Here is a 56,379-nt window from a genome sequence, read left to right as displayed (position 1 = left end):
TGCTCATACCGCCCAACCTAGCCGCGTCGGAGGCGTCGCGTCAGGCGTTGCCCGCCCGGTCGCGGGCCATCGAGGACGAGGGCTCCGGCGGGCGGAAATATAGTAGCCATGGATATAGAAGCCATGTACGGTATTCGGCGTGAGTACGACACCCCAAGGCCCCACGCCCGGCTACCTGGTCTGGCGGTTGTCCACGAAGTGGCGCGTCGCGGTCGATCGCGCCGTGGCGCCCCTGGGGCTGACCCACGCGCAGTACGCGCTGGTGGCGTCGCTGCACGGCATGGGACGCTCCGGCGTCCGGCCCAGCCAGCGGCAGCTCGCCGACCACACCGGCCTCGAACCGCTCTACGTGTCGAAGCTCGCCCGGACCCTGGAGTCCGCCGGCCTCGTGACCCGCACGAGGGACCCCAAGGACCCGCGCGCCGTGCAGCTGGCCCTCACCGACGAGGGCCGGGACGTCACCCGCCGGGCGATCAGGGTCGTCCAGGGCCTCCTGGACCAACTGCTCCAGCCGCTCGGCGGTCTCGACGGCCCGCGCACCCGGGACCTCGTCCGCGACCTGACCGTCCTGCTCGACGCGCCCCTCGATCCAGTCCGTCCAGTTCGTCCAGTCCGTCCGCTCCGTCCGCGCAGCGGTGACCACGCATCCACAGGGCACGACCAGACATCGGAGGAGCAGTCATGACCACTCCCGCACGAACCGTCAACGGCCGCGTCATCGGCCTCGCCCACTACGCCGGCCGCGCGGTCCTGGAATCCGTCCTGGCCCGCCACGGCGCCACCTTCCAGCAGCTCATCACCCTCAGGCCGGTCGCCGTCGCCGACGGCCCCGTCGGGCGCGCCGAGCTGGTCGAGGACGTCGTCCACTCCCTGAAGATCTCTCCCGCGGACGTCGAGACCGTCGTCGAGGAGCTGATCGGCAGGGGGCTGCTGACCGCCGAGGGCTCCACCGTCAAGATCACCGGCGCCGGGCGGGAGCTGTACGAGACGACCAGCGGCGAGACCGGCGCGATCTCCGCCCGGATCTACGCGGACATCCCGGCGGACGACCTGGCGGCCGCCGGGCGTGTCCTCGCCCGCGTCACGGAGCGCGCCAACGCGGAACTGGCGGCGCTGTCGGCGTAGCACCCGCCGCGCGTACCAGCCGGTGGTGGAATGTTCGACCGACTCCGTCGGTTGTGGTCGCCGAAGGAGGTCGGAAGTGGACACGACGTACTACGGCCACGGAACACCGGCGGAGCGCTGGGAGCGCGCGCTGATGTTCTTCGACGCCAAGGACTACGCCGCCGCGGCACGCGTCCTGGACGGGCTGGTCGAGGAGGTGCCGGAGCAGACCGGACCGCGGCTGCTGCTGGCCCGCTCCTACTACCACTCTGCCCAACTTCGCCGCGCCGAGGCCGAGTTGCGTGTCCTCGTGGAGCGCGACCCGGTGGAGCACTACGCCCGGCTGATGCTCGGCCGGACGCTCCAGCGGCAGGGCCGGCACGAGGAGGCGGAGTCGCACATGCGCATCGCCTCCGCGCTCGCGGGCGACTTCGATCGACTCCAGCGGCCGTAGCGCCTGCGGCGGCCGTCATGGCTGCCAGGACACCCGGCATGCCCAGGTCCGCCCCGCCCCGTGCGGGGCGGCCGGGCGTGACATGCTGACGTTATGGGATCTACGCGTGGGTCTGTACCGCCGGCCGAACAGGTGGAGCAACTCCTCGCCGGGGGCGGCCCGTTGCCGATCGTGGCGGCCGGTGATCCGGTGCTGCGGCGCCGCGCCGAACCGTTCGACGGCCAGCTGGAGCCCGCGCTGCTGGCCCGCTTCGTGGCGGCCCTGCGCGTGACGATGCGCGCGGCACCCGGTGTCGGTCTCGCGGCGCCGCAGGTCGGCGTGGGGCTGCGGATCGCGGTCGTGGAGGACCCGGCGCCGGTGCCGGAGGAGGTGCGGGTGGCGCGCGGACGGGTGCCGCAGCCGTTCCGGGTCCTGGTCAATCCGTCGTACGAGCCCGTCGGCGATTCGCGGGCGGCCTTCTTCGAGGGCTGTCTGAGCGTGCCGGGCTGGCAGGCGGTCGTGGCCCGGCACGCCCGGGTGCGGCTGACCGGGCAGGACGAGCACGGTCGGGCGCTGGACGAGGTGTTCACGGGCTGGCCCGCGCGGATCGTGCAGCACGAGACCGACCACCTCGACGGCGTCCTCTACCTCGACCGAGCCGAACTGCGCTCGCTGTCCTCCGGCACGGCGATGGCGGAGCGCTGGAACCGGCCCACGCCCAAGGACGCGGCGCGGGAACTGGGCTTCACGCTTCCGGACTGACGTCCCGTCAGCTTCCGGCTCTCCGCGTAACCTAGTGCCCTCACACGGGGAGGGACATTGAGCAAGGTCGTCTTCGTACACGGCGTCGGCAAGCAGTTCCTGAGCGAGGACTCCCTGGCCCGGGACGTCGTGCCCGAGCTGCTGGGCGGGGTTCGCCTCGCCGGCGGCCCGGTTCCGGCGCCCGGCGAGGTCGGGGTGGCGTTCTACGGCGACCTGTTCCGCCCGGCCGGCACCCGCTCCGGGTTCGACGTCCCCTACGACGAGGGCGACGTCGAGTCCGACGAGGAGTTCGCCCTCCTGATGCAGTGGTGGGCCGAGGCCGCCCGTACCGACCCGGCGGTCCCGGACCCGGCGCAGTGCGGCACCCGGGGGCCGGTCGGGTGGGGTGCCTCCCGCGCGCTGCGGCTGTCCGCGGTGCGGGCCGCGCTCGACGCCCTGACCGGCGCCCGCTTCCTGCGCGGGGTCCTCGACCGTGCCCTGATCGGCAGCCTGAAGCAGCTGACCGGCTACCTCGGCGACCCGGACGTCCGGCGCGCGGCCCGCGACCGGCTCGCCGCCCGGATCACACCGGGGACGAGGGTCGTCGTGGCCCACTCGCTGGGCTCGGTCGTCGCCTACGAGACGCTGTGCGATCCCGAGCGCAACGGCGACTGGGACGTACGCGTGCTGGTCACGCTCGGCTCGCCCCTGGGCATGCGCGCGCTCGTCCTCGACCGGCTCGATCCCGCTCCCGAGGAGCGCCGGGCCGTGTGGCCGAAGCCCCTGCGGGCCTGGACGAACATCGCCGACGCCACAGACGTCGTCGCCGTCGTACGCGACCTGCGGCCCGCCTTCGGCGACGGGGTGACCGACGTACCGGTGCACAACGGCAGCCACATGCACGACGCCACGCGCTATCTGACGGCGGTGGAGACCGGCCGGGCCGTCGCGGCGGGGCTGCTGCCCGGCCCCGGGGCAGGCTGATGCGCTACTTCGTCGCCGCCGGCACCCGCCACTACCGCGACGCCCCCGAACTCCCCCAGGCGCACGAGGACATGGCGCGGGCCGCCGCGCTGTTCGCGTCGGCCGGGTACGAGCGGATCCTGACGGCCGTGTCGTACGACCCGCACTCGGAGGACTTCGAGAACGCCCTCGCCGACTGGTGCGCGAGCCCTTGCCTCACCGCCGACGACGTCGTCGCCGTGTACTACGCCGGGCACGGCGGCCGCTCGCTCACCGGGCAGTACCGCCTGGCGTGCGCCAACACGGAGACCGGCCGGCCGGGTTCGTGGCTGTCCCTGCCCAATCTGGCCGAGATTCTCGCCGCCTCCCCCGTACGCAACGTGCTGTTCGTGGTGGACGCCTGCCACGCGGCGGCCGCCACGGCAGAGATCGGCGCGGTCACCGACGCGGTGGTGGCGGGCCGGGGCCGCGCCGACGACTTCGGCGCGGGCACCTGGCTGCTCGCCTCCGCCCGCCACCGCGACAGGGCCGTGGACGGTGCCTTCGTCACCGAGTTGGCGAAGGCCTGCGCCGACGGCGACGGGCCCTCGCAGCGCTTCCTGTCCCCCAGCGTGCTCGCCGAACGCGTCAACCGGTCCTTCGTGACGGCCGGCCTGACCCAGCGGGCCGCGTGCTCGTCGGTGGACCAGTCGCACCGGCCGCCGTTCTTCCCGAATCCCCTGTTCGAGCCGGGCGCCGAGGTCACCGGGGACGGCCGCCCGCACGCGGACGCCCAGGACCTCTCGACGCACTTCGAGCCGCGCGGACGCGGTGTGGAGCACGTCCACGACCCCGGCTCCTACTTCACCGGCCGCGAGCACGCCCTGCGCGAGGCGCGTGCCCATCTCGCCGGGCAGGGAGCGGGCCGGCTGCTGGTCGTGACGGCGGACCCGGGTTCCGGCAAGTCGGCCGTGCTGGGACGGCTGGTCCTGGAGGGGCATGCCGACGCCTCCGTCAGCGCCCGCCACCTGACCCTGGAGGCGGTGGTCGGACGGCTCGCGGGCGCCGCGGACGTCCGCGCGGCCACCGCGGTCACCCTGCTGAAGGCGCTGGCCGAGCGGGAGCGGCCGTTCCGCGTCGTCGTGGACTCCCTCGACGAGGCGGGCCCCGGCGACGACCGGGCCGAGGCCCGCCGTATCGCCTGGGAACTGCTGCGCCCCCTCGCCGCGGTCGGCTGCGTCCGTCTGGTGGTGGGCTCGCGGCGGGAGTTGCTCCCCCACCTCGGCGACCGGGTGCCGGTGATCGACCTGGACGACGACGCCTACGCCGGGGACACCGACACCGCCGCGTACGTGCGGAAGATCCTCTGCGACACGGGCGCGCCGTACGAGCACCGTCGGGAGCTCGCCCGTCTCGTCGCGCACGAGATCGCCCGCCGCTCGGGGCGCTGCTTCCTGGTCGCCCGGATGACGGCGAGCGCCCTGCTGCGCGGCCCGGTGGTGGACGCCTCCGTGCCGGGCTGGGCCGAGCAGTTGCCGTCCGACGTCGGCGGCGCCTTCGAGGCCTACCTCCAGCGGCTGTCCTCCGGGCGGCACGCCACGACCACGGCCCTGCTCACCGCCCTGGCGTTCGGCGAGGGGGACGGGCTGCCGCGCAAGGTGTGGGTGCGGGTCGCCGCGCGGCTGTCCGGCACCGCCCTCGCGGAGGCCGACATCGACGTGCTGCTCGAAGAGGACGGCTCGTACCTGGCGCACGCCTGTGTGGACGGCACGCGGTACTTCCGCCCGTACCACCAGGAGCTGACGGACCATCTCAAGGAACGGGTGCTGCGCCGGCGTGACCTCGCCGACGTCCAGGAGTGTTTCGTGGAGACCCTCCTGGATCTGGTCCCGGGGCGTGACTGGTCCCGTGCCCCGTCCTACGTGCGGGCCCATCTGGCGACCCACGCCGCCGGCGCGGGCTGCCTGGACGGCCTCGTGGAGGACGCCTCGTTCGTCGTCGCCGCCGAACCGGCCGCGCTGCTGCCGGCCGTCCGGCACGTGCGGCGGCGCGCGTCGCTGTCGCTCGCGGTCGAGCGGTACACGTATCTGCTGACGGACACGGACCAGGACGCGGGTCCGGACGGGACGGACCGGGCCGGGCTGCTGGCGTTCGTGGCGCGGGCCCACGGGGAGCACGGGCTCGCCGGGCAGGCGGAGTCGCTGTCGCGGTCGGTGCGGCGGGTGTGCGTGGAGCCCCGCGAGATCACCCCGCACCGGGTGGTGGGACGGCACGCCGGGGACGGCTACGCGGTCCGGTTCAGGAACCCGGACTGGACGGTGACGGACGTGGTGCTGCCGGACGGCGAGCGGTGCGTGCTGGCGGCACCGCCCGACGCGTCGCACGTGCACGTCTGGATGCCGGACACCCCGGCCAGGTCGACGGTCCTGCCGCATCCGGCGCGGGTCACCGGCCTGCGTCTGCTGGACGGGCCGGTCCGTCGCGCGGAGGCCGTCACGCTCGACGAGCAGGGCACGCTGCGGTGGTGGGACGTGGCGGACCAGACGCTGTCCCGCGCGGTGCCCGACTCGGAGTGGACGTCCCTTTTCGACGCGGGGCTCCTGGCCGACGGCACGCCCGTCCTGGTGTGCGGGAACGACGAGCGGGTGGCGGCGCTCGCGCTGCCCGCGCTCAAACCCCTGGCCGAGACGGACTGCACGACGCGGCCCGCGACCGAACGGGAGGAGGCCGTCGGGCCGACCGCCTGTCTGGCACGCGATGCGGGCGGGCAGGCGCACCTGCTCGTCTGTGACGGCGTGCGCGGACGGGTGTCCTGGCTCCCCCTGGACGAGGACGGCGCACCCGTCGTCCTGCTGGACGGCCTCACCAAGCCCGTGCTCGCCGATCATGTGGACGGCCCGCGCGGCACCGTCGTCGCGGTCTGCGAGGAGTGGACACGGCTCACCGTGCTCGAACCGGCCACGAAGACGGTCACGAGCGCGCCGTTCAGGGGGGTTGCCGACTGGCACGTGAGCGGCTTCGCCCAGGGCAGTGCGGCCGAGCCGGTCCTGGTCGCCTCGTCCGAGAAACTGCTCACGGCGCGGGTCGGCGAGCCGGTCCGGGCGATCGGGAAGAAGGACCGGGCGGGCGGGCAGCTCACGGCACCGGTACTGCACGACGGCCGGCTGTTCGGCATCGCCATCGGGTTCGGCGGCGGTCTGCGCGTGATCGACTGCGCCACCGGCGACCTCGTCGGCTCACCGCTGTACGGCCACGAGGGCGCCGTGTGCACGGTGCACGCCCTCGCCGCGCCGGGGTCCGCCGGGCCCGACATCCTGGCCGTCGGCAACGACGGCACCGCCCGCCTCTGGCGCTGGGGCTCCCACCAGGCGCCGTCCGCGGCGCTCCCGTCCGCCACCGCCGGTTTCCCGGTCACCGAGGTCGAGGCACTGATCCCGTGGAGCCGCGAACCGGCCTCGGTGATGGCCGTGACCCTTCGCGACCACGTCCGGCGGCTCACCCCGGGCCTCTGCGCCGAGGCAGCGCACGACATCGCGCAGGAACGGACCCGGTTGCCGGCGGTGGGAGAGCCTCCCGCGAGGCAGGACCGCGCCGAGGACCCCGACGGGACGCTCCACCTGGTGACGTGGAAGTACACGGGGCACGAGACGCTCGACCTCGCACCGGACCTGCCGCCCAGTCCGGTCTCGTACCCCCTGTGGCACCGCCTGCGCCCGGACGCCGCGCCCGAGGACACTCCGCTGCGGTGGCTTCACGGGGACAGGTGGGACCGGCTGCGCGTCCGGCTCCTCCCCGCGACCCGGTCGCGTCCCCGTGCGCGCTTCGTCGCGTTCGACGCCGCGCTGTGCCGGGCCCGGCTCCTGAACGACCCCGGGGACACCGGCGACTGGGCCGGCCTGCCGTGGAGGGTCGACCCGGCCCGCGACTTCGTGTGCTCCACGGCGTTCACCACCTCCGAGGGGGACGCCGTGCTGATGGCGGCGGCCCGTCCTGCCGTACGCCGGGAGAGCACCGTCGGCCACCGGCACCTCTGGCACGTGGACCCGGACCGGGAGACCGTGGTGCCCGAGGCCAGGCTCTGGAACCTCTCGCAGGGCACCCGGCACGAACGCGACGGCCTCCCACTCGCCCCGGACGTCCGGGATCTGCTGCCCCACCACGGTCCCGACGGCACCCGGTGGATCATGCAGCGCGGTCGCGACGGCGCCGCCTCGGTGATCGACCTCGACACCGGCCGCCGGCACGACGTCTGCTCCGCCGAGGAGGGGCACGGCACCGACGCCTTCCGCGCCTACGGCGGGCAGTGGACCGCGCTGCCCGACGGCACGCCCGTCCTGCTGTGCCGGGCCCCGGCGCCGCCCGGCCGTCCGATGCCGACGCTCGTCTGGACACCCGGCACGGCGGGCCGCCCGGAACGCCTGCCGCTGCTGCCGGCCGACGTCCACTGGGCCGGGCCCGCCCCCAGCGGGGAGGCCCTGGTGGCCGTGAGCGACGGGCACGGCATCGCGCTGTGTCATCTGCCGAGCCTCGAAACGGTCTGGTACGCCCCGCTGCCCGCCGCCGTGACCGCACTCGCCCCGCTGCCGGGCAGCCGCCACCTCGATCTCGCCGTGGGCACCCAGCAGGGCGTCGTCTTCGTCCGCCCGCGGCTGCCGCGCGGCTGGCGGGACCGTCTCGGGGCCGGCTGACCTGAGCGGGAGGTCTCACGTGTCCCGGTGGGCCTCCAGCAGCCGCAGCCACACCTCGCTGATCGTCGGGTACGGCGGGACCACGTGCCACAGACGGCTCACGGGGACCTGCCCAGCGACCACGACGGTCGCCGAGTGGACGAGTTCGCCGACGCCGGGGCCGACGAACGTGACGCCGCGGACGATCTCGTCCTCCAGGTCGACGACCATGCGGGCGCGGCCCCGGTAGCCGTCGGCGTACAGGCCGGCGCCGGCGACGGAGGAGAGGTCGACGTCGACGGCGCGGACCCGGTGGCCCGCCTGCTCCGCCTCGGCCAGGGACAGGCCGACGGCCGCGGCCTCCGGGTCGGCGAAGACCACCTGCGGCACGGCGGCGTGGTCGGCGGTGGCGGCGTGCGCGCCCCACGGCCCGGAATCCAGCACGGACGTGCCGGAGGCGCGTGCGGCGATGGCGGCGCCCGCGATGCGGGCCTGGTACTTGCCCTGGTGGGTCAGCAGGGCGCGGTGGTTGACGTCCCCGACCGCGTACAGCCAGTCGTGGCCGGTCACCCGGAGGCTGTCGTCGACGTCGAGCCAGGAGCCGGGTTCCAGGCCGACCGTCTCCAGGCCGATGTCGTCGGTGCGCGGGGCGCGGCCCGTGGCGAAGAGGATCTCGTCGGCCTCGACGCGGTCGCCGCCGTCGGTGACGATCACGACGGTGTCGTTCTCGCGGGTCACCGACCGCACCGACGTGCCGGTGCGGATGTCGGCGCCGGCTTCCGTGAGGGCCTCGGCGACCAGTTCGCCGGCGAAGGGCTCCATGCGGGGCAGCAGGCCCTTGCCGCGCACCAGGAGGGTGACCTGCGAGCCGAGGGCCTGCCAGGCGGTGGCCATCTCGGTGGCGACCACGCCGCCGCCGACCACGACGAGCCGGCCGGGCGCGCTCTTGGCGCTGGTGGCCTCCCGGCTGGTCCACGGCCGCACCGTGTCCAGGCCCGGCAGGTCGGGCAGGGCGGCGCGGCTGCCGGTGCAGACGGCGACCGCGTGCCGGGCGGTCAGTACCCGGTCCGTGCCGTCGGGGCCGGTCACGGTGACGGTGCGGGGCCCGGTGAGCCGACCGTGCCCGCGGTACAGGTCGGCGTCGATGCCGTCCAGCCACTGGACCTGGCCGTCGTCCTGCCAGTGGGAGGTGTACTCGTCGCGGTGGGCGAGGACCGCTGCCGCGTCGAGGGGGCCCCGCACCGACTGGCTCAGTCCCGGCACGCGGCGGGCGTCGGCGCGGGCGATGACCGGGCGCAGCAGTGCCTTGCTCGGCATGCACGCCCAGTAGGAGCACTCGCCGCCGACCAGTTCGCTCTCGACGACCGCGGTGGTCAGGCCGGCCGCGCGGGTGCGGTCGGCGACGTTCTCCCCCACGGGTCCGGCCCCGAGCACCACGACGTCGTACGCGATGGTTTCCGTTTCCGTCATGGGGTCAGTCTGGTGGGTGGTGTGCGGCGTGGCCACACGGGTACGTGCGCCGATACGTGCCGGTCCGCGCACGGAATACCAGCCCGTACGGCCGTGTTGTGCCGACGGCTCAGCCCCCGACACCAGGAAGAGGGATCACGCCATGAGCAGCACCGTGGAGCTCACCAAGGAGAACTTCGACCAGATGGTCACGGACAACGATTTCGTCCTGATCGATTTCTGGGCGGACTGGTGCGGACCCTGCAAGCAGTTCGCCCCGGTCTACGAGAAGGCGGCCGAGGACAACCCCGACCTGGTGTTCGGGAAGGTGGACACCGAGGCGCAGCCAGAGCTGGCCGCGGCCTTCGGCATCCAGTCGATTCCCACGCTGATGATCGTCCGTGACCAGGTGGCCGTGTTCGCCCAGCCCGGCGCGCTGCCCGAGGCCGCTTTGACGGATGTCATCGGGCAGGCCCGGAAGCTGGACATGGACGAGGTCCGCAAGGCGGTGGCGGAGCAGCAGGCCCAGGCCGAGCAGAACGGCCAGTAGGGCCCGCGCCCCTGCTGCGGGAGTCCCCCGGGGAGGCCTAGAAGGGGTACGTCGCCACGTCGCCGCGCACCGTGGTCCAGCGCAGTTCGGTGAACGCCTCCAGGTTGGCGTCGCCTCCGAAGCGGGCTCCGGTACCGGAGGCGGCGACCCCTCCGAAGGGGGCGACGGCCTCGTCGTTCACGGTCTGGTCGTTGATGTGGACGATGCCGGTCGGGATGCGTTCGGCCAGGTCCAGGCCGCGGGCGGGGTCGCGGGTGACGATGCCGAGGGACAGGCCGTACGGGCTGCGCGCGGCGAGCGCGGCGGCTTCGTCGGCGGTGTCGAAGGGGCGTACGGGCGCGACGGGCCCGAACACCTCCTCCGTGTAGGCGGGGGTGTCGTCGTCCACGCCGGCGAGGACGGTGGGCCGGTAGAACAGCCGGTCGTGGGTGCCGCCGGCGGCCACCTGGGCACCGCGTCCCGCGCTGGACTCCACCAGGCCGTGCACCTTGCCGAGTTGCTTGTCGTCGATGAGCGGGCCGAGGTGGACCTGTTCGCGGTGCGGGTCGCCGACGGCCATCGCGTCGGCCTTGGCGGCGAGCCGCTCCACGTACTCGCCGTAGAGCGAGCGGTGGACGAGGTGGCGCCCGGTCGTCATGCAGATCTGCCCCTGGTGGAAGAACGAACCCCAGGCGGCCGTGGAGATCACCGCGTCGAGGTCGGCGTCCTCCAGCACGACCAGGGCGGAGTTGCCGCCGAGTTCCAGGTGGGCCCGCTTGAGGTGGCGTCCGGCGGCCTCGCCGACCGCGCGGCCCGCCGCGGTGGACCCGGTGAAGGAGATGACCCGCACTCGCGGGTCGGCGACCAGGGCCTGGCCGACGTCGGGGCCGCCCGGCAGGACGTGCAGCAGTTCTTCGGGCAGGCCCGCCGCCGCGAACACCGCGGCGAGGGACAGGCCGCCGCAGACCGCCGTGCGCGGGTCCGGCTTGAGGACGACCGCGTTGCCGAGGGCGAGGGCCGGGGCGACGGAGCGGATGGACAGGATCAGCGGCGCGTTGAACGGGGCGATCACGCCGACGACCCCGGCCGGGACGCGCCGGGTGTAGGACAGGCGGGGCGCCTCGCTGGGCAGCACCTGGCCGGTGGGGCGGGAGACGAGCGCGGCGGCCTCGTAGCACTCCTGGGCGGCGACGTGCAGTTCGAAGTCGGCCTTGCCGGGGACGGAGCCGGATTCGCGGACCAGCCATTCGCGCAGCTCGCCTGCGTGCTCGGTGAACAGGTCGCCGGCCCGGCGCAGCACTCCGGCGCGGATGAAGTGCGGGGCGCGCGCCCACGCGCGCTGCGCGCGGGCGGCGGCCTCGGTGGCCGTACCGACGTCGGCGGCGGTGGCGAGGGTGACGGCGCCGAGTGTGTCGCCGGTGGCGGGCTCGGTGACGTCGTAGGTGTCTCCCGCGAAGGGGGACCGCCAGGTGTTCGGGTCGAGCAACGGCATCGGGGCGCTCCGTTCGGTCACCGGCGGGCTCACACGGCCAGTGGGAGCCCCGTGTAGTGGGCCGCCAGTTCGGCGGCGGCCTGGTGGGACGCGGTGATCCGGCGCAGGCGTGTGAGCTGCATCCGGCTCTCGAACGCGTCCCCATCTGGTTGAGCGTGCAACATCTTAGTCATCTCGTCGGAGAAACGAGTGGCCTGCCACACGCGTTCCAGACACCGGTCCGAGTATTGCTCCAGCGGCTGTGCGGAACCCGTGCGGTGCAGCGCGGTGAAGGCGCGGGCCAGCACCCGCACGTCGGCCACGGCCAGGTTGAGACCCTTGGCCCCGGTCGGCGGCACGATGTGCGCGGCGTCCCCGGCGAGCAGCAGCCGGCCGTGGCGCATCGGCTCATGGACGCGGGACCGCATCGCGGTGACGGACTTGGCGGTGATGGGCCCCCGGCGCAGGGACCAGTCGCCGTCGACGGCGAAGCGGGCGTCGAGTTCGTCCCAGATCCGGTCGTCGGGCCAGTCGGCGGGGTCGGTGCCGTTGGGCACCTGGAGGTAGAGGCGGGAGACGGTGGGCGACCGCATGCTGTGCAGGGCGAAGCCGCGCTCGCCGCGGGCGTAGACCAGTTCGTCGCAGGACGGCGCCACGTCGGCGAGGACACCGAGCCAGGAGTACGGGTAGGTGCGCTGGTACGTACGGGTGATCGCGGGCGGGAAGGCGTCGCGGGCGATGCCGTGGGAGCCGTCGCAGCCGACCACCCAGTCGCAGGTCAGTGTCCTGTCCCGGCCCTCGTGCCGGAACCGCACGACGGGCGCCTCGCCGTCCGCCCCTTCGACGGCGACCGCCTCGGCCTCGAACAGCAGCGGCGGCCCGTCGGCCAGGTGGAGTGCCACGAGGTCCTTCACGATCTCCGTCTGGGCGTAGATCGTGACGGTGCGGCCTCCGGTGAGGGCGGGGAAGTCGATGCGGTGGCGTGCGCGGCCGAAGCGCAGTTCGATGCCCCGGTGCACGATGCCCTCGGCGTCCAACCGGCCGGCGGCGCCGGCCTCGCGCAGCGCGTCGACCGTGCCCTGCTCCAGCATTCCGGCGCGCTGGCGCCGTTCCACGTGGCCGCGGGTCCTGCTCTCCAGGACGACGCAGTCGACGCCCGCCCGGTGCAGCAGGCGGGCGAGGAGCAGCCCGGCGGGACCGCCGCCGATGATGCCGACCTTGGTGCGCATGGCCCGCCCCTTCGCTATCAGCTGGAGTCGCGGTGCACCACCGATGCTCCCAGCACCTTGTGCCTCTCGGGAGCCGTGGCGGGGTCGCGGACCGCGCGGTCGACCAGTTCGGCGAGGTCGCGCCCGGACGGCAGCTCGATGTGGACGGTGCTCAGCCGGGGGCGCAGCAGCCGGCCCAGCATCAGGTCGTCGGCGCCGATCACGGCCGTCTCGCCGGGTATGGCGACGCCCTCGTCCTGGAGGGCGCGCATCAGCAGCATCGCGTACTCGTCGTTGTACGCGAACACCGCGTCGAGGCCGAGGCCGCGCCAGCGGGCGGCGAGCCGGGCGGCGGACTCCTCGTCGTGGGCGAGGGGCAGTTCGGTGACGGTGGCGTCGGTGCCGCGCAGGGCGTGCCGCACCCCGGCGAGGCGGGGCACGGAGAACAGCTCCAGGCCGGCGTCGCCGGGCATGACGACGCCGATGCGGCGCCTGCCGCGTGCGTACAGGTGGCGGGCGGCGCAGTGGCCGACGGCCTCGTGGTCCATGAGCAGGGCGTGCGCGCCTTCGACGGGCTCGGGGGCGAGGGTGACGACGGCACGGGCGCCGGAGCGCTTGAGGACCGCGACGCCCCGTGCGCCGAGTCCGGAGCCGGGCACGAGGACGGCGACCGGCCGCAGTTCGGCCCAGGCGCGGGCGGCCTCGTCGTCGTGCGGGCCGGCGGTGCCGTACTGGACGACGGTGTAGTCGAGACGGCCGAGCGCCCACTGGACTTCGGCGATGAACCGGCTGTAGAGCGGTCCCACGGGGAAGTTGGGGGCGGGCATCAGGACCATGCGGCTGTGTCCGGCGCGCAGGCTGCGGGCGGCCGCGTGCGGGACGTAGCCGAGTTCCCTGGCGGCGGCGTGGACGCGGCGGCGGGTGGGCTCGCTGATGCGTACGGCGCTGGTGTTGTTGAGGACGTAGGAGACGGTCGCGCGCGAGACGCCGGCCAGGCGGGCCACGTCGGCGCTCGTGGGAACGGAGCGCGGCGGTGCGGGCGGTGGGGGCGTGTTCGGTATCTGCACCATGACGTACCGCATCTTGGCAGAAGCGGAGGGCGGGGGCGCGGGCGGGGGAAGCGGTGCGGGTGCGGGGCAGGTGGGGCCGGGTGCGGGACCGGGCCGTTGTCCGGCCCGGGGGCGACCGCGTGGGGCGGGGCCTATTCCCGATCGGTGCGGGTCACCCTGGCGACCAGGTCGAGCCATGCCGTCTCCAGCCGCTCCAGGGGCATGCCGCACTGCTGGGTGAGGTGGTGGACGAGCGCCGGGTCGACCGCGTTCATCAGGGTGTGGGCGAGGAGTTCGGCGTCCCCGTCCGGGACCGCCTCGCGCAGCAGCAGGGCGAGGTGGCCGCGCAGGAAGCGGCGGGGGGCCGCGGAGAACCGGCGGTCCGGGGTCGGTTCGGCGGCGAGCTGCAGGTCCAGCTCGTCGACCGTGCGGCGCAGCAGGGCGCGGCCGAAGGCCCGCAGCCGCTCGACGGGCGGCGCTCCGGGGCCCAGGGGCGGGGGGCCGCCGAGCAGCGCGGCCTGGAACTTCTTCTCGGAGTGGTCCAGCAGCGCCATGAGCAGGCCGGTGCGGTCGCCGAAGCGGCGGAAGACCGTGCCCTTGCCGACCGAGGCCGCCGCGGCCACCGCCTCCATCGTGAGGCAGCTCGCCCCGTGCTCGGCCACCAGGCGCTCGGCCGCCTCCAGCAGCCGGGCCCGGTTGCGCGCGGCGTCGGCGCGCAGGCACGGCTCGTCGTCGGCGGAGCCGAGCTGGAGCAGTTCAACCTGTGCCGAGGGCTCCTCGGGCCGGGGGAAGGGGGGCAGGGCGGCGGACATGAAGCAAGCGTAAAGCATCGGGAAGAAAACTGGACCCCGGTCCGGTTAGGGTGCTACAACAGAAACGGACCTCGGTCCGGATTGTTGCCGCAGGTGCAGCGTTCTCAGGTTCCGGCTTTTCAGCTCAGGGAGTTTTCACATGTCTGTTCGCATTCTCGCGCTCGTCGGCAGCCTCCGTGCCGGTTCGCACAATCGTCAGCTCGCCGAGGCGGCCGTCAAGCTCGCCCCCGAGGGTGCCGAGGTGGACCTGTTCGAGGGCCTGGCGGACATCCCGTTCTACAACGAGGACATCGACGTCGAGGGCTCCGTCCCGGCCGCCGCCGCCAAGCTCCGTGCGGCAGCGGGCGCCGCCGACGCGCTGCTGCTGTTCACGCCGGAGTACAACGGCACGATCCCGGCGGTGCTGAAGAACGCCATCGACTGGCTGTCGCGGCCGTACGGCGCCGGCGCGCTCACCGGCAAGCCGGTCGCCGTGGTCGGCACCGCGTTCGGCCAGTACGGCGGCGTCTGGGCGCAGGACGAGACGCGCAAGGCGCTGGGCGTGGCCGGCGGCAAGGTGCTGGAGGACGTCAAGCTGGCGATCCCGGGCTCGGTGACGCGTTTCGCGGAGACCCACCCGGTCGACGACGCCGAGGTCGCGGCGCAGCTGACCGAGGTGGTCGCCCGCGTGCACGGTCTGGCCACGGAGTCGGCCGCGGCCTGACCGTTCGCCATACGCCCCGGCAGTCGGCGCCTCGCGGGAGGCCGTCCGGCTCCCGGGGCGTTGTCGCGTGCGGGCCCGCCGGGCGCCGTCGACGGCGGCCACGTCCCGGCGGTGGCGTCCGGGGCCTTCCCCTGCCGGTCACGCCGCGGCCGTCGTCGCCAGCTCCCGCAGCTCGCGCAGGGCCACCGCCACCGCCGGGCGGGTCTTACAGCCGCCCCTCGTGCAGGTCAGTAGCTTGCGGTGCGGGTTGCCCGTGCAGCGGACCCGGGCGATCGGCAGGTGCGGGGGCAGCTGCGCCAGGCGGGGGACGAGAGCGACGCCGAGACCGTGGGCGACCAGGTGGGCGGTGACGTTCCAGTCCCGGGCGTGGTGGACGACGTCCGGGGTGAACCCGGCGGCGCCGCACGCCGACATGACGTGCGGGCGGCAGGGGCTGTCGGCCACCGGGGCGATCCAGGGCTCGCGCGCCGCCTCCGACAGGTCGACCCGGGCCCGCCCGGCGAGCGCGTGCCCCTCGGGCACGACCAGGTCGAACGGGTCGTCCAGCAGCGGCTGCTGGTCGAAGCGCGCGTCGCCGAGCGTCGGATTGCGCGGGGTCGCCTCCACGACGGCCAGGTCCGTCTCACCCTCGAAGAGCAGGTCGAAGCACTCCGGGACGCCGACCTCCGCGATGCGTACGGACAGCCGGGGATGCCGCTCGCCGAGCCGCACCGCCATCGGCGCGAGCAGGACGGAGACCGCGACGGGGAAACCGGTGACGCGCAGCAGTCCGGCGGGGTCGCCGTCGTCGGCACGCAGATCGAGCTCGGCCTGCTCCCAGCGCGCCTGGATGGCGTCGGCGTGCGCGAGCAGGCTCTCGGCCGCCGGGGTCAGACGCACACCCCGGCCCTGGGGTTCGAGCAGGTCCACGCCCAGGTCCCGGGCCAGCTGCCGGATCTGCTGGGAGGCGGCGGACGGGGTGAAGTGCAGGGCGCGGGCGGCGGCGGTGACCGTGCCGTAGTGGGAGACGGCCCTGAGGACGTGCAGCCGGCGCAGGTCAATCATGAAGTCCACGCTTCACGGTGGCGTCCACAAAGTCAACCTGGACGTGTACGGAGCGAGTGCCGCACCCTTGTCCGTGTCGCGCCGGGCGGATCAGCTCTCCCGCAGCCGGCGCCATTCATCAGGTGCACCGTTCACCGGGTCGCACACACGAAGCACAAGGAGTCGCCATGACCAGCACGACCGGCCCCGTCTGCCCGCACTGCGGCTGGCCGGACGGCGCCGAGCCCTTCCAGGTGGTGTCGTGCCACGGCACCGCGGTGGGCAGCACCGTGTGGACGCGTTGCGGCTGCGGGTCGCTCCAGGTCCGGGTGACCGACGCGTGCGGCACCCGGGTCGTCTCGCGCAGCAGGCCCGCGCTCACCGAGTCGAGCCCGGCGTGGCGCTGACCCCCGCTCCCTGAAGCCCGTCGGCCCCCCCTCCGGCCTGTGCGGGCGCGGGTATTTGCGCCGATGCCATACCCTTGAGTCCGGCCGTGCCGCCACGCGGGCGGCCGGTTCGGACGGAGGACACAGGGACCATGACGGCGACGGATCCGGCGCTCACCGCACTGGCGCAGGGCTGGTGCGCGCTCTCCCTGCTGCACGGCAGGATCGAGGCCCACATCGAACGCGCCCTGCAGTCCCGCCACGACCTCAGCGTGCGCGAGTACTCCCTGCTCGACGTCCTCAGCCGCCAGCACGACGGCGACGGCGGCCACCTCCAGATGAAACAGGTCGCCGACGCCGTCGTCCTCAGCCAGAGCGCCACCACCCGCCTCGTCACCCGCCTCGAGGACCGCGGCCTGCTGGAGCGCTACCTCTGCCCCACCGACCGCCGCGGCATCTACACCAACGTCACCGACGCCGGCCTCAAGCTCCTCGCCGAAGCCCGCCCCACCAACGAAGCCGCCCTCCGCGAAGCCCTCGACACCGCCGCCACCAACCCCGAACTCGCCCCCCTCGTCCACGCCGTCGAATCACTGCACGCCCCCGCCTGACGCCGGCGCCGAGCCGCGTCCGCCGGTCACCACCGGGGACGGTCGATTGACAGGCTCTCCGGCCGGGCCGTACAAAGCTCCGACCGCCCCCGAGCACCAGGAGCGTCAGCAATGAGCATGCGGCATCCGCTGGCCGGCATCACCGTGGTCAGCCTGGAGCAGGCGGTCGCCGCTCCCTACGCCACCCGGCAGCTCGCCGACCTCGGCGCCCGGGTGATCAAGGTGGAGCGGCCCGGCGAGGGCGACTTCGCCCGGCGCTACGACACGACCGTGCACGGCCACTCCAGCTATTTCGTGTGGCTCAACCGGTCGAAGGAGTCCCTCACCCTCGACCTCAAGGACCGGCGGGGCCGTGACGTTCTGCACGAACTCCTCGCCGGCGCCGACGTGTTCGTGCAGAACCTCGCACCGGGCGCCACGGACCGGCTCGGCCTCGGCACCGACGAACTGACGCGGCGCCACCCGCGCCTGGTCCCCTGCACGATCTCCGGCTACGGCACGACCGGGCCGTGGGCCGACCGCAAGTCGTACGACCTGCTCGTGCAGTGCCAGACCGGCCTGGTGTCCCTGACCGGCACCCCCGAGGAGACCGCCCGGACCGGGATCTCCGTCGCCGACATCGCCGCCGGGATGTACGCGTACAGCGGCGTCCTCACCGCCCTCTACACGCGCGCCACCACCGGCACCGCGCACCCGGTGGAGGTGTCCCTGTTCGAGGCGCTGGCCGAGTGGATGGGGCAGCCCGCCTACTACACGCGCTACGGCGGCACCCAACCGCCGCGGCTGGGCACGCAGCACGCCACCATCGCGCCGTACGGCACCTACCGCGCCGCCGACGGCAAGGAGGTGCTGTTCTCCATCCAGAACGAGCGCGAGTGGGCCGCCCTGTGCGCCGGGTTCCTCGGCCGCCCCGACCTCACCGCCGACCCGCGTTTCGCCACGGGCTCGGACCGGGTCGCCCACCGCGCGGAGCTCAACGAGGTCGTCGCCGAGCGGTGCGCCCGCTCCGACGCGGCCGACCTCCTGGAGGAACTCCAGGCCATCGGCATCGCCTGCGCCGGCGTCAACGACATCGCCGCGTTCCTCGACCACCCGGTGCTGGCCGGCCGCGACCGCTGGCGCGAAGTCGCCCTGCCCGGCGGGGTGACGGTCGAGGCGCTGCTCCCGCCGGCCGACCTGGCGGGCACGGCCCCGCGCATGGACCCGGTGCCGGCGGTCGGTGAGCACACCGACGCGATCCTGGCCGAGCTGGGGCGCTCCGGCGAGGACATCGCGGCGCTGCGGGCGGACGGCGTGATCTGAGCGCGTACGCCGTGAACGCCGAGGGCCTGTCCGGCGGTTGGCGGACAGGCCCCTGGTCTCCGGGAGGTTCAGGGCTTCAGCGTGAATGAAGTCGCCGGAGCGTTGGCGCTCAGCCGCGCCGCGAAGCGGACCGAGACGTCGATCGCCTCGCGGTCCATGCACCAGGCGACACCTAGCGCTTCGAGTCCGGCTTCCAGTCCCGGGCGAGGAGTCCGAGCAGCACCTCGTCCAGGAACTCGCCCATCACCCAGGCCGAGGAGCGCAGCACGCCCTCGCGGACGAAGCCGTTGCGCTCGGCGGCGCGCAGCATCGCGTGGTTGTCCGACAGCGTCTCGATCTGCAGCCGCTGCAGGCCGCGCACGACGAAACCGTAGTGGCACAGCACCGCGACCACGTCGGTGCCGTAGCCCTTGCCGCGCGCGGCCGGCCGGAGCCCCAGCCCGATGTGCGCGTTCCGGTGGTGCGTGTCGATGCCCCACAGCGTCGCGGTGCCGATCAGCGTGCCGCCGTCCAGCTCCACCACGGAGAACGGGACGATCCCCTCCTCCTTGTCGTTCACCGTGAGCCGGGAGTCCTCCGCGCCCGGCCTCATCGGCCGCCACGGCCGGCCGTCGGCCCGCGACCCGTTGACCACGTCGTCGTAGAGCTCGGCCCGCAGGATGGGTATGTCGTCCTCGTGCCGGGCCCTCAGCCCGACCTTGTCGCCCTTCAGCATGCAGGCTTCCTATCCGAGCGGACCGGGCGTCGGCAAACGATTTGAGGGCCGGTGGACTCAGTGGAAGCAGAGGCAGAACGGATGGCCGGCCGGGTCCGCGTAGACCCGCCAGTTGGCTCCCGGGCGGATCTGGTCCGTCCGCTCCAGCACGGTCGCGCCGAGGGCGAGCGCCCGCTGCTCCTCTCCGTCGAGATCGTCCACGTCGAAGTCCAGGTGGATCTGCTGCGGGCTCTCCTGGCCGGGCCATTCGGGCGGCCGGTAGCCGTCCACCCGCTGGCAGGCAAGCGGCGTCCCCTCGAACCCGTGCACCTCGACCCAGCCGGACTCCTCCGGGTTCGTGACCACCCGGCCACCGAGCAGACTCGCGTAGAACTCGGCGAGCGCCACCGGATCGGCACAGTCCAACGCCACCGCCTGCAGCTTTCGGATCACTCAGCACGCCCCTCGCTCTCAGGTCGCTTCCGCGACGCCCCGTACGGGAGGGGTTCGTACCCGCCAACGCGGCGGGCATGCACGGCGGCAAACCGGACGGCCGCCACGGTTCGCCCCCTCCGCCCCGTCGAGCGCGGCGCCATGCGCTATCTGCTATCTGCCATCTGCCGGGCTTTCGTCGTCGTGACCCCGTGGTCACAGTGAGCCGCCGGGCAGGCCCTGCCGTCCCCCCGTCCGCTCGGCCTCCCGCGCCTTGCCCGCCTCCAGTGCCTCCAGCACGTCCTCGTCCGTCAGCTGTTCGAAGTCCTCGTACCACTGGCCCACCGCCATGAACGTGTCCGGCCGGTACGGGCAGACGACGAGGTCGGCCTCGGCGTTCAGTGCCTCCGCCGCCTCCGGGGAGCCGACCGGCACGGCCAGCACGGTGCGCGCGGGGCCCTGGCGGCGCAGGGCGCGCAGGGCGGCGCGGGCCGTCGAACCGGTGGCCAGTCCGTCGTCGACGACGATCACGGTGCGGCCCCGGACCTCGGGGGCGGGGCGGCCCTGGCGGTAGCGCCGTTCACGGCGTCGCAGCTCGGTCCGTTCCCGTTCCACGACGGGCGCCAGATCCTCCGGGCCGAGGCCCAGCCGGTCCAGGGCGGCACCGTCGTACAGGGGGTCCTCCTCGCCGACGAGCGCGCCGACGCCGTACTCCTCGTGGTGGGGCGCGCCGATCTTCCGCACGACGAGCACGTCGAGCGGGGCGTCCAGGGCGCGGGCGACCTCGCGGGCCACGGCGACGCCGCCGCGCGGCAGGGCGAGGACGACCGGGTCGGGCAGGGCCCCGCCGGCCTGGACTTCGAGCAGTTCTTCGGCCAGTTCCCGCCCGGCCTGACGGCGATCACGGAACAGCATGGCCGTCGTGCCTCCTTCCCGCACCGGAAGACGGGCCCCGCGTACCCCTCCCCGGCCGCCCGAAGCACGACGGGGCCCGGTCCGCAAGCGGGAAACTCCCCGGAATGGGTGCGTTTCCCGCCGGGCAGGTGCGGCAACCCGGCACCCTGCGCAGGCGCGACCGCCGCTTCGTCACGGGCGGCCGGGCCCGCCGCCCCCTGGGCGAGGTCCGCGCCGTGCGGACCCGCCCGAACCCCATTGACGGGAGCCCTCGGATGACCACTGGTGCATCGCATCCGCTGCCCGCCCGGTCGGGCCCGCGCATCGGCGTGCTCGGTTCCTACGGCGGTTTCAATATCGGCGACGAGTCGATCCTGTCCTGCGTCCTCGGCTGTCTGCGGTCCCTGCGGCCCGACGCGCGGCTGGTGGTGTTCAGCCGCAACGCCGAGCACACCCGGGCCCACCATCACGCCGCCGACCAGGTGCTCGACTGGGAAGGCGTGAGTCTCAACCACGTCCTGGACACGCTGGCCTCCCTCGACCTCCTGGTGCTGGGCGGCGGCGGCATCCTCTACGACGGTGAGGCGCGCCGCTATCTGCGGCTGGTGCGGGCCGCCCAGGAGCGCGGTGTGCGCACGTTCGCGTACGCGGTGGGCGCCGGTCCGCTGCGGGAGCCGGACGACCGGGCGGCGGTGCGGTCCGTGCTCGCGGAGATGGACGACGTGGTCGTGCGCGACGAGGAGTCCCGGCTGGTGCTGGAGGAGGTCGGCCTGGAGCGGGACGTCGTCGTCACGGCGGACCCGGCGCTGCTGCTGCGGCCGGAGCCGTTCACCGACGCGATGATGCGCGACGAGGGCGTGCCGACCGACGCCCGGCTGGTCGGCATGTCGGTGCGGGAGCCCGGCCGGGCGGCGGAGAAGCTCGACGAGGGCGACTACCACGCGCTGCTCGCCGACGTCGCCGACTTCCTGGTGCGGCGGCTGGACGCGCACGTGGTGTTCCTGCCGATGGAACGCCACGACGTCCGCCACGCGCACGCCGTGCTGTCGCACATGACCGCCCCGGACCAGGGCCGCATCCTGCACGGCTCGTACAGTCCCGGCCAGGTCCTCGGGTTCATGCGCCATCTTGACCTGGCCGTCGGCATGCGCCTGCACTTCGTGATCTTCGCGGCGCTGTCCGGTCTGCCGGTGCTGCCGCTGCCGTACTCCGGGAAGGTCTTCGACTTCGCGCGCCGTACGGGTGCCCCGGCACTGGTCGGGGTGGCGCGGGAGCAGGCGGGACTGCTGCTCGCCGAGGTGGACCGGCTGTGGGACGAGTTCCCGCAGCGCCGGGACGCCCTGCACGCCCGCGTGCGGGAACTGCGGGCGACGGCCACGCAGACCTGCGAGCGGTGCGGTGATCTGCTGGACGACATCGACGGCGGCCGGTCGGCCTCGGCCCCGGAGCCGGCGGACCTCACCGTCCCGTCGGCGGGCTCCCTGAGCGTGTGACCGGGCCGGACGCGGAGGGACAGCGATGCCGATCCTGCGACAGCCCCCCAATCCGGAAACCGTGACCCTGCCGTCCCGGCCTGCCCAGCACGGCGGCCGGGTCGACGTGCTGGTGGTGGGCGGCGGGCCCGCGGGGTGCGCCGCCGCGGTGGCCGCGGCCGACGCCGGGGCGGACGTGGTGCTGGTGGAGCGCTACGGGTTCCTCGGCGGCAACGCGACCGCGGCGCTCGTCATGCCGCTGATGTCCTTCCACAACGAGCACAAGCAGGCCACCTTCACCGAGTCCGGCGACGAGGCCCGGTTGCTGCCCACCGACCACGGCGAGGGCGAGCCGGTCGTCGCCGGCGTGCTGTGGCGGCTGATGGACCAGCTCCTGTCGCGCGGCGGCGCCATGAAACCCTCCCCGAGGACCGGGTACACCGTGCCGTTCGACCCGGAGCTGTTCAAGCTGGTGCTGCTCGACATGATGGACGAGTCGGGTGTGCGGATGCTGTTCCACGCCTTCGCCTCGACCGCGCTGCGGCTGGACGACGGCTGGCGGGTGGTGTTCGAGACCAAGTCGGGGCCGGTGGTGATCGACGCCGGGGTGGTGGTGGACGGCACGGGCGACGGCGACGTCGCGGCCGCCTGCGGGGCCCCGTACGAGATCGGGCGGCGGGAGGACGGTCTCGTACAGCCGATGACGCTGATGTTCCGCGTCGCGGACTTCGCCCGGCCGGACTTCGCGGACTACGTGCGCGCCCATCCCGACCAGTGGCGCGGCGTGCACGGCCTGTGGGACCTGGTGGAGGAGGCGCGGGCGGACGGCGACCTGCGGCTGCCGCGGGAGGACATCCTGTTCTTCGGCACGCCGCATCCGCGCGAGGTCAGTGTCAACAGCACGCGCGTGAACCGGGTGCTCGGCACCAGCGTGTGGGACCTGACCCGCGCTGAGTACACCGCCCGCCGCCAGCTCGCCCAGATCGACCGCTTCCTGCGCACGCGCGTGCCCGGCTTCGAGGAGTCGTACGTCGTGCAGAGCGGCACGCACATCGGGGTGCGCGAGACCCGGCGGGTGCTGGGCGACTACCAGCTCACCGGCCACGACATCCTGGGCGCCCGGCCGTTCCCGGACGTGATCGCGCACGGCGCGTACCCGGTCGACATCCACAATCCGCGCGGCTCCGGCACGGTGCTCAAACGCGTGCCGATGGGCCGCTTCTACGACATCCCGCTGCGCTGTCTCGTGCCGCGCGGCACGGAACGGCTGCTGGTGGCGGGCCGCTGCATCTCCGGCACGCATGTGGCGCACTCCTCGTACCGGGTCATGCCCATCGCGATGGCGACCGGGCAGGCGGCGGGGGTGTGCGCGGCGCTGACAGTCCGGCACGGGCACGGCCCACGGGGCGTGCCGTACCGGCTGGTGCAGCGCGAACTGCTGCGGCAGGGCGCGAGGTTGCGCGTCGACGCGCCGACGGCCGAGTGAGGCTTCCGTCAGTCCGTGGCGACCCCGACGTGTTCGTCGCACCAGCGGCGGGCCGCGTCGGCGACCTGTTCCAGCGCGCCGGGCTCCTCGAACAGGTGGGTGGCGCCGGGCACCACGCGCACCCGGTGCGGCGCGCGCAGCCGCCGTGCCGCCTCCTCGTTGAGGCGCAGCACCTCCGGGTCGTCGCCGCCGACGATCAGCAGCACGGGTGCCCGCACCGCCTCCAGGGCGTCGTACGCCAGGTCGGGCCGGCCGCCCCGGGACACCACGGCCACCACCCGGTCGGGGCGCTCGGCGGCGGCGACCAGGGCAGCGGCGGCTCCGGTGCTGGCGCCGAACAGGGCGACGGGCAGCGCGGCGGTCTCGGGCCGGTCGGCGAGCCAGTCGGTCGCAGCGACCAGCCGGCGGGCCAGCAGGGGGATGTCGAAGCGGTGCTCGGCGGTCAGCAGGTCCCGCTGCTCCTCCTGTTCGCTGAGCAGGTCCATCAGCAGGGTGCCGAGGCCGGCGGTGCGCAGTTCGGCGGCCACCCGGCGGTTGCGGGGACTGTGCCGGGAGCTGCCGCTGCCGTGCGCGAACAGCACCACGCCGCGCGCGGCGTCCGGCAGGTCGAGGTCGCCGGCGAACGACGCGCCGTCGGCGGGAATCCGGACCAGGTGGGAGATCATCGCGATCGCCCCTTCTCATGGGGTTCTCATGGGGGGTACGTCCGGCTCGTGCGGGGTGTGTCCGGTCTGTCCGTCCGGGTACCCAGGCGGGCCGCCGCCGGGGCCGTCCGCTTCCCTGCGCGGCAGCATGCGTGCTCCGTGCCAGGGAAGTCGGTAGGCATGGTGGGTGAAGCGGACGACGACAGGCAGGCCCGTCGGCTGGGCGAGAGCGGGCACCGCACGGTGCCGCACACCGCCGACATCCGCATCGAGGCGTGGGCGGCGGACCGCGAGCGCTGTCTGGCGGAGGCGGTGCTGGGGATGGTGGAGTGCTTCGCCGACGTCACCGGGGTGCGGGCGACGGACGTGGACCGGGTCCGGCTGGCCGAGGGCAGCGACGACGATCTGCTGGCCACCCTGCTCGACGAGGTGATCTACCGGCTGGAGGTGCACGGGCAGGTGCCGGTGGACATCGAGGCGGAGGACGCCGAGGACGGCCTCGACATCCGGCTGGCGGTCGCCCGTCTCCGGGACGTGGAGATCACCGGCGCCGCCCCGAAGGCCGTCGCCTGGCAGGACCTGCGCATCGGCCCGGACGCCTACGGCTGGTCGTGCGCGGTGACGCTGGACGCGTGAGGCGCGCCCCGGTCACGGCCGGGGACCTCACCCCTGTCACCCCTTGACCACCCCGAGCGGCACGAGCCGCGCGACCCGGCGGCACAGTCCCGCGCCCTCGCTCGCCGCGACCACCGCGCTCACGTCCTTGTACGCCTCGGGGGTCTCCTCGGCGAGGCCGCGCCACGATCTGGGCCGTACGGCGATGCCGCCTGCCTCCAGCCGGGCGCGCAGTTCCCGGCCGCCCACCACGCGGGCGGCCTGGTGGCGGCTGAGCACCCGGCCCGCGCCGTGGCAGGTGGAGAAGAACGCGTCGCCGCCCACGACGCCCGTGAGCACGTACGAAGCGGTGCCCATGGTGCCGGGGATCAGCACGGGCTGGCCGAACTCCCGGATGTCCGGGGGGAGTTCAGGGTGTCCGGGCGGGAAGGCGCGGGTGGCGCCCTTGCGGTGCACGCACAGTTGGCGGGGTTCGCCGCCCGTCTCGTGGGTCTCGATCTTGGCGAGGTTGTGGGACACGTCGTACACCAGCGACAGGTCCGCGCCCGCCGCGCGGCGGAACACGCGGCGAGCGGCGTGGGACAGCAACTGGCGGTTGGCGCGGCCGTAGTTGGCGGCGGCGGCCATGGCACCCAGGTAGGCCCGGCCCTCCGGCGAGTCGACGGGGGTGCAGGCGAGCTGCCGGTCGGGGACGGTGATGCCGTACCGGGCCATGGCGCCGTCCATCGCCCGCACGTGGTCGGTGCAGATCTGGTGGCCGAGGCCTCGTGAACCGCAGTGGATCATCACGCACACCTGGCCGGGGGCGATCCCGAAGGCGGCGGCGACCGCCTCGTCGTACACCTCGGCGACCCGCTGCACCTCCAGGAAGTGGTTCGCCGAGCCGAGGCTGCCGACCTGTCCGAGGCCGCGCTCCCGGGCCCGCGCGCTCACCCGGTCCACGTCGGCGTCGGCGACCGCGCCGCCGTCCTCGCAGCGCAGCAGGTCGCGTTCCGCGCCGTAGCCCTGGGCCACGGCGTACCGGGAGCCGCCGCGCAGGATGTCCTCCAGCTGACCGGGGCCGGACGGGTGCCACACGCCGCCGGGGCCCGCGCCGCGCGGGATCGCCCGGTCCAGGCCGTCCATGACGGCGGGCAGCGCGTGCGCGACGTCCCGCGGGTCGGCGTCGGCGGTCAGCAGCCGCACCCCGCAGGAGATGTCGAAGCCGACTCCGCCGGGCGAGACGACGCCGCCCGCGGCGATGTCGGTCGCGGCGACTCCGCCGATGGGGAAGCCGTAGCCCCAGTGGATGTCGGGCATCGCGTACGACGCGTCGACGATGCCGGGCAGGGTGGCGACGTCGGCGACCTGCTCCAGGGACTTGGCGGCGTCCTTGAGCAGTTGCCGGGAGGCGAACACGACGCCGGGCACCCGCATCGGACCGTGCGGTGCGATACGGAAGCGGTAGGGGCGCTCTTCTACGAGTTCCATCGCGACCTCCCGCGGCTCGCGGACGCTGCTACGCGGTACCCGCGCGGGCCGGGTCCATGCGGGCGGCGGCCGTCCTACCGTGGAGGCATGGGCGGCAGTGCCGTGACGCTGTTCCTGTGCGGCGACGTGATGCTCGGGCGCGGCGTCGACCAGATCCTGGCGCACCCCGGCCCTCCGGAGCTGCGGGAGGCGTACGTCGGGGACGCCCGTGAGTACGTGCGGCTGGCCGAGTCGGTGTCCGGGCCGGTTCCGGCGCCGGTGCCGCCGGACTGGCCGTGGGGCGAGGCGCTTGCCGTGCTGGCGCGGGCCGCGCCGGACGTCCGGATCGTGAACCTGGAGACCTCGGTGACGGGCGGCGGGACGTTCGCGCCGGGCAAGGCCGTCCACTACCGCATGCATCCGGCGAATCTTCCGGCGCTGGCCGTGGCCCGGCCCGACGTGTGCGTGCTGGCCAACAACCATGTGCTCGACTTCGGGCGGCCGGGCCTGGCCGACACGCTGGACGCGCTGGCCGGGGCGGGGCTGCGGTACGCGGGCGCGGGCCGCGACGCGCAGGAGGCGTGCGCGCCCGCGGTGGTGCCGCTGGGTTCCGGCGGGCGGGTGCTGGTGTTCGCCCTGGGGGCGGCGTCCAGCGGTGTCCCGGCCGGCTGGGCGGCGTCCCGGGAGCGGTCCGGTGTCGCGTACCTGGCGGCCCTCTCCCCGGCCGCCGCCGACGCCGTGCTGCACCGCGTGCGGCGGTACCGGCTCCCCGGTGACCTGGTGGTGGTGTCCGTGCACTGGGGCTCCAACTGGGGCTACCGCGTGCCGCGCGAGCAGGTCCGCTTCGCGCACGCGCTGGTGGACGGCGGCGTGGACGTCGTCCACGGTCACTCCTCCCACCATCCGCGCCCCGTGGAGATCTACCGCGACCGGCCGGTGCTGTACGGGTGCGGCGACTTCGTCGACGACTACGAGGGGATCACCGGTTACGAGGAGTACCGGGACGATCTGCGACTGGCCCACCTGGTGTCGCTCGCGGCGGACACCGGGCGGCTGACGGCGCTGCGCATGGTGCCGTTCCGGGTCCGGCGGATGCGGCTGGAGACGGCGCCCGAGGGGGACCGGGCCTGGCTGCGGGCGACGCTCGAACGGATCGGCCGGGGCGTGCGCGTGCGGCTGTCGTCCGACGGCGCGCTCGTGGTGACGGCGGCGGACACCCCGCCGGACGCGGACTCCTCCGCCGGGTAGGGGCCCGGCCGGGGCGGCGTTCCGCCGACACGGCCGGGGCGGCGTTCCCGCGGTCGCGCATGCGCCGGACCCACGGGGGTACCGGGCGCGCATGCCCCGGACCGATGGGGGTACTTCGGGCGGCATGACCGGCATCGACCTCCGCAGCAGCGCGTTCGAGGACCACTCCCCCATCGCGCGGCACTACGCGCTGGAGGGCGAGAACGTCTCCCCTCCGCTGTCCTGGAGCGGCGTCCCCGAGGACGCGGCCGAACTGGTGCTGGTGTGCGAGGACCCCGACGCGCCGTCGGGCACCTTCGTGCACTGGATCGTGGTGGGCGTCGACCCCCGCAGCGACGGCGTCGACGCGGGGCAGGTCCCGCCCGGCGGCACCGAACTCGTCAACGGGTACGGCCGGGAGGGCTGGGGCGGTCCGCATCCGCCGCCCGGGGACGACGCGCACCACTACGTCTTCCGGCTGCTCGCCCTCTCCGAGCCCTGCGACCTGTCCGACGCGCCGTCCGCCGACGAGGTGCACCGGGCGGTCGGGAAACGGCAGCTCGCGGAGGGTGAGCTGGTGGGGCTGTACCGGCGCTGACGACCGACGGACCGCAGACCGACGGACCGTCGACCGCATACCGTCGACCGTCGACCGTCGACGGCAGACCGCAGACCGCAGACCGCAGACCGCAGACCGCAGACCGCAGACCGCAGACCGGGGAGCGTACGCCCTTTGCGACGGGCGCGCCGAAGGCCTCGTGCGTCCGCCGCGGCGCCGTCAGCGTCCGCGCGGCCCGCCCCGTTCGCGGCGCAGGCGGCGGCCGACGACCCACAGGTCCACGGCCGCCGTCAGGGCGAGCACCCCGCAGATGGCGGCCAGGACGACCAGTTCCTCGCGGTCGAGCGCGGCGCCCGGGTCCGCTGCGGCGGCCAGCACGGCGAAGAGCACCGCGGCGGCGACGAAGAGCGGCAGGAAGAGGGCCGCGAGCAGCCGGCGCATCCGGACCGCGCTCTGGGCGGTCACCGGTTCGGTGCCGGTCCGGGGCCAGCGGCGGCCGAACGCGCCGGACCGCGCTCTGGGGACCGGCCGCCCGGGGCGGCCGGGACGCCGAGTGTTCACGCGGCCTCCTCACGACGTGGCTCCCGCCCGCGTAGCCAGCTCGCGGGCGCGTAAACCGGGCGGCGACACGTCACTCGGGGGCGAATGGGGAACGGCCCGAGGGCGGTGCCCCGGCATCCCTGCGGGGGGGGGACGGCCGCGGGCGGGGCCCGCCCTTACGGGTGGGGCCCCGCCCTCGGCCACGGCGCGGACGCCGACGCGTGTGGCGTCAGGCGCCTGGGCCCGCCCCGGGGACCGGCTCCGTGACGCCGTTCAGGGGCGAGTCGGGATCGGTGCCGTAGGGGCGGGTGAAGACCTCCAGGCCGTGCCCGTCGGGGTCCGTGAAGTACACGCCGCGACCGCCGTCGTTGCGGTTGATGCGACCCGGGTGGCGGCCGTGCGGATCGGCCTGGACGGGGACCTCGTCCGCGACGAGACGGGCGAGGACGCCGTCGAACTCGTCCTCGGAGACGAGGAACGCGTAGTGCTGTACGGGGATGTCGATGTCGACGGTCGCGAAGTCCAGCGTGACGCCGTTCGCGGTCGTCACGGGCAGGAACATCCCGGCCGGTTCCCCGTCCTCCAGCCCCAGGATCCGGGCGAGGAAGCGGGCGGACTTCTCCCGGTCGCGGGAGAGAACGATGGTGTGGTTGAACTCGACTGACACTGGTCAATGCCTCCACGGGCATCTCCGCGGCGCCTCCATGCCTCACCCGGACGGTGACCGGCACGCGATGCCGCGCCGAGATCGTAGGCAGCGGCGTCCGTGCGTGTCGAGCGGTTTCCGGCCGTCCCGCGCCGTGCGGGGGCGGCGCGGAAATCGGGCTGCCGGGGTGGGCCCCGCGCGTCTTGCATGGCCCGCATGGCGACCGACCGGCGTCAGCCCGTGGGGGCCGCGCGGGCCGTTGTTCGCCGACCCGCGCGATCAGGGCGACCCCGGCCGCCCGCGCCGCGCCGTCGTCGGCGGCGCGGCGCGGACACGGCAGGACGCGGACACGGCAGGACGCGGACACGGCAGGACGTAGTGCCCGGCGTGCCAGTGGGGCCGTGCCGTCGGCGGCTCAGGCCCGGTAGGCAGCGAACCGCTACCGCGGCTCCCCGCCGCGCAGTCGGATCGGAGGCGGACCGCGGTGGTGCGAGGCGTGGCCGGCGGGGCGGGGCGCGGCGGGCCGATGACCGGCCCGGTTCGCGACCGGGCTAGCGTGGCGGCCGTGACTCCCTCCACCGATGAGACGACCGACCACACCCCCGGCCGGCAAGGCCCTTCCGCCACCACCGAGGCCGACGCCGCCTCGGTGGGCCGGGTGCGGACCGAGTACGCGCCCGCGTACGACGGCGATCCCGACCCGGGCGAGATCGTCTGGACCTGGGTGCCCTACGAGGAGAACGACGGCCGGGGCAAGGACCGCCCGGTGCTCGTCGTCGCCCGCGAGGCCCGCGGCACCCTGCTCGCCGTCCAGTTGTCCAGCAAGCGGCACGACGGCGACCGGGAGTGGGTGCCGATCGGCAGCGGACCCTGGGACCGGTCGGGTCGGGAGTCGTGGGTGGACGTGGAGCGGGTGCTGCGGCTGCACGACGGCGGGATGCGGCGGGAGGCGTGCGCGCTGGACCGGATGCGGTTCAACCTCGTGCGGCAGCGGTTGCGGGAACGGTACGGCTGGAGTTGACGCCGGGGTGCCACCCACCGCCCGGCACCATGGCCCGCCGCCCGGCGCCGCAGACCCCGTCGCAACCTCACCTCCAGGTCGCGGACAGGTCGCGGGCGCCCGGCATCACGAGATGCCGCCGGCCCTCAGCCCTCGGCCGACCGCCCGGGCGGGCACCCCAGCGCCCCGACCCCCACGCCACCGCGCCCCCGCACCCCGCACCCCCGCACCCCCGCACCCCCGCACCCCCGCACCCCGCGGGGCAACTCCCCCGCCCCTTAGGCGAATACGCGGTCGAACGCCCCGCGCACAGCCCCGTCCCGCGTCCGGTCCAGGATGCCGAACGTCACCTGTGTGAACGCCCCCTCGAAGCGGCCCCCCGGGCCGAGTCGGGCCCGGAACGCCTCCGCCACCCTCACCGGGTCGTTCTGGAACACCCCGCAGCCCCAGGCGCCCAGGACCAGGCGCCGGTAGCCGTGGGCCGCCGCCGTTTCCAGGACGCGTTCGGCGCGTGCCGCCAGGGCCGCCGGCAGGGCGTCGGCGCGTTCCGGTGCCGTGCGGCGGATCACGCCCGCGTTCGGGGCGGCGGCCGTCAGGAAGCCGGCCGTGAACGGCTCGTCCAGCAGGCCGCCGCGGTCGTCGCGGAAGACGGGCACACCGGGCGAGTGGATGACGCGGTCGGTGTAGAACGGGTCCCGGTGGGCGCGGTGGTGGTCGTAGAACTCCCTGGCCTCCAGCAGGCACGTGTACAGCGCGGACGCGCGGCACAGGGCCTCCTCCTGGGCCTGGGCTCCGTTCAGGTAGCCGCCGCCGGGGTTGCGGGCCGAGGCGAAGTTCAGGACGGCCGTTCCGGGGCCGAGCCGCCGGGCGGCCTCCAGGCTGCTCTCCCCCGTGACCTCGATCAGGGTGGCGTGGCGCGGCGTGTCCGGCACCGGCACCGGGCCGGGGCCGTACATGCGGGTGCCCGCCCGCGCCGCCTCGACCGCCGCGGCGATGGGCACCTCACGCCCGTCGGACGCGCGGTAGCCGCCTGCCGCGACGATCTCCTCGGTCTGCTGGGCGATGCCGCGCAGGCGCGCGCTCATGGCGCCACCCCCGTGGACGCCACGGGCACGCGCCGCGCGCCCTCCCTCGTCGTGCTCATGACCGAATCCTGAGCGATGCCCGCGATGCGGTGCAACGGGGTTTTCCCGGCCGCGAACCCCGGGGAAAGCCGCTGGAAACGGCCGGACGACGAAGACGACCGCCCCGGAACGTCCCGGATCGCACCCTTGTGTGAAGCGCCGGGAGCGTCTTGGGTGGGACGGGTGATGTCCGCCCGGGCCAGAGGACCGGGTCGGTGGCATGGTGGTATCTCAGGAGGATCCAGGCATGTCCGAATCGTCTACGACCGCGGCGGGTGACTGTACGGAGCCCCGTACCCCCGTCACGGAGGCAGAGGTGGAGGCCCTGGTCAGGGGCATCTGCTTCAAGACCGGACCACCCCGCACCCTCGGGGTGGAAGTGGAATGGCTCGTCCGCGAACTGCACCGGCCACGGCTCCCCGTGGCACCCGAACGACTCGAAGCGGCCTACGCCGCACTGCGGACCGTGCCCCTGCGGTCCGCGCTCACCGTGGAACCCGGCGGCCAGCTGGAACTCAGCTCGCCGCCCGCCGCCTCCCTCATGGAGTGCGTCCGCACCGTCTCCGCCGATCTCGACGCCGTCCGCGCGGCCCTGCGCCGGGACGGGCTCGGCCTCGTCGGCATCGGCCACGACCCCTGGCAGAGCCCCCGCAGATTCCTGCGCCAGCCGCGCTACGACGCGATGGAGGCCTGCCTCGACCGCACCGGCCCGGCCGGCCGCGCCATGATGTGCACCTCGGCGTCGGTGCAGGTCTGCCTGGACGCGGGATACGAGGAGCCCGGCACCCTCGGCCATGTGCGGCGCTGGTGGCTCGCCCACCATCTGGGCGCGGTCCTGGTGGCCGCGTTCGCGAACTCCCCGCTGGCGGACGGGCGTCCGACCGGCTGGCTGTCCACCCGGCAGCTGCGCTGGACGCAGATCGGCACCGGCCGGGCCGGCGGCCCCAGGCTGGACGCGGACCCGCGCGCCGCCTGGACACGGCACGTCCTTGACGCGCCGGTGATGTGCGTACGGCGGGACAACGGGCCCTGGGACGTGCCGGACGGGCTCACCTTCCGGAAGTGGGCCCGCTCCAGGGCGCCGCGGCCACCGACCCGGGAGGATCTCGACTACCACCTCACGACCCTGTTCCCGCCGGTCAGACCGCGCGGCCATCTGGAACTGCGGATGATCGACGCGCAGCCGGGCGAGGACGGCTGGATCGTGCCGCTCGCCGTGACGACGGCGCTGTTCGACGACCCGGAGGCCGCCGAGACCGCCTACCGGGCCGTGAAGCCGCTGGCCGAACGCGCACTGACGCTGCCCGCGCCGCACAACCCGCTGTGGCTCGCCGCGGCCCGGCACGGCCTGGCCGACGGCGAGTTGCGCGAGGTCGCCGTCGCCTGCTTCACGGCGGCGCTGGAGGCGCTGCCCCGGATCGGCGCCACCGCGGAGGTCGCCGGCGCCGTCGCCGCGTACCTGGACCGCCATGTCGCCCGGGGCCGCTGCCCCGCCGACGACGTGCTCGACCGGCTGCGCGCCACGGAGGTCCCCGTTCGGGGGACGGACGGGCACCACGGGCCCGGCGGGCAGCACGGGAAGAACCGGAAGGACGTCCGCTCATGACCGAGCCCACGACCGGGACCGCGACCGGCACGGAGACCGACACCGAGACGCTGCGGGAGCGCGCGCTCGGTTCGCTCGTCACCGCACGCGACCGCACCACGCTGCTGACCAGCTGTGTGGAGGACCCGGACCTGACCGCGCAGCACTCGCCGCTGATGTCCCCGCTGGTGTGGGACCTCGCCCACATCGGCAACCAGGAGGAGCAGTGGCTGCTGCGGGCCGTCGCGGGGCGGGACGCGATGCGGCCCGAGATCGACGGCCTGTACGACGCCTTCGAGCACCCCCGTGCCGAGCGTCCCTCGCTGCCGCTGCTGCCGCCCGCCGAGGCCCGCGCGTACGCCTCGGAGGTGCGCGGCCGGGTCCTGGACGTGCTGGAGAGCACCGCTTTCCACGGGACGCGGCTGACCGAGGCCGGTTTCGCCTTCGGGATGGTCGCGCAGCACGAACAGCAGCACGACGAAACGATGCTGATCACCCATCAACTCCGCACGGGACCGCGGGCCCTGACCGCGCCCGACCCGGACCCGGTGCCGCTGTTCACCGGCCCGGCCGAAGTCCTGGTGCCCGGCGGCCCGTTCACGATGGGCACCTCCACCGAGCCGTGGGCACTGGACAACGAACGCCCCGCGCACCGGCGCGAGGTGCCGCCCTTCCGGATCGACACCACCCCGGTGACGAACGCCGCCTACCAGGCGTTCATCGAGGACGGCGGCTACGACGACCCGCGCTGGTGGACGGCGGCGGGCTGGGCGCACATCCGCGGGCACTCCGTCACGGCACCGCTGTTCTGGCGCCGGGACGGCGGGCAGTGGCTCAGGCGCCGCTTCGGCGTCACCGAGGTCGTACCGCCGGACGAGCCGGTGCTGCACGTGTGCTGGTACGAGGCCGACGCGTACGCCCGCTGGGCGGGGCGGCGGCTGCCCACCGAGGCCGAGTGGGAGAAGGCCGCCCGGCACGATCCGGCCCGGGACCGCTCGACGCGCTATCCGTGGGGCGACGCGGACCCGGGGCCCCAGCACGCGAACCTGGGCCAGCGGCATCTGCGTCCGGCGCCCGCCGGGAGTTACCCCGAGGGCCAATCGCCGCTCGGTGTGCGGCAGTTGATTGGCGACGTGTGGGAGTGGACGGCGAGCGACTTCCTGCCGTATCCCGGTTTCCGGGCGTTCCCGTACAAGGAGTACTCGGAGGTGTTCTTCGGCCCCGAGTACAAGGTGCTGCGCGGTGGTTCGTTCGCCGTGGACGCGGTGGCCTGCCGGGGCACGTTCCGCAACTGGGACTATCCGATCCGGCGGCAGATCTTCGCCGGGTTCCGCACGGCCCGTTCGGAGGGCGCCTGATGTGCCGCCACGTGGCGTATCTCGGGCCCGCGCTGCCGCTCGGCCGGCTCCTCGTGGAGCCGCCGCACGCCCTGTACCGGCAGTCCTGGGCGCCGCGCCGGCAGCGCCACGGGACGGTCAACGCCGACGGTTTCGGCGTCGGCTGGTACGCGGAGGGCGACCCGGTGCCCGCCCGGTACCGGCGCGCCGGGCCGATCTGGGCGGACCGGTCCTTCGCCGACCTCGCGCGGGTCGTCGGCAGCACCGCGCTGCTCGCCGCGGTGCGGGACGCGACGCTGTCCGGGGCCGACGCGGAGGCCGCCGCCGCGCCGTTCGCGGACGGTCCCTGGCTGTTCAGTCACAACGGCGCGGTGGCGGGCTGGCCGGACTCGCTCGCGCCGCTCGTGCCGACGCTGTCCCCGGTCGACGTACTGCAGCTGGAGGCCCGCAACGACTCGGCGTTCGTGTGGGCGCTGGTGCTGGCCCGGCTGCGGAGCGGTGACGACCCGGGGCGGGCGCTGGCCGGCACGGTCACGGAGGTCGCCGCGGCGTCCCCGGCGTCCCGGCTCAACCTGCTGCTGACCGACGGCGCGACGATCGCCGCGACCGCCTGGGGCGACACGCTCTGGTACCGCTCGGGGACCGGCCCGGACACGGTCGTGGCCTCCGAGCCCCACGACGACGATCCGCGCTGGGTGGAGGTCCCCGACCGCACCCTGCTTCTGGCGAGCCGCACCGATGTGCTGCTCAGCCCGCTCAAGGAGCCGAGCGACGCCTCGGCCCCCTCCCCCGCGCCCGACGCCGCGCGGGCGGGAGGAACCCCATCGCCGAAGGAGCCCCGTACGTGAGCCCGTTCCTTCTCACCCGCACGCTGCCCGAGGACGCCACGGAGGCCGCGCTGCGCGCCGACGTCCTCCAGGGCCTGACCGCCACCCGCAAGACGCTGCCGCCGAAGTGGTTCTACGACGCGCACGGCAGCGAGCTGTTCGAGCGGATCACCGAACTGCCGGAGTACTACCCCACGCGTGCCGAGCGCGAGATCCTCGTCGACCGCTCGGGCGAGATCGCCGCGGCGACCGGCGCCCGCACGCTGATCGAGCTGGGCTCCGGTTCCTCGGAGAAGACACGGCACCTGCTGGACGCCCTCGCCGGGCTGCACACGTACGTGCCCGTCGACGTCAGCGAGAGCGCGCTCACCCTGGCCGGGCAGGCGCTGGTCGCGGAGCGGGCCGGGCTGAACGTGCACGCCCTGATCGCCGACTTCACCGCCGCCCTGACGCTGCCCGGGACGCCGGGGCCCCGGCTGGTGGCGTTCCTGGGCGGCACGATCGGCAACCTGCTGCCCGGCGAGCGGGCCGCGTTCCTGGCGTCGGTGCGCGCCCTGCTCACGCCGGGCGACGCCCTGCTGCTCGGCACGGACCTCGTCAAGGACGAGGAGGTGCTGGTCGCGGCGTACGACGACGCGGCGGGCGTGACGGCCGCGTTCAACAAGAACGTGCTGTCCGTGGTCAACCGCGAGCTGGGCGCCGACTTCCGCGCGGACGCCTTCGAGCATGTCGCGCTGTGGGACGCCGGGCACGAGTGGATCGAGATGCGGCTCAGGTCGCGTGCGGCGCAGACGGTGAAGGTGCCCGCGCTGGACCTCGCCGTCGACTTCGCGGCGGGCGAGGAGCTGCGCACCGAGGTGTCGGCGAAGTTCCGCAAGGAGGGTGTGCGCGCCGAACTCGCGGCGGCCGGCCTGGATCTGGCGCACTGGTGGACGGACGCCGCGGGACGCTTCGCGCTGTCGCTGAGCGTGGCGCGCTGAGCATGCCGCGGCGGCGGGCGGTCAGCCGATCCTGGGGCTGAGGAGTTCGGTGATCCGGCGGGAGGCCCGGCGGGCCTCGGTCTCCGGGTCGGCCCCGGTGAGCACCTTCGTCATGTACGCCTTGATGGGGTTGTCCGCCTCCACGTCCGCCCATTCCGGTGTGGAGGGGGTCGCCCTGCCCTGCGCGGCTCCGGCCGCCATGGCGGCGACCCCCTCCTCCCCCGCGACGGCCTTCGCGAGGGTCGTCTTGTTGGGGACGTAGTTCATGGTGCGGGCGAGTTCGGCGTTCCACTTGGCGCCGGCGAGCGCGCCGACGACCTCGACGGCGCGCTCGCGCTCGTCGGTGTTCGCCGGTACGACGAGGTCGGAGCCGCCGGTGAAGACGGCGCCGGGCTCGGCGGCGGTCTTGCCGGGCACCGGGAAGAAGCCGAGGCGGCCCTCCAGGTCGGGGTTCTGCCGCACGATGGCCCGGGCGAGACCGGGGACGGCGACGATCTGGGCGACCTCGCCCTCGGCGAAGACGCCGGCCTGCGGCGGGTGTTCCTCGTCGGCGCCGGCCGGTCCCTCGCCGAGGGCCTGGAGCCGGCGGTAGAAGTCCATGCCGCGCAGGGCAGCCGCGCTGTCGAGGGCGCCCCGCCAGGTCCCGCCGTTCTCCACGGCGAGGTCGCCGCCCTCGTCCCAGATGAACCCGGCGAGCGTGTACCAGTCCTGGCCGGCGAGGTAGATGCCCTGCCGGCCGTCGGAGTTCAGCCGTTCGGTGGCGGTGATCCACTCCTCGCGGGTCTTCGGCGGCGCGGTGACGCCGGCCTCCTCGAAGAGGTCCTTGCGGTAGATGACGACGCGGTTGGCCGCGTACCAGGGGATGCCGTACTGCTGGGAGGAGCGCTGGCCGGGTTCGGCGAGGCCGGGCAGCCAGTCCCGGTTTCCCCAGTCGCGCATCGACTCCAGGGTGAGGTCGAGCAGTCCGTCGCCCTCCACGTACTGCGGGACCTGGGTGTTGCCGACCTCGATGACGTCCGGGCCGCTGGTGCCGTCGGCGGCGAGGGCGGCGTGCACCTTCTCGCCGATGCCGGTCCACTGCTGGATGCGGATGTCGAGGTCGATGTCGGGGTGGGCGCGTTCGAAGTCCTCGGTGAAGCGGTCCAGGAACTCCTGGGAGGCGCTGTCCTTCATCAGCCAGACGGTGACGGTGTGCCTGTCGCCCTCCCCGCCGGGCAGCATGCCGCAGCCGCTGAGCAGGGAGGCCGTGACACAGGCGAGGGCGAGGAGGCGACGTCTCACGAGGGGTCCTGTTCTGTCTTGCGGGACAGGGCTGGGAGACCCGGCGTGGGGGGACGAGCGGGCTGCTCGTACGGGCGTGTGCGGGATTTTGGTATGGACCAATGCGACGGTCAAGTGTCGCCCGCCCGGACGTGCGACGCCTCGCGCTCCGCCGCAGCTTGGGGCACCGTGGAGTGACGCGCGACACACGCCGCACCGTCGTCACCGCGAGAGGAACACCCGCATGTCCAACCACACCTACCGGGTCACGGAGATCGTCGGCACCTCGCCCGACGGCGTCGACCAGGCGATCAACAACGGCATCTCCCGCGCGTCGCGGACGCTGCGCAACCTCGACTGGTTCGAGGTGACCCAGGTCCGGGGCCAGATCGAGAACGGCGCCATCGCGCACTGGCAGGTGGGCCTCAAGGTCGGCTTCCGCCTGGAGGACTCGGAGTGACCCACCGCCGGCCGGGGCCCGGTCGGGGTCTCGGCCCGGCTCCCGCCCCGGGGCGGCCGGGCCTCAGGTCCGCCCCTCGCGCTCCTGCGCCACCTTCAGCTCGTCGGACGGGGTGGCCCAGCGCGCCCGTACGACGGTGAAGCCCGCCTGCTCGGCGTCCGCGCACACCAGTTCGTCGTCGTCCACGAGGACCCGGACCTCCCGGGTCCGGGCCAGCCGGCGCAGGATCTCCAGCTTGGTGCGCCGGGCCGGCCTGCGGTCGTTGTCGCGCCGCATGTGGACCCGGCCCTCGGGCAGCCCCTGGGCGGCGAGCCAGTCGAGCGTGTCCCGCCGGCAGCGCTCGGGCCGTCCGGTCAGATAGACCACCTCGCACTCCTCGGCGCTCTCGCGCGCCATCGCGACGCCCTGCGGCAGCGGCGGATCGTGGGGCGCGGCCGCGAAGAAGGCGTCCCAGTCGCGCGGCTTGCGCTCCAGGAACCTCTGCCGGTGCGCGGTGTCGGCGAGGGTGTTGTCGAGGTCGAAAACGGCGATCGGGCGCTTGCTGCTGTCGTTCACACCGTCACCCTAAACAGCCGCGACGCGGGCCACCCGGCCCCTCGGCCCACGCGCGTGCGGCACGTTCGGGACAGCCCTGCCCGGTGCGGCCTCCGGCACGTCGCACCATGTCCCCGCTACGCAACAGCCTCGTCCGCAATTGTTAATGGGATCCATTTTCATGTAGCGTCCTCGGTGCTCGTGCGTGATGCCCCGCACCGTGTCCGTCCACCGAGGAGGAATCCATGGCCGTCCCCAAGCGGAAGATGTCCCGCAGCAACACCCGTCACCGCCGCGCCCAGTGGAAGGCCGCCACGCCGGCCCTGGTCCCGGTCACCGTCGACGGCGTCCGGCACCTCGTACCGCAGCACCTCGTCAAGGCCTACGAGCGCGGGCTGCTGCGCCCCGAGGGCTGATCCGGTGACGCACGACCGACTGCCCGTCACCGTGCTGTCCGGGTTTCTCGGCGCGGGCAAGACCACGCTGCTCAACCACGTCCTGTCCGGGCGCGGCGGCCTGCGGGTGGCCGTCGTCGTCAACGACATGAGCGAGGTCAACATCGACGCCTCCCTGGTGCGCGGCGGCGAGGCGGCCCTGTCCCGGACCGAGGAGCGGCTGGTCGAGCTGACCAACGGCTGCATCTGCTGCACGCTGCGCGACGACCTGCTGGAGGAGGTCGACCGGCTCGCCCGCGAGGGACGGTTCGACCACCTCCTCATCGAAAGCTCGGGAATCTCCGAGCCGATGCCGGTGGCCGCCACCTTCGCCTTCGCCCGCGACGACGGGGCCACCCTCGGGGACGTGGCCCGCCTGGACACCATGGTCACGGTCGTGGACGCCGCGAACTTCCTGACCGAACTCGACAGCGGCGACGACCTCGCCGAGCGCGGCCTCGCCCCGTTCGAGGACGACGAGCGCACGGTCTGCGATCTCCTCGTGGACCAGGTCGAGTTCGCCGACGTCCTGGTGCTCAACAAGCTCGACCTCGTGGACGACACGGCGGCCGGGCGGCTGCGGTCGGCGCTGCGCCGCCTCAACCCGCTCGCCCGGATCGTGCCGGCCGTGCACGGCCGGGTCGATCTCCACCAGGTGCTCGGCACCGGCCTGTTCGACCTTGACCGCGCCCAGCAGGCGCCCGGCTGGGTGCGCGAGCTGAACGGCGACCACGTCCCGGAGACGGAGGAGTACGGCATCTCCTCCACCGTGTTCCGGTCCGAACGGCCCTTCCATCCCGGGCGGTTGTGGTCCTTCGTCACCGAGGGACTGGACGGCGGGACGTACGGGCGGATCCTCCGCTCCAAGGGCTTCTTCACCCTGGCGTCCCGGCCGCGCGTGACGGGACTGTGGTCGCAGGCCGGTTCCGTGGCCCGCTTCGAGCCCTCCGCCGCCCGCGACAGCGACGCCCCGTACGCGCAGGAGCTGGTGTTCATCGGGACCGGCCTGGAGGCCGAGGCGCTGCACGCCGCGCTGACGGCCTGCCTGATGGCGCCCGGTGAGCCCCTGCCGCCGACGGACCCGTTCCCGGCCTGGGACACCTACGGCGTCGACGACACCTGCGAGCACGAACACGCCGCGGAGCTGTCGGTACCCGCGCGGTGACGGCCGGTGAGGGCGGGAATGCGGCGCGGCGCCCGGTGTTGAACCCGGTGTGAGTTCCGTGATCGCCGCGACCCGCTTCTCCGTCCTCGACCGTTCCCGCACCCGCGAGGGCCACACCGGCGCCGAGGCGCTGCGCGACACCGTGGCGCTGGCCCGGGAGGCGGAGCGGCTCGGCTACCACCGTTTCTGGGTGTCGGAGCACCACGGGGTGCCCGGCGTCGCCGGTTCCGCGCCGACCGTGCTGGCCGCCGCCGTCGCCTCCGCCACCGGCACCATCCGGGTCGGCACCGGCGGAGTGATGCTGCCCAACCACCAACCGCTGGTCGTCGCCGAGCAGTTCGGGGTACTGGAGTCCCTCTTCCCCGGGCGCGTCGACATGGGCCTCGGACGGTCGGTCGGCTTCACCGACGGGGTGCGCAAGGCGCTCGGACGGGGCAAGGACGACGCCGGCGACTTCGAGACCCAACTGGCCGATCTGCTCGGCTGGTTCCGCGGCACCTCCCCGACGGGCGTCCGCGCGCGGCCCGCCGAAGGGCTCACCGTGCCGCCGTTCGTGCTGGCCATGGGCGAGGGCGCCGGCATCGCGGCCCGCGCCGGCCTGCCCCTGGTGATCGGCGACCTCAGGAACCGGGAGAAGATGCGGCGCGGCGTCGACCACTACCGCGCGGCCTTCCGGCCCTCGGCGTGGGCGAGCGAGCCGTACGTGGTGATCTCCGGGACGGTCGCGGTCGCGGGCACGCCCGAGGAGGCGCGACGGCTGCTGATCCCCGAGGCCTGGTCGATGGCGTACTCCCGCACCCACGGCACGTTCCCGCCGCTGCCGCCCGCCGAGCGGGTCGAGGCGTCGGCGATGACCGCCAGGGAACGCGGTCTGTACGAGGCGGGTCTCGCCGGGCACATCGCGGGCACCGAGGAGCAGGTGGCGCACGAGCTGGAGGCTGTGCTGAAGGAGACGGGCGCACAGGAGGTGCTCGTCACCACCAGCACCTACGACCGGGCCGCGCTGCTGGACTCCTACCGGCGGCTCGCCACCCTGGTGCGGGGCTGAGAGGTCCCGCCCGGCACGCCGGAGGGCGCGCCGGGCGGGCGGCCGGGTCAGTCCGCGTCGCGCGGGTCGAACGAGGTGGTGTCGACCGTCAGCGGCCGGGGGAAGGCACCGGCGACCGCGTCCCAGCGGACCAGCTTGAAGTTGGTGCCCTCCCGGTCGCCGTCGGCGGGCGTGGCCTCGCCGTCGTGGGTGACGAGCAGCCCCTTCGGGTACCGCGTGCCGAGCGGGACGTTGACCACGGTGGAGCCGTCGGAGTGCTGCACACCGTCGGTGGCGGCGCTGTCGGTGACGGCGAAGGAGCCGACGTAGGCGTTGCCGCCGTCGCGCTCGTAGACGGTGAAGGTGTTGTCGCCCTGGCTGGAGGCGAGGACGTAGCCGGTGCCGTCGGCGGCGTGGTAGACGGCGGCGCCCTCGGCGTCGGCGCTCAGGTGCTCACCGCCGAAGCCGGGGTCATGGGCGGTGTCGAGGACGCACTCCTCCTCTTCCGCGTCGTAGGTCCACGGGGTGCCGTACTCGCGGACCCGGTCGACGATGCGCGGGGTCCCGAACTCCGCGTCGTCCAGGTCGACGCGCCACAGGCCGACGTCCTCCTGCGCGGCGTACAGGACGTGCTCCTCCTGGTCGACGGCCATGCCCTCGACCTGCGGGCCCTCGCCGGGGTCGGCGCACGGCGTCCAGTCGGTGCCGTTCGGCAGCCGGAAGGCGGACGGCAGGGCGAGCGTGTCCTCGGTGCGGTAGCCGACCCGGCCGCCGCGGTCCTCCAGCCGGAGCAGCCGCACACGGGTCTCCGAGCGCTGCGACACGACGACGTAGGCGTCGTCGTCATCACGGTAGGCGGCCAGGCCGTACGCGGTGTGCTGGTCGTCGACCTCGGCCTCGTGCGCCGCGAAGACCGGCGCGGCGTCGGCGGCCGTGACGTCCCTCAGCGGCGGGCGGCCGGCCGCGACGGCGGCGGGGTCGACGGCGTACGTGCGGATGCGGTCCCGGCCGCGGTCGCTGACGACGACCAGGTCGGTGCGGCGGCCGTTGAGCTCGAAGCCGTAGACGACGTCGACGTTGTTGAACCGGCCGGGAGCGGCGTCCTCGCCGGGTGCGGCGGGCGCGGCGATGTGCTGGACGCGGCGCCCGTCGAGGCCGTAGACGTCGAGGCCGGCCTCCTTCAGGGTGCCGATGACGATGCTGCGCGCCGGGTTGCCGGGGTCGACCCAGACGGCGGGGTCGTCGGCGTCGGCGTTGCCGCCCGCCTCGTCGTCGTGGACGGCGGGCGTCTCGGCCCGCGCGGGCACGGACCCCGGCTGCTGCGCCGCGGCCGGGGCGACCAGCAAGAACGCGGCGGTGAGAGCGGTCAGAGCGGAAGCGCTCACGATACTCCTCGGTAGGGGGGTGGTCGCGCGAGAGGTTAGGGGTGGCCGATGGAGGCGAACCGACGGAGTCGTGAACTCCTCATGGCCCCTCGGGACCCCCGTCCCGTTCGCATAGAATCGCGGGGTTTGCCCGCCCGGCCGCCACCCCGTCCGGCCGCCGCCACCCCGTCCGACCGCCGTCCCGCCGCTTTCCCGGAGCACTCGTATGCATTCCCCGCACGACCCGTACGTCCGCGTCCGCGGCGCCCGCGAGCACAACCTCAAAGGTGTGGACGTCGACATTCCCCGGGACGTGATCGCGGTGTTCACGGGCGTGTCCGGCTCGGGCAAGTCGTCGCTGGCGTTCGGCACGATCTACGCGGAGGCGCAGCGGCGCTACTTCGAGTCGGTGGCGCCGTACGCGCGCCGGCTGATCCACCAGGTCGGGGCGCCCAGGGTGGGTGAGATCACCGGGCTGCCGCCCGCGGTCTCGCTCCAGCAGCGGCGCGCGGCGCCGACGTCGCGGTCGTCCGTAGGTACGGTCACCAACCTGTCGAACTCGCTGCGGATGCTGTTCTCCCGCGCGGGCGACTACCCGCCCGGCGCCGAGCGGCTCGACTCCGACGCGTTCTCCCCGAACACGGCGGCGGGCGCCTGCCCGGAGTGCCACGGCCTGGGGCGGGTGCACCGCACGACGGAGGAGTCGCTGGTTCCCGATCCTTCGCTGTCGATCCGCGAGGGCGCGATCGCCGCGTGGCCGGGCGCCTGGCAGGGCAAGAACCTGCGGGACATCCTGGACGCGCTCGGGTACGACGTGGACCGGCCCTGGCGCGAACTGCCCGCCGGTGAACGGGAGTGGATCCTGTTCACGGACGAGCAGCCGGTCGTCACGGTCCATCCGGTGCGGGACGCGGACCGCATCCAACGGCCGTATCAGGGCACGTACATGAGCGCCCGGCGGTACGTGATGAAGACGTTCGCGGACTCCAGGAGCGCGACGCTGCGGGCGAAGGCGGAGCGGTTCCTGCGGAGCGAGCCGTGCTCCGCCTGCGGGGGCAGCCGGCTGCGTCCGGAGGCGCTGGCGGTGACGTTCGCGGGCCGTACGATCGCCGAGCTGGCGGCGCTGCCGCTCACCGCGCTGGCCGGCGTCCTCGACGGCCGCACGGAGACCGCCCGCGTCCTCACCGACGATCTCAGGTCCCGTATCGCCCCGGTCGTCGAACTCGGCCTGGGCTATCTGAGCCTGGACCGCGCCACGCCCACGCTGTCGGCGGGCGAGCTGCAACGCCTGCGGCTGGCGACGCAGTTGCGCTCCGGGCTGTTCGGGGTGGTGTACGTCCTGGACGAGCCGTCCGCGGGGCTGCACCCGGCGGACACGGAGGCGTTGCGGACGGTGCTGGAGCGGCTGAAGGCGGCGGGCAACTCGGTGTTCGTGGTCGAGCACCACCTGGACGTGGTGCGCGGCGCCGACTGGCTCGTGGACGTGGGCCCCGGCGCCGGGGAGCACGGCGGACGGGTGCTGCACAGCGGCCCTGTGGCGGAGCTGGCCGGGAACGAGGAGTCGGCGACGGCACGCCATCTGTTCGGCGGCTCACCGGCGCCGGTGCGCGAAGTCCGTTCGCCGCGCGGCCGGTTGGCGGTCGGGCCGGTCACGCGGCACAACCTGCGCGGGGTGACGGCCGGGTTCCCGCTCGGGGTGCTGACGGTGGTGACCGGGGTGTCGGGGTCGGGCAAGTCGACGCTGATCGGCGAACTCACCGGGGACCTGCCGGGCGTGGACCGTCTGGTGTCCGTCGACCAGAAGCCGATCGGCCGCACGCCGCGCTCCAACCTGGCCACGTACACGGGTCTGTTCGACGTGGTCCGCAAGGTGTTCGCGGCCACCGACGGCGCCCGCGAGCGGGGTTACGGCGTCGGCCGGTTCTCCTTCAACGTGGCGGGCGGGCGGTGCGATACCTGCCAGGGCGAGGGTTTCGTCAGCGTGGAGCTGCTGTTCCTGCCGAGCACGTACGCGCCGTGCCCGGACTGCGGCGGGGCCCGCTACCGCCCCGAGACGCTGGAAGTGACGTACCGGGGCCGGAACATCGCCGAGGTCCTGGACCTCACGGTCGAGTCGGCGGCGGACTTCTTCGCCGGCACCCCGGCCGTCGCGCGCAGCCTGCGCACGCTGCTGGACGTCGGCCTCGGCTACCTGCGGCTCGGCCAGCCCGCGACCGAGCTGTCCGGCGGGGAGGCCCAGCGCATCAAGCTGGCGAGCGAGTTGCAGCGGGTCCGGCGCGGCCACACCCTGTACGTCCTGGACGAGCCGACGACCGGCCTGCACCCGGCCGACACCGAGGTCCTGATGGCCCGCCTGCACGGCCTGGTCGACGCCGGTCACACGGTGGTCGTCGTGGAACACGACATGTCCGTCGCCGCGACCGCCGACTGGATCCTCGACCTGGGTCCGGGCGGCGGCGACGCGGGCGGACGCGTCGTGGCGGCGGGGACTCCGGCCGAGGTGGCGCGGGCGAAGGGCAGCGTTACGGCGCCGTATCTGGCACGGGCGTTGCGCCGGCCCTCCTGAGCGCGGGGCGGGGCACTCGCGCCGGGTCCCGCAGCACCGACCGCTCGGCCGCCGACGCCAGGGCACGGCGGTCCTCGTGGGCGCCGGGGCGGATCGCGTCCCGGATCTCCACCTCCGCGACGAGGGCCCGGGCCGTCGTCACCCGCCACACGGAGGCGAGCAGGGTGTCCTCGCCGACGAAGGCGGGGGCGGTGGTGGGGCCGCCGTCGGGGCGGCGGTAGCGGATGCGGACCGGCTGGACGGGGACGCCCGCGTCCAGGGCGGCCTGGAAGGCCGCGCGGCGGAAGGTGCCCTGCGCCCGGCCGCACCAGGTGCTGCCCTCGGGGAACACCGCGAGCGCGGCGCCCGAGCGCAGGACGGACGCCAGGTGGGCCACCGTGTCCGGCAGCGCGCGCAGCCGGTCGCGGTCGATGAAGACGGCGCCCCGCGCGGCCACCGGGCCGGCCACCGGCCACTCGCCGATCTCCTTCTTCGCGAGCGTCCGGGCCGGACGCACCGCGGCGAGCAGCGGGACGTCCAGCCACGAGATGTGGTTGGCGACCAGCAGGACACCGCCGTCGGGCACGGCCGCGCCCGTGACGCGCATCCGGACACCGGCGGCCCGCACGAGCAGGCGGCACCAGCGCCGGACGAGCCCGGCCGGGAGGCGCCGGGCGAGCGGCGACAGGGCGATCCCGGTGAGCAGCAGCGCCACGAGTGCCGCGATCCGCAGCGCCGCGCGCGGCGCCGCCGCACCGGGGGCCGCGTCCGCCCGCACGCAGGCGGCGGGCGTGCAAGGCGCGGACGGCAGCCAGGCGGAGCCCGCGGGAAGGTCGCTCCCGGCGTGCGGAGCGGCACCGTCAGCGGTGGGGACCACGCTCCCGGGGACCACGCCCACGGGGTCGGTGGCCGCACGTCCGGCGGTCGTGCCGTCGGCACCGACAGGGCCTGTGCCTGCCGGGCCGGTGCCGCCGGGCACGCGCGTGCCGCCGTCGACCGTCGCCGCGGTTCCGGCCACGGCACTAGCCGCCCCGACGCCGACCGCCACGCCCGTACCGGCCACGGCACTCCCCGCCCCGCGGCCGACCGCCACGCCCGTACCGGCCACGGCAGTAGCCGCCCCGCGGCCGACCGCCGCATCCCTGCCGGTCACCGCGCTTGCCGCGCCGCCCGGCTCCGTTCCGACCGCGGTCGTCACGCCGGCACCAGCGACAGGAAGTGCTTCAGGTAGCGCGGGTTCACCCGTCGCATCGACAGCAGCACGTACAGGTCGGCCACCCCGAAGTCCGGGTCGTGGGCGGGCTCCCCGCAGACCCAGGCGCCGAGGCGGAGATAGCCGCGCAGCAGCGCCGGGAGGTCGGCGCCCGCGGCGGGCGCGGCGGACTCGCCCGGCGTCCAGGGCAGCAGCGGACGGACGCGGTACTCCTGCGGCGCGAGGTGCTTGGCGCGCACCCGGTCCCAGGTGGCGGAGGCGAGGGCGCCGCCGTCGCTGAGCGGGACCGAGCAGCAGCCCGCGAGCCACTCGTGCCCCCGGTCGACCATGTAGCGGGCGATCCCGGCCCAGATCAGCCCGATGACCGCGCCGTCCCGGTGGTCGGGGTGGACGCAGGAGCGGCCGACCTCGACGAGCCCGGGGCGGATCGCGTCCAGCGCGCGGACGTCGAACTCGCTCTCGGAGTACAGCCGCCCGGCGATCGCGGCCCGCTCGGGCGGCAGCAGCCGGTACGTTCCGACGACCTGGCCGGTCACCGTGTCCCGCACGAGCAGGTGGTCGCAGTACGCGTCGAAGGCGTCGGCGTCGTGGCCGGGCTCCGCTGTGACCAGCAGGGCGCCCATCTCCCCGGCGAAGACGTCGTGCCGCAGCCGCTGGGCCGCGCGCACGTCCTCCTCGTCGCGGGCGAGGGTGACGGTGTAGCGGGTGGGTGCCGCGGGCTGCGGGGGGCGGTCGAGCGTGGTGACGCCGGTCATGGCTCTCTCCTGGTACGGGCCGGGTTCGGCGGCGGCAGAGGGCAGGGCCGGTGGTATTCGGCCTGCCGGTCCTGTTCTTCCGATCCCGGTTGGCGTGCACGTGACATGCGCCAGGAGGGGGAATGTGGGGATGTTGAACGGCGCGGGCCGCGACCCGCGCCGGACCAGCCGTTCACGGCCCGCCGCGCCGGCTCGCCGGGGCCCGGCCCGCGCGCTGCGGGCCGCCGGCTGCGCCGCCGACTGCCGTGCGCGGCGGAGTACTTGGCGGGACCGGGTTTGAGCACCACTCCCGGTCCCGCCCGTCCGCACCCTGTCGGCGAACGTCTTCCGGCCGCGCGCCTACCGCCTGGCCACCTTGCGGGTCGCGCGCAGCCACTCCTTGTTCATGCCCGTGATGGAGGTGAGCGGGATGCCCTTCGGGCAGGCGGTGGCGCACTCCCCGGTCAGGGTGCAGCCGCCGAAGCCCTCGTCGTCCATCTGCGCCACCATGTCCAGTACGCGGGTCTCCCGCTCGGGCGCGCCCTGCGGCAGCACGTTGAGATGGTTGACCTTCGCGGAAGTGAACAGCATCGCGGCGCCGTTGGGGCAGGCCGCGACGCAGGCGCCGCAGCCGATGCACTCGGCGTGCTCGAACGCGAAGTCGGCGTCCGGCTTGGGCACGGGCGTGGCGTGGGCCTCGGGCGCGGCACCGGTGGGTGCGGTGATGTAGCCGCCGGCCTGGATGATGCGGTCGAAGGCCGACCGGTCCACGACCAGGTCCTTCACGACCGGGAAGGCCGATGCCCGCCACGGCTCGATGTCGATGGTGTCGCCGTCCTTGAAGGACCGCATGTGCAGCTGGCAGGTGGTGGTGCGCTCCGGGCCGTGCGCGTCGCCGTTGATGACGAGCGAGCAGGCGCCGCAGATGCCCTCGCGGCAGTCGTGGTCGAAGGCGACCGGGTCCTCGCCCTTGAGGATGAGCTCCTCGTTGAGGGTGTCCAGCATTTCGAGGAAGGACATGTCCGGCGAGATGCCGTCCACCTCGTACGTGGACATGGTGCCTTCGGCGTCGGCGTTCTGCTGCCGCCAGACGCGCAGGGTGAGCCTCATGCGTAGCTCCGCTGGGTGGGGTGGACGTACTCGAAGACCAGGTCTTCCTTGTGCAGGACGGGCGCTTCGCCGGTGCCGGTGAACTCCCAGGCGGCCGCGTACGCGAACTCGTCGTCCTTGCGGGCGGCCTCGCCGTCCGGGGTCTGCGACTCCTCCCGGAAGTGGCCGCCGCAGGACTCGGTGCGGTGCAGCGCGTCGAGGCACATCAGCTCGGCGAGCTCCAGGTAGTCCACGATGCGGTTGGCCTTCTCCAGGGACTGGTTGAACTCCTCGCCGGTGCCGGGCACCTTGATGCGCCGCCAGAACTCCTCGCGGATCTGCGGGATGCGTTCCAGGGCCTTGCGCAGTCCGGAGTCGGTGCGGGCCATGCCGCAGAACTCCCACATCAGCTCGCCTAGTTCGCGGTGGAAGGAGTCCGGGGTGCGGTCGCCGTCGACGGCCAGCAGCAGGTTGAGGCGGTCCTCGGTCTCGGCCAGCACCTCCTGGACGACGGGGTGGTCGTCGCCGACTCCGGTGCCGCGCGGGGTGCGGGCGAGGTAGTCGTTGATGGTGGCCGGCAGCACGAAGTAGCCGTCGGCGAGGCCCTGCATGAGGGCGGAGGCGCCGAGGCGGTTCGCGCCGTGGTCGGAGAAGTTGGCCTCGCCGATCGCGAACAGGCCGGGGACGGTGGTCTGCAGGTCGTAGTCGACCCACAGGCCGCCCATCGTGTAGTGCACGGCGGGGTAGATCCGCATCGGCACCCGGTACGGGTCCTCGTCGGTGATCCGCTGGTACATGTCGAAGAGGTTGCCGTACCTGGCCTCCACGGCCTTGCGGCCCATGCGCCGGATCGCGTCGGCGAAGTCCAGGTAGACGCCCTGCCCGCCGGGGCCGACGCCGCGGCCCTCGTCGCAGACGTTCTTCGCGGCGCGGGAGGCGATGTCGCGGGGCACGAGGTTGCCGAAGGACGGGTAGGCGCGCTCCAGGTAGTAGTCGCGCTCGTCCTCGGGGATCTCGTGCGGCGGCCGGGTGTCGCCCTTGGCCTTCGGCACCCAGATCCGGCCGTCGTTGCGCAGTGACTCGCTCATCAGCGTCAGCTTCGACTGGTGGTCGCCGGTGCGCGGGATGCACGTGGGGTGGATCTGCGTGAAACAGGGGTTGGCGAACAGGGCTCCGCGCCGGTGCGCCCGCCAGACGGCGGTGGCGTTGGAGTTCATGGCGTTCGTCGACAGGTAGAAGACGTTGCCGTAGCCGCCGGACGCCAGCACCACGGCGTCCGCGTAGTACGTGGAGATCCTGCCGGTGATCAGGTCGCGGGCGACGATGCCGCGGGCCCGGCCGTCGACGACGATCAGGTCGAGCATCTCGGTGCGCGGGTGCATCTCGATGTTGCCGGCGGCGATCTGCCGGGACAGCGCCTGGTAGGCGCCGAGCAGGAGCTGCTGCCCCGTCTGACCGCGGGCGTAGAAGGTCCGCGACACCTGGACGCCGCCGAAGGAGCGGGTGTCGAGCAGGCCGCCGTACTCGCGGGCGAACGGCACGCCCTGCGCCACGCACTGGTCGATGATCTCCACGGAGATCTGGGCGAGCCGGTGCACGTTGGACTCGCGGGCCCGGAAGTCGCCGCCCTTGACCGTGTCGTAGAAGAGGCGGTGGACGGAGTCGCCGTCGTTGCGGTAGTTCTTCGCGGCGTTGATGCCTCCTTGCGCGGCGATGGAGTGGGCGCGGCGCGGCGAGTCCTGGTAGCAGAACTGGACGACGTGGTAGCCCTGTTCGGCGAGTGTGGCGCCCGCCGAGGCGCCGGCCAGGCCCGTGCCGACGACGATGACGGTGTGCCCCCGCCGGTTGGCGGGGTTGACCAGCCTGGCCTCGAAGCGGCGCTTGTCCCAGCGCTCGTGGACCGGGCCGGCCGGGGCCTTGGTGTCGGCGATCGGCTCGCCCGTGCGGTAGTTCACGTAGTCGCTCATGTCAGCTCACCACTCCGGTCATGACGGCCACGGGCACGGCGACGAAGCCGGCCGTGAGCAGCAGCGCGAGGACGTCGGCGGCGGCCTTCAGGGCGCGGTCGCGGGTGCGGCTGCCGACGCCGAGGGTCTGGGCGGCGCTCCAGAATCCGTGCCGGACGTGCAGGCCGAGGGCGAGCGTCGCGACGATGTAGATGACGTTGCCGTACCAGGTGGAGAAGGTGTCCACGACGTTCTGGTAGGGCTTGCCGGACTCGAAGCCGCCGGAGTGCACGGTGCCGGTGGTCAGGTCCAGGATGTGCCAGACGACGTACAGGCCGAGGATGATCCCGCCCCAGCGCATGGTGCGCGTCGCGTAGCTCGCCCGGGGCCTCTTGTGGACGTACTTGCCGGGCCGGGCCCTGATGTCGCGGCGGCTGAGCTGGTACGCGGACACGGCGTGCGCGACGACGGCGGCGACCAGGACGACGCGGATCAGCCACAGCGTCCAGCCGTAGTGCATGAACGGCTCGCCCAGGGTGCGCAGCCAGTGGGCGTAGTGGTTGAACTCGCCGGGCCCGAAGAAGATCTTCAGGTTTCCGATCATGTGGACGACCAGGTAGGACAGCATGATCAGGCCACTGACCGCCATCACTGCCTTCTTGCCGACGGTCGAGTCCCACACGGTGCGTGCCATGGACGGCCGTCGGTCCGTCCGCGTTGCCATCGCCATGTCACAGAAGGTAGGCGGCTCCTACCGCATCGGTCCAAGACATGGTCGGCCTTGATTCGATAGGGCGTGCCTATGATGCCAGGGTGCAGTTCCATCAGCTCCAGTACTTCGTGGCCGTCGCCGAGACCCGGCACTTCACCCGGGCCGCCGAACTGGTCCATGTCGCGCAGCCGTCGCTGTCCCAGCAGATCAAGGCGCTGGAGCGGGAACTCGGCGCGGACCTGTTCCTGCGGGCGCGCGGCAACATCACGCTGACCGACGCGGGCGAGGCGCTGCTGCCGCTGGCCCGGCGGATCCTCGCCGACGCGGACACGGCGCGGCACGAGGTGCTGGAGCTGGCGCAGCTGCGGCGCGGCCGGGTCCGGCTGGGCGCGACACCGAGCCTGTGCACGGGCCTGCTGCCGGACGTGCTGCGCGCCTTCCACGACCGGTACCCCGGCGTGCGGCTGCTGATCGAGGAGGGCGGCTCCCACGACCTCGTACGGGAACTGGCCCGTGGCGCGCTCGATCTGGCGCTGGTGGTGCTGCCGCTGCCGACCCCGTCACCCGCGCTGACGACGGTGGAGCTGCTGCGCGAGGACCTGGTGGTGGTGTCGTCGCCCGAGGCGCCCCGGCCGGGCGGCGGGCGGCGGGCGGTGCGGATCGCCGACCTGGAGGGCGAACGTCTGGTGATGTTCCGGCACGGCTACGACCTGCGTGAGCTGACCGTGGCGGCGTGCCGCGCGGAGGGCTTCGAGCCGGACTTCGCGGTGGAGGGCGGCGAGATGGACGCGGTGCTGGAGTTCGTGCGGGCCGGGCTCGGGGTGGCCGTCGTGCCGCGCATGGTGGCGACGCGGGCCGGGCGCGGGCTGCGGGTCACCGCGTTGGCCCGGCCCGGACTGCACCGCACGATCGCGCTGGCGCACCGCAGCGACGTGGCTCCGCCCCGGGCCGCGCGGGAGCTGCAGCGGATGCTGTTCGAAAGGTGACCTGCGGTGCCCCACCGGTGGGGGCCCCGTCGTCTCGGGGCGCGGGTCGTGCCCGGTCGCTCGCACGGTTCCCCGCGCCCCTGCGGGGCGCTTGCCGTCAGCCCGTCGCGTCCACCAGGGCCAGTTCGTGCAGGCGTTCCGGCGGGCCCGGCCGGGCGTAGTACCAGCCCTGGGCCGTGTCGCAGCCCAGTATGCGGAGCTGTTCGGCCTGGGCGCCGGTCTCCACGCCCTCGACCGTGACCGCGAGGTCCAGGCTGTGGGCGAGGGAGACGATGCCCTCGACGATCTTCAGGTCGACGGGGTCGGCCGGGAACTGCTGCATGCTCTGGGTGAACGAGCGGTCGAGCTTGAGGACGCTCACCGGCAGACGGCGCAGGTTCGCGAGGTTGGAGTAGCCCGTGCCGAAGTCGTCCAGCGCGATGTCGACGCCCATCTCCGCGAGCCGGCGCAGCGGCTTCAGCAGGTCGTCGTCCGCTCCGATCAGCGCCGACTCCGTCACCTCCAGGCACAGCGCGTCGGGCCCGACGCCCGCGCGCTCCAGGATGTCGACGGTGTCCTGGACGAGGCCGGGATGAGTGAGCTGGCACGGCGAGAGGTTGACGTTGATGCGCATCGGTCCCGCGTCGGCGTGCTTCTCCCGCCAGCTGCGGGCCTGGCGCACCGACTGTTCCAGCACCCAGCGGCCGAGCGGCACGATCAGCCCGGTGTGCTCGGCGAGCGGGATGAACCGGTCCGGGCCCAGCACACCGTGCTGCGGGTGCAGCCAGCGCACCAGGGCCTCCGCGCCGCGCACGCTGCCGTCGCCGAGGCGCACCAGCGGCTGGTACTCGATGAAGAACTCGCCGCGCTCCAGGGCGGCCGGCAGGGCCGTGGTGAGCCCGTGCCGGGTGATGGCGCGGGCGTCCGCCTCCGGGTCGGCGAGCTCGTAGCGGTTGCCGCCCGCCGACTTCGCCCGGTACATGGTGATGTCGGCGCTGCGCAGCACCTCCGCGGGACTGCGCTCACCGGCCGGGCCCTCGACTATGCCGATGCTGCCGCGCACGGTCAGCTCCCGGCCGTCGACGCTGACCGGGGCGAGCAGCGCGTTCATGATGCGGTCGGCGAGCTCGTCGACCTCGGTCTGGGTGTCGGGGCCGGTGGTCAGCGCCACGAACTCGTCGCCGCCGAGCCGGGCCACCATCTCGCCGGGCGCGGTCGCGCAGGCCTGCAGCCGGTCGGCGACCTCCACGAGCAGCCGGTCGCCGGCCGCGTGGCCGAGGCTGTCGTTGATCGTCTTGAAACCGTCCAGGTCGAGGTAGCACAGCCCGAAGCGCTGTCCCTCGCCCGCGTTGAGGGCCTTCTCCAGCCGCTCGAAGAAGAAGGTGCGGTTGGGCAGGCCGGTGAGCGCGTCGTGCGTGGCCTCGTAGCGCAGCCGCAGGTTGAGCAGCCGCCGCTCGGTGGTGTCCTCCATGAGGGCGAGCTGGTACTGCGGTGCGCCGTCCGCGTCGCGCAGCAGGGACACGGTCAGGTTGGTCCACAGGACCGTGCCGTCCGGGCGGTAGAAGGCCTTTTCGACGTGGTAGTGCTCACGCTCGCCGCGGATCAGCTCGTCGTACAGCCGCCAGATGTGGGGCGCGTCCTCGGGGTGGGACCAGTCGACGACCCGCTGGCCGCGCAGGGACTGGTCGGACACGCCGAACATGCGCACCAGCGCGCCGTTGACCTGGAGCACCGTGCCGTCCAGGTCGGCGATGCCGATTCCTATGGCGGCGCCCTCGAAGACGGCGCGGAAGCGGGCCTCGCTGGCGTGCAGCGCCTGGGCCACGACGCCCTGCGCCAGCAGCGCGGCCTGCGCGATGGCCTCCTGCTCCGACAGCGTCCGCTCCCGCAGGGCCTCGGCGAATCCCGCGGCCATGGCGTGCTGGAGCCGCGCCGAACGCGCCCGCAGGTCCTCCTGGTCGCCGTCCTGGCCGCAGTACAGCACCAGGTAGGCGTCGACGCAGTCCAGTGTGCGGCTGAGCGCCTCGGGGTCGGTGCAGTGCGCCTCGACCAGTCCGGCGCCCACGGCCCTGCCCTCGGCGGCGTCGAAGACGCGCGACCTGAGGGCCTCGCTCAACCGCCTGGCGAGCGGTAACAGTTGCTGCTCGAACTCCGGCCGGGTCGACGACGTCGAGGTCACCGGGAACACGGCCCGGCTCCAGATCGTCGCGAACCGGCGCAGTCTGTCCTCCGGCCCGTCCGGCTCCGTTTCCGCGCTCACGCCCGCCGCCCCACGCCCGCGAAGCCCGAGAAGGCGTACGGGTCCTCGTCCTCCGGCGAGGTGTCGGGCCGCCAGTGCGGCATCGGCACCAGTCCGGGTTCCACCATGTCGTACCCCTCGAAGAACCGCGCGATCTCCTCGCGCGGGCGCATGATCAGCGGGTTGCGGATGTCCTCGTACACGCTCACCATGCCTCCGGCCCGCTCGGGCGGCAGCGGGACTCCCTCGTACGAGGCGTGCGTGAGGACGAGCAGGCTGCCGGGCGCGAGCGCGTCGCGCAACTGCGCCACCGCACCGTACGGGTCGTCCGCGTCTTCCACGAAGTGCAGTATGGCAACGAGAAGCACCGCCACCGGCCGGTTCGGGTCGATGAGCCGCCCGAACTCTGGGCTGGACAGGATCTCGTAGGGCTTGCGGAGGTCGGCCGCGACCACGTCCGTGCCCTCGTTGTCCGCCAGTACCGCCTGGCTGTGCGCCACCGCCACCGGGTCGTGGTCCACGTACACGACGCGCGCCTCGGGGTCGGCGGCCTGCGCCACCTCGTGCACGCTTCCGAAGGTGGGGATACCGGACCCGATGTCCAGGAACTGGGTGATTCCCCCGTCGACGGCGAAACGGACCGCGCGGCGCATGAACGCCCGGTTCGCCTGCATGATCTTGGGAAGTCCCGGCATGAACTCCATGGCCTTGCGGGCCGCTTCCCTGTCGACCTCGAAGTTGTGCGAACCGCCCAGGTAGTAGTCGTAGATCCGGGAAACGCTCGGCACCGAGATGTCGATGCTCCGTGGGGCCCAGGCGGGACGCTCCATCTACCTCTCCAGGGGCTTGGCGATCCGGTGTTCGAGCTGAGGCTACTGATCGCCCGCCAAAGGAGCGAGCTGAAACGGAAATTGACCATCCGTTCCCGGTCACTGCCTGCGGCACGTGCCAAATGGCCGCCGGGCGCCTCCCGTTCGAAAACACTACGAGAAGTAGCCGCCCCGTATCGCATCCGTGAGCGCGCAAACCGGTACGCCCCTTCCACACAACGCGGAAGGGACGTACCGGAATGTGGTGCCGTTCGACTACTTCTTGAGCGCGCCGACCGGTTTTCCGTCGGGAGAGACGGCGTACCAGGTGCCGCCGACGCCCTGGCCGTTGATGTCTCCCGGCTTCTCGTCGCCGGCGAAGGTGTAGATCGGCCAGCAGTCGACCGTCTGCTGTTTCGCGCCGTCCGGGCGGGTGAAGCTCATCAGGCCCTTCTGCTCGACGCCCTTGGTGTCATCGGCGGCCACGGGGGCCACGACCGGCCACTTGTCCAGGCACGCGCCGGTGCACGCGGAGACGGGTTTCGGCCAGGCTTCGTCCTTCATGAAGCGGTAGACGGTCATGCCGTTGCCGTCGACGACGATCTCGCCGAGCTCGGGGTCCTCACGGGTGGACAGCCCGGGCAGCCCGGCCGACCGCGCCTTCTTGCCGTCGGGGGCCAGCGCGAACCACTTGCCGCCGACGCCCTGCCCCTTCACGTCACCGGCGTTGACGTCCTTCACGTAGCGGTACGCCGGCCGGCCGCCGACGGTCAGCTGCTTGCTGCCGTCGGAGCGGGTGATCTCGCCGAGCAGCGCCTTGTCGATGCCCTCACCGGCCCCGGCGTCGTCCGCGGGCACCGGGGGCCACGTCTCGGCGCAGTCGCCCTCGCAGTTCGACACCGGCGGCTGGGCCGTGTCCTGGTCGAACCGGTACAGGGTCAGGCCGACGCCGTCGGTCATCACCTTGCCGAGTCCGGCGACGGCGGCGACGGACAGCTCGCCCGCGGGGGCCCCGGTCGGGCTCGGGGCGGCCTGCTCGCCGCCGGCCGGGCCACCGGGGTCCTCACCGGCGCCGACGCTGCCGTAGTCGCCGGGCGACGCCGTGGCGCCGACGTTCTGACTGCTTGCGGAACCACCGGTTTCCTGACCGCACGCCGTCGTCAGCGCCAGCACCGCCGCGGCGCCCGCCACGAGTGAGGCGCTCCGCCAGGAGGTCTTCATCTTGAACTCCCCACATCAGTCAAGGTGTTGCAGCGCCCTGCTGCGCCGCCGCACGGCAGGGGGTACGCATGCCGGTGCCGGTCGCGTTCAATCCGTCCGCGTTTTTCTGTAACGGGAAGGGCCGCGGCACGCGCCGTACGACGGTCACGGCCCGCGCCCCGAGCCGCCGCGGTCAACACGCCACGAGGTGCCCGTCACCCCTTCGGGGCAATCCCCGGGCGCGGCGGCGTGGAGTGCCCCGCCGCTGATCATGCTCTCCGTCGTGCGAGAACCCGAACCGCTCCAACCCGCCTGGGCGGCAAGGGCGTTGGCCCTGATGGCACTGGTGTGGTCGCTCGTCGGCGCACCGGCCGGCGTGGCGGTCGCCGACGCGTGCGCCTTCGCGTCCACGGGACCGGGCGGCACGACGGCGGTGGCGGGCGCCGGGAGCGGCTCCTGGCCCACGTTCCCGCCGTGCCACACCCCCACGCCGCCCCCCGAGCCGACACCCACGCCCACGCCCACCCCCACACCTCCTCCGTCACCACCGCCACCGCCACAGCCGCCGAAGCCCCCACCGACGCCGCCCCCCCCCCCCCCCGGCCACACCCCCCCCGGCGGACCACCGGACCACCGGACCACCGGACCACAACCACCGACCACCACGACCACGGCGAACCACCGGACCACAACGGCCAACGGCGGCCGGGCGCGCGGTCGGCGCGTTCGCTCACACGCCGGT

General features: G+C 74.0%; 53 protein-coding genes (1 of these 53 only partly in view). 27 read left to right on the top strand and 26 right to left on the bottom strand.

Translation table 11 applies throughout. The features are described from left to right. Positions 1-7 carry the 5' portion of a pirin family protein gene (locus QC282_RS11535; protein WP_279549183.1) on the bottom strand. It extends 959 nt beyond the left edge of the window, so only the first 7 of its 966 coding nucleotides appear in the window; its start codon is at positions 5-7; its stop codon lies beyond the left edge, outside the window. Positions 8-139: 132 nt separating this feature from the next. On the opposite strand from QC282_RS11535, the gene QC282_RS11530 reads away from it, so the two are divergent. The 6 genes from QC282_RS11530 to QC282_RS11505 all read left to right on the top strand — a co-directional run bounded on the left by QC282_RS11530 (position 140) and on the right by QC282_RS11505 (position 7,908). Then, positions 140-685, top strand: coding sequence for a MarR family winged helix-turn-helix transcriptional regulator (locus tag QC282_RS11530; protein WP_279549182.1), 546 nt, complete (start codon positions 140-142; stop codon positions 683-685). Beyond that, positions 682-1,125 carry a MarR family transcriptional regulator gene (locus QC282_RS11525; RefSeq protein ID WP_279549181.1) on the top strand — a complete coding sequence of 148 codons (444 nt, stop codon included), beginning with the start codon at positions 682-684 and terminating at the stop codon, positions 1,123-1,125. Before QC282_RS11530 ends, QC282_RS11525 begins: the two co-directional genes overlap by 4 nt. 76 nt (positions 1,126-1,201) lie before the next feature. After that, entirely contained in the window at positions 1,202-1,558 is a 357-nt protein-coding gene (locus tag QC282_RS11520; protein ID WP_279549180.1) for a tetratricopeptide repeat protein, read from the top strand. Between the two features lie 93 nt (positions 1,559-1,651). Continuing rightward, a complete protein-coding gene (locus QC282_RS11515; RefSeq protein WP_279549179.1) occupies positions 1,652-2,299 on the top strand; it encodes a peptide deformylase in 648 nt (215 codons plus the stop codon). 57 nt (positions 2,300-2,356) lie between these two features. Then, positions 2,357-3,262, top strand: a complete 906-nt coding sequence (locus QC282_RS11510) for a hypothetical protein (RefSeq protein WP_279549178.1) — start codon at positions 2,357-2,359, stop codon at positions 3,260-3,262. Further along, on the top strand, positions 3,262-7,908 hold the full coding sequence (locus QC282_RS11505; protein ID WP_279549177.1) for a caspase family protein: 4,647 nt from the start codon (positions 3,262-3,264) through the stop codon (positions 7,906-7,908). Before QC282_RS11510 ends, QC282_RS11505 begins: the two co-directional genes overlap by 1 nt. 15 nt (positions 7,909-7,923) lie before the next feature. Here the strand turns inward: QC282_RS11505 and QC282_RS11500 are convergent, their stop codons facing one another. Further along, entirely contained in the window at positions 7,924-9,357 is a 1,434-nt protein-coding gene (locus QC282_RS11500) for an NAD(P)/FAD-dependent oxidoreductase (protein ID WP_279549176.1), read from the bottom strand. Between the two features lie 142 nt (positions 9,358-9,499). Here QC282_RS11500 and trxA point away from each other — a divergent pair, with 142 nt between their 5' ends. Further along, positions 9,500-9,886 (top strand): thioredoxin, encoded by a 387-nt coding sequence (gene trxA / locus QC282_RS11495; protein ID WP_279549175.1) that lies wholly within the window; start codon positions 9,500-9,502, stop codon positions 9,884-9,886. Between the two features lie 37 nt (positions 9,887-9,923). Here trxA and QC282_RS11490 read toward each other — a convergent pair whose 3' ends face one another. From QC282_RS11490 to QC282_RS11475, 4 genes are all read right to left on the bottom strand, one after another. Then, the gene (locus QC282_RS11490) at positions 9,924-11,357 is read right to left on the bottom strand and encodes a benzaldehyde dehydrogenase (RefSeq protein WP_279549174.1); all 1,434 of its coding nucleotides are present in this window, start codon (positions 11,355-11,357) and stop codon (positions 9,924-9,926) included. 29 nt (positions 11,358-11,386) lie between these two features. Beyond that, positions 11,387-12,565: a 4-hydroxybenzoate 3-monooxygenase gene (locus QC282_RS11485; RefSeq protein WP_279549173.1), complete on the bottom strand. Its 1,179-nt coding sequence runs from the start codon at positions 12,563-12,565 to the stop codon at positions 11,387-11,389. A gap of 17 nt (positions 12,566-12,582) precedes the next feature. Further along, positions 12,583-13,614, bottom strand: a complete 1,032-nt coding sequence (locus QC282_RS11480; RefSeq protein WP_279549172.1) for a LacI family DNA-binding transcriptional regulator — start codon at positions 13,612-13,614, stop codon at positions 12,583-12,585. A 131-nt stretch (positions 13,615-13,745) separates the two neighbouring features. After that, entirely contained in the window at positions 13,746-14,405 is a 660-nt protein-coding gene (locus QC282_RS11475) for a helix-turn-helix domain containing protein (protein WP_279549171.1), read from the bottom strand. A 139-nt stretch (positions 14,406-14,544) separates the two neighbouring features. On the opposite strand from QC282_RS11475, the gene QC282_RS11470 reads away from it, so the two are divergent. Then, positions 14,545-15,108: an NAD(P)H-dependent oxidoreductase gene (locus tag QC282_RS11470; protein WP_279549170.1), complete on the top strand. Its 564-nt coding sequence runs from the start codon at positions 14,545-14,547 to the stop codon at positions 15,106-15,108. A 138-nt stretch (positions 15,109-15,246) separates the two neighbouring features. Here the strand turns inward: QC282_RS11470 and QC282_RS11465 are convergent, their stop codons facing one another. Then, positions 15,247-16,152: a LysR family transcriptional regulator gene (locus tag QC282_RS11465; protein ID WP_279549169.1), complete on the bottom strand. Its 906-nt coding sequence runs from the start codon at positions 16,150-16,152 to the stop codon at positions 15,247-15,249. Between the two features lie 167 nt (positions 16,153-16,319). On the opposite strand from QC282_RS11465, the gene QC282_RS11460 reads away from it, so the two are divergent. From QC282_RS11460 to QC282_RS11450, 3 genes are all read left to right on the top strand, one after another. Next, positions 16,320-16,538, top strand: a complete 219-nt coding sequence (locus QC282_RS11460) for a hypothetical protein (protein ID WP_279549168.1) — start codon at positions 16,320-16,322, stop codon at positions 16,536-16,538. A 131-nt stretch (positions 16,539-16,669) separates the two neighbouring features. Beyond that, entirely contained in the window at positions 16,670-17,128 is a 459-nt protein-coding gene (locus tag QC282_RS11455; protein WP_279549167.1) for a MarR family winged helix-turn-helix transcriptional regulator, read from the top strand. A 111-nt stretch (positions 17,129-17,239) separates the two neighbouring features. Beyond that, on the top strand, positions 17,240-18,430 hold the full coding sequence (locus QC282_RS11450; protein ID WP_279549166.1) for a CaiB/BaiF CoA-transferase family protein: 1,191 nt from the start codon (positions 17,240-17,242) through the stop codon (positions 18,428-18,430). Positions 18,431-18,602: 172 nt separating this feature from the next. On the opposite strand, the gene QC282_RS11445 is transcribed toward QC282_RS11450, so the two are convergent. From QC282_RS11445 to QC282_RS11435, 3 genes are all read right to left on the bottom strand, one after another. Continuing rightward, positions 18,603-19,145: a GNAT family protein gene (locus QC282_RS11445; RefSeq protein WP_279549165.1), complete on the bottom strand. Its 543-nt coding sequence runs from the start codon at positions 19,143-19,145 to the stop codon at positions 18,603-18,605. 57 nt (positions 19,146-19,202) lie between these two features. Further along, positions 19,203-19,577 (bottom strand): VOC family protein, encoded by a 375-nt coding sequence (locus tag QC282_RS11440; RefSeq protein ID WP_279549164.1) that lies wholly within the window; start codon positions 19,575-19,577, stop codon positions 19,203-19,205. Between the two features lie 195 nt (positions 19,578-19,772). Further along, positions 19,773-20,471, bottom strand: coding sequence for a phosphoribosyltransferase (locus tag QC282_RS11435; RefSeq protein ID WP_279549163.1), 699 nt, complete (start codon positions 20,469-20,471; stop codon positions 19,773-19,775). A 254-nt stretch (positions 20,472-20,725) separates the two neighbouring features. Here QC282_RS11435 and QC282_RS11430 point away from each other — a divergent pair, with 254 nt between their 5' ends. Together QC282_RS11430 and QC282_RS11425 are read left to right on the top strand one after the other, a co-directional pair. Further along, the gene (locus QC282_RS11430) at positions 20,726-21,943 is read left to right on the top strand and encodes a polysaccharide pyruvyl transferase family protein (RefSeq protein WP_279549162.1); all 1,218 of its coding nucleotides are present in this window, start codon (positions 20,726-20,728) and stop codon (positions 21,941-21,943) included. Between the two features lie 25 nt (positions 21,944-21,968). Then, on the top strand, positions 21,969-23,408 hold the full coding sequence (locus tag QC282_RS11425; protein WP_279549161.1) for an FAD-dependent oxidoreductase: 1,440 nt from the start codon (positions 21,969-21,971) through the stop codon (positions 23,406-23,408). 8 nt (positions 23,409-23,416) lie between these two features. On the opposite strand, the gene QC282_RS11420 is transcribed toward QC282_RS11425, so the two are convergent. Beyond that, positions 23,417-24,073 (bottom strand): dienelactone hydrolase family protein, encoded by a 657-nt coding sequence (locus QC282_RS11420; protein ID WP_279549160.1) that lies wholly within the window; start codon positions 24,071-24,073, stop codon positions 23,417-23,419. Positions 24,074-24,232: 159 nt separating this feature from the next. Between QC282_RS11420 and QC282_RS11415 the strand changes: the two genes are divergently transcribed. Then, positions 24,233-24,688 (top strand): archease, encoded by a 456-nt coding sequence (locus QC282_RS11415; protein WP_279549159.1) that lies wholly within the window; start codon positions 24,233-24,235, stop codon positions 24,686-24,688. 36 nt (positions 24,689-24,724) lie between these two features. On the opposite strand, the gene QC282_RS11410 is transcribed toward QC282_RS11415, so the two are convergent. Beyond that, on the bottom strand, positions 24,725-26,137 hold the full coding sequence (locus QC282_RS11410) for an RtcB family protein (protein ID WP_279549158.1): 1,413 nt from the start codon (positions 26,135-26,137) through the stop codon (positions 24,725-24,727). An 87-nt stretch (positions 26,138-26,224) separates the two neighbouring features. Between QC282_RS11410 and QC282_RS11405 the strand changes: the two genes are divergently transcribed. Together QC282_RS11405 and QC282_RS11400 are read left to right on the top strand one after the other, a co-directional pair. Then, positions 26,225-27,364: a CapA family protein gene (locus QC282_RS11405; RefSeq protein WP_279549157.1), complete on the top strand. Its 1,140-nt coding sequence runs from the start codon at positions 26,225-26,227 to the stop codon at positions 27,362-27,364. Positions 27,365-27,488: 124 nt separating this feature from the next. Continuing rightward, entirely contained in the window at positions 27,489-27,941 is a 453-nt protein-coding gene (locus tag QC282_RS11400) for a YbhB/YbcL family Raf kinase inhibitor-like protein (protein ID WP_279549156.1), read from the top strand. 180 nt (positions 27,942-28,121) lie between these two features. On the opposite strand, the gene QC282_RS11395 is transcribed toward QC282_RS11400, so the two are convergent. Both QC282_RS11395 and QC282_RS11390 read right to left on the bottom strand, forming a co-directional pair. Then, entirely contained in the window at positions 28,122-28,463 is a 342-nt protein-coding gene (locus QC282_RS11395) for a DUF6343 family protein (protein WP_279549155.1), read from the bottom strand. A gap of 208 nt (positions 28,464-28,671) precedes the next feature. Next, positions 28,672-29,109 (bottom strand): VOC family protein, encoded by a 438-nt coding sequence (locus QC282_RS11390; protein ID WP_279549154.1) that lies wholly within the window; start codon positions 29,107-29,109, stop codon positions 28,672-28,674. Positions 29,110-29,653: 544 nt separating this feature from the next. Between QC282_RS11390 and QC282_RS11385 the strand changes: the two genes are divergently transcribed. After that, positions 29,654-30,109: a type II toxin-antitoxin system PemK/MazF family toxin gene (locus QC282_RS11385; protein WP_279549153.1), complete on the top strand. Its 456-nt coding sequence runs from the start codon at positions 29,654-29,656 to the stop codon at positions 30,107-30,109. Positions 30,110-30,366: 257 nt separating this feature from the next. Here QC282_RS11385 and QC282_RS11380 read toward each other — a convergent pair whose 3' ends face one another. Continuing rightward, a complete protein-coding gene (locus QC282_RS11380) occupies positions 30,367-31,173 on the bottom strand; it encodes a TIGR02452 family protein (protein ID WP_279549152.1) in 807 nt (268 codons plus the stop codon). A 286-nt stretch (positions 31,174-31,459) separates the two neighbouring features. On the opposite strand from QC282_RS11380, the gene egtA reads away from it, so the two are divergent. From egtA to egtD, 4 genes are read left to right on the top strand one after another with little or no spacing between them, the layout of a single operon-like run. After that, positions 31,460-32,818, top strand: coding sequence for an ergothioneine biosynthesis glutamate--cysteine ligase EgtA (egtA, locus tag QC282_RS11375; protein ID WP_279549151.1), 1,359 nt, complete (start codon positions 31,460-31,462; stop codon positions 32,816-32,818). After that, complete coding sequence (gene egtB / locus QC282_RS11370; RefSeq protein WP_279549150.1) at positions 32,815-34,155, top strand: ergothioneine biosynthesis protein EgtB; 1,341 nt, start codon at positions 32,815-32,817, stop codon at positions 34,153-34,155. Before egtA ends, egtB begins: the two co-directional genes overlap by 4 nt. Continuing rightward, positions 34,155-34,982 carry an ergothioneine biosynthesis protein EgtC gene (egtC, locus tag QC282_RS11365; RefSeq protein ID WP_279549149.1) on the top strand — a complete coding sequence of 276 codons (828 nt, stop codon included), beginning with the start codon at positions 34,155-34,157 and terminating at the stop codon, positions 34,980-34,982. Before egtB ends, egtC begins: the two co-directional genes overlap by 1 nt. Beyond that, entirely contained in the window at positions 34,979-35,941 is a 963-nt protein-coding gene (gene egtD, locus QC282_RS11360) for an L-histidine N(alpha)-methyltransferase (RefSeq protein WP_279549148.1), read from the top strand. The genes egtC and egtD overlap by 4 nt, the downstream gene beginning before the upstream one ends. Positions 35,942-35,962: 21 nt before the next feature. Here the strand turns inward: egtD and QC282_RS11355 are convergent, their stop codons facing one another. Then, entirely contained in the window at positions 35,963-37,222 is a 1,260-nt protein-coding gene (locus tag QC282_RS11355) for an extracellular solute-binding protein (RefSeq protein ID WP_279549147.1), read from the bottom strand. A gap of 223 nt (positions 37,223-37,445) precedes the next feature. Between QC282_RS11355 and QC282_RS11350 the strand changes: the two genes are divergently transcribed. Further along, positions 37,446-37,661 (top strand): dodecin, encoded by a 216-nt coding sequence (locus tag QC282_RS11350; protein ID WP_279549146.1) that lies wholly within the window; start codon positions 37,446-37,448, stop codon positions 37,659-37,661. A gap of 63 nt (positions 37,662-37,724) precedes the next feature. On the opposite strand, the gene QC282_RS11345 is transcribed toward QC282_RS11350, so the two are convergent. After that, complete coding sequence (locus QC282_RS11345; RefSeq protein WP_279549145.1) at positions 37,725-38,216, bottom strand: hypothetical protein; 492 nt, start codon at positions 38,214-38,216, stop codon at positions 37,725-37,727. 224 nt (positions 38,217-38,440) lie between these two features. Between QC282_RS11345 and rpmF the strand changes: the two genes are divergently transcribed. The 3 genes from rpmF to QC282_RS11330 are packed head-to-tail and all read left to right on the top strand — an operon-like array spanning position 38,441 to position 40,842. Further along, a complete protein-coding gene (gene rpmF, locus QC282_RS11340) occupies positions 38,441-38,611 on the top strand; it encodes a 50S ribosomal protein L32 (protein ID WP_279549144.1) in 171 nt (56 codons plus the stop codon). A 4-nt stretch (positions 38,612-38,615) separates the two neighbouring features. Beyond that, positions 38,616-39,794 carry a GTP-binding protein gene (locus QC282_RS11335; protein WP_279549143.1) on the top strand — a complete coding sequence of 393 codons (1,179 nt, stop codon included), beginning with the start codon at positions 38,616-38,618 and terminating at the stop codon, positions 39,792-39,794. Between the two features lie 49 nt (positions 39,795-39,843). Beyond that, positions 39,844-40,842, top strand: coding sequence for an LLM class flavin-dependent oxidoreductase (locus tag QC282_RS11330; RefSeq protein ID WP_279549142.1), 999 nt, complete (start codon positions 39,844-39,846; stop codon positions 40,840-40,842). 47 nt (positions 40,843-40,889) lie between these two features. Here QC282_RS11330 and QC282_RS11325 read toward each other — a convergent pair whose 3' ends face one another. Further along, the gene (locus QC282_RS11325) at positions 40,890-42,206 is read right to left on the bottom strand and encodes a phytase (protein ID WP_279549141.1); all 1,317 of its coding nucleotides are present in this window, start codon (positions 42,204-42,206) and stop codon (positions 40,890-40,892) included. 205 nt (positions 42,207-42,411) lie between these two features. On the opposite strand from QC282_RS11325, the gene QC282_RS11320 reads away from it, so the two are divergent. Beyond that, a complete protein-coding gene (locus QC282_RS11320; RefSeq protein ID WP_279549140.1) occupies positions 42,412-44,751 on the top strand; it encodes an excinuclease ABC subunit UvrA in 2,340 nt (779 codons plus the stop codon). On the opposite strand, the gene QC282_RS11315 is transcribed toward QC282_RS11320, so the two are convergent. The 5 genes from QC282_RS11315 to QC282_RS11295 form a co-directional block, all read right to left on the bottom strand. Continuing rightward, positions 44,708-45,508 (bottom strand): lysophospholipid acyltransferase family protein, encoded by an 801-nt coding sequence (locus QC282_RS11315; RefSeq protein WP_279549280.1) that lies wholly within the window; start codon positions 45,506-45,508, stop codon positions 44,708-44,710. The two genes, QC282_RS11320 and QC282_RS11315, sit on opposite strands and share 44 nt — an antisense overlap. A 416-nt stretch (positions 45,509-45,924) precedes the next feature. Further along, positions 45,925-46,698 (bottom strand): GNAT family N-acetyltransferase, encoded by a 774-nt coding sequence (locus QC282_RS11310; protein ID WP_279549139.1) that lies wholly within the window; start codon positions 46,696-46,698, stop codon positions 45,925-45,927. A gap of 339 nt (positions 46,699-47,037) precedes the next feature. Then, a complete protein-coding gene (locus QC282_RS11305; RefSeq protein WP_279549138.1) occupies positions 47,038-47,787 on the bottom strand; it encodes a succinate dehydrogenase/fumarate reductase iron-sulfur subunit in 750 nt (249 codons plus the stop codon). Next, positions 47,784-49,733, bottom strand: a complete 1,950-nt coding sequence (locus QC282_RS11300; RefSeq protein WP_279549137.1) for a fumarate reductase/succinate dehydrogenase flavoprotein subunit — start codon at positions 49,731-49,733, stop codon at positions 47,784-47,786. Before QC282_RS11300 ends, QC282_RS11305 begins: the two co-directional genes overlap by 4 nt. 1 nt (position 49,734) lies before the next feature. Next, on the bottom strand, positions 49,735-50,406 hold the full coding sequence (locus QC282_RS11295) for a succinate dehydrogenase (RefSeq protein WP_279549136.1): 672 nt from the start codon (positions 50,404-50,406) through the stop codon (positions 49,735-49,737). A 119-nt stretch (positions 50,407-50,525) separates the two neighbouring features. On the opposite strand from QC282_RS11295, the gene QC282_RS11290 reads away from it, so the two are divergent. Then, positions 50,526-51,410 (top strand): LysR family transcriptional regulator, encoded by an 885-nt coding sequence (locus tag QC282_RS11290; protein ID WP_279549135.1) that lies wholly within the window; start codon positions 50,526-50,528, stop codon positions 51,408-51,410. Positions 51,411-51,507: 97 nt separating this feature from the next. Here the strand turns inward: QC282_RS11290 and QC282_RS11285 are convergent, their stop codons facing one another. The 3 genes from QC282_RS11285 to QC282_RS11275 all read right to left on the bottom strand — a co-directional run bounded on the left by QC282_RS11285 (position 51,508) and on the right by QC282_RS11275 (position 55,658). Beyond that, positions 51,508-53,649, bottom strand: coding sequence for a bifunctional diguanylate cyclase/phosphodiesterase (locus QC282_RS11285; protein ID WP_279549134.1), 2,142 nt, complete (start codon positions 53,647-53,649; stop codon positions 51,508-51,510). Further along, positions 53,646-54,458 (bottom strand): SAM-dependent methyltransferase, encoded by an 813-nt coding sequence (locus tag QC282_RS11280; RefSeq protein WP_279549133.1) that lies wholly within the window; start codon positions 54,456-54,458, stop codon positions 53,646-53,648. Before QC282_RS11280 ends, QC282_RS11285 begins: the two co-directional genes overlap by 4 nt. 255 nt (positions 54,459-54,713) lie before the next feature. After that, entirely contained in the window at positions 54,714-55,658 is a 945-nt protein-coding gene (locus tag QC282_RS11275) for an SCO0930 family lipoprotein (RefSeq protein WP_279549132.1), read from the bottom strand. Between the last annotated feature and the right edge of the window lie 721 nt (positions 55,659-56,379).

It is taken from the genome of Streptomyces sp. DH24 (genome assembly GCF_029813775.1).
Classification (GTDB): Bacteria; Actinomycetota; Actinomycetes; order Streptomycetales; family Streptomycetaceae; genus Streptomyces.
Note: the sequence above shows the minus strand (reverse complement) of the source record. Positions and strands in the feature narration are given on the sequence as shown.

Coding starts and splice junctions, on each gene's coding strand:
- QC282_RS11280 (WP_279549133.1), bottom strand. CDS start 54,458: ATGGAGCGTCCCGCCTGGGCCCCACGGAGCATCGACATCTCGGTGCCG.
- QC282_RS11415 (WP_279549159.1), top strand. CDS start 24,233: ATGGTGGGTGAAGCGGACGACGACAGGCAGGCCCGTCGGCTGGGCGAG.
- QC282_RS11435 (WP_279549163.1), bottom strand. CDS start 20,471: ATGCTGTTCCGTGATCGCCGTCAGGCCGGGCGGGAACTGGCCGAAGAA.
- QC282_RS11460 (WP_279549168.1), top strand. CDS start 16,320: ATGACCAGCACGACCGGCCCCGTCTGCCCGCACTGCGGCTGGCCGGAC.
- QC282_RS11410 (WP_279549158.1), bottom strand. CDS start 26,137: ATGGAACTCGTAGAAGAGCGCCCCTACCGCTTCCGTATCGCACCGCAC.
- QC282_RS11420 (WP_279549160.1), bottom strand. CDS start 24,073: ATGATCTCCCACCTGGTCCGGATTCCCGCCGACGGCGCGTCGTTCGCC.
- trxA (WP_279549175.1), top strand. CDS start 9,500: ATGAGCAGCACCGTGGAGCTCACCAAGGAGAACTTCGACCAGATGGTC.
- QC282_RS11485 (WP_279549173.1), bottom strand. CDS start 12,565: ATGCGCACCAAGGTCGGCATCATCGGCGGCGGTCCCGCCGGGCTGCTC.
- egtB (WP_279549150.1), top strand. CDS start 32,815: ATGACCGAGCCCACGACCGGGACCGCGACCGGCACGGAGACCGACACC.
- QC282_RS11475 (WP_279549171.1), bottom strand. CDS start 14,405: ATGTCCGCCGCCCTGCCCCCCTTCCCCCGGCCCGAGGAGCCCTCGGCA.
- QC282_RS11500 (WP_279549176.1), bottom strand. CDS start 9,357: ATGACGGAAACGGAAACCATCGCGTACGACGTCGTGGTGCTCGGGGCC.
- QC282_RS11295 (WP_279549136.1), bottom strand. CDS start 50,406: ATGGCACGCACCGTGTGGGACTCGACCGTCGGCAAGAAGGCAGTGATG.
- egtC (WP_279549149.1), top strand. CDS start 34,155: ATGTGCCGCCACGTGGCGTATCTCGGGCCCGCGCTGCCGCTCGGCCGG.
- QC282_RS11525 (WP_279549181.1), top strand. CDS start 682: ATGACCACTCCCGCACGAACCGTCAACGGCCGCGTCATCGGCCTCGCC.
- QC282_RS11320 (WP_279549140.1), top strand. CDS start 42,412: ATGCATTCCCCGCACGACCCGTACGTCCGCGTCCGCGGCGCCCGCGAG.
- QC282_RS11465 (WP_279549169.1), bottom strand. CDS start 16,152: ATGATTGACCTGCGCCGGCTGCACGTCCTCAGGGCCGTCTCCCACTAC.
- QC282_RS11425 (WP_279549161.1), top strand. CDS start 21,969: ATGCCGATCCTGCGACAGCCCCCCAATCCGGAAACCGTGACCCTGCCG.
- QC282_RS11305 (WP_279549138.1), bottom strand. CDS start 47,787: ATGAGGCTCACCCTGCGCGTCTGGCGGCAGCAGAACGCCGACGCCGAA.
- QC282_RS11490 (WP_279549174.1), bottom strand. CDS start 11,357: ATGCCGTTGCTCGACCCGAACACCTGGCGGTCCCCCTTCGCGGGAGAC.
- rpmF (WP_279549144.1), top strand. CDS start 38,441: ATGGCCGTCCCCAAGCGGAAGATGTCCCGCAGCAACACCCGTCACCGC.
- QC282_RS11300 (WP_279549137.1), bottom strand. CDS start 49,733: ATGAGCGACTACGTGAACTACCGCACGGGCGAGCCGATCGCCGACACC.
- QC282_RS11310 (WP_279549139.1), bottom strand. CDS start 46,698: ATGACCGGCGTCACCACGCTCGACCGCCCCCCGCAGCCCGCGGCACCC.
- QC282_RS11350 (WP_279549146.1), top strand. CDS start 37,446: ATGTCCAACCACACCTACCGGGTCACGGAGATCGTCGGCACCTCGCCC.
- QC282_RS11275 (WP_279549132.1), bottom strand. CDS start 55,658: ATGAAGACCTCCTGGCGGAGCGCCTCACTCGTGGCGGGCGCCGCGGCG.
- QC282_RS11445 (WP_279549165.1), bottom strand. CDS start 19,145: ATGCTGAAGGGCGACAAGGTCGGGCTGAGGGCCCGGCACGAGGACGAC.
- QC282_RS11480 (WP_279549172.1), bottom strand. CDS start 13,614: ATGGTGCAGATACCGAACACGCCCCCACCGCCCGCACCGCCGCGCTCC.
- QC282_RS11470 (WP_279549170.1), top strand. CDS start 14,545: ATGTCTGTTCGCATTCTCGCGCTCGTCGGCAGCCTCCGTGCCGGTTCG.
- QC282_RS11405 (WP_279549157.1), top strand. CDS start 26,225: ATGGGCGGCAGTGCCGTGACGCTGTTCCTGTGCGGCGACGTGATGCTC.
- QC282_RS11455 (WP_279549167.1), top strand. CDS start 16,670: ATGACGGCGACGGATCCGGCGCTCACCGCACTGGCGCAGGGCTGGTGC.
- QC282_RS11400 (WP_279549156.1), top strand. CDS start 27,489: ATGACCGGCATCGACCTCCGCAGCAGCGCGTTCGAGGACCACTCCCCC.
- QC282_RS11515 (WP_279549179.1), top strand. CDS start 1,652: ATGGGATCTACGCGTGGGTCTGTACCGCCGGCCGAACAGGTGGAGCAA.
- QC282_RS11505 (WP_279549177.1), top strand. CDS start 3,262: ATGCGCTACTTCGTCGCCGCCGGCACCCGCCACTACCGCGACGCCCCC.
- egtA (WP_279549151.1), top strand. CDS start 31,460: ATGTCCGAATCGTCTACGACCGCGGCGGGTGACTGTACGGAGCCCCGT.
- QC282_RS11450 (WP_279549166.1), top strand. CDS start 17,240: ATGAGCATGCGGCATCCGCTGGCCGGCATCACCGTGGTCAGCCTGGAG.
- QC282_RS11380 (WP_279549152.1), bottom strand. CDS start 31,173: ATGAGCGCGCGCCTGCGCGGCATCGCCCAGCAGACCGAGGAGATCGTC.
- QC282_RS11430 (WP_279549162.1), top strand. CDS start 20,726: ATGACCACTGGTGCATCGCATCCGCTGCCCGCCCGGTCGGGCCCGCGC.